Annotated in this window: 58 protein-coding genes, 1 pseudogene and 1 riboswitch (2 of these 60 only partly in view); of the genes and pseudogenes, 9 read left to right on the top strand and 50 right to left on the bottom strand. The window is 49.8% G+C overall.

Annotated elements, in window-relative coordinates; all coding sequences use genetic code 11:
- Window positions 1-864 carry the 5' portion of an NAD(P)H-hydrate dehydratase gene (locus tag DWZ44_RS01915; RefSeq protein WP_117804100.1) on the bottom strand. Its footprint begins 645 nt before the window's first position, so only the first 864 of its 1,509 coding nucleotides appear in the window; the start codon lies at window positions 862-864; the stop codon falls past the left edge of the window.
- Between the two features lie 89 nt (window positions 865-953).
- The gene (locus tag DWZ44_RS01910) at window positions 954-1,610 is read right to left on the bottom strand and encodes a redox-sensing transcriptional repressor Rex (RefSeq protein WP_022462574.1); all 657 of its coding nucleotides are present in this window, start codon (window positions 1,608-1,610) and stop codon (window positions 954-956) included.
- 154 nt (window positions 1,611-1,764) lie between these two features.
- Here DWZ44_RS01910 and DWZ44_RS01905 point away from each other — a divergent pair, with 154 nt between their 5' ends.
- Window positions 1,765-3,690 carry an ABC-F family ATP-binding cassette domain-containing protein gene (locus DWZ44_RS01905; RefSeq protein ID WP_117804099.1) on the top strand — a complete coding sequence of 642 codons (1,926 nt, stop codon included), beginning with the start codon at window positions 1,765-1,767 and terminating at the stop codon, window positions 3,688-3,690.
- A 98-nt stretch (window positions 3,691-3,788) separates the two neighbouring features.
- On the opposite strand, the gene DWZ44_RS01900 is transcribed toward DWZ44_RS01905, so the two are convergent.
- The 4 genes from DWZ44_RS01900 to DWZ44_RS01885 all read right to left on the bottom strand — a co-directional run bounded on the left by DWZ44_RS01900 (window position 3,789) and on the right by DWZ44_RS01885 (window position 9,083).
- Window positions 3,789-4,991, bottom strand: coding sequence for an NADP-dependent isocitrate dehydrogenase (locus DWZ44_RS01900; RefSeq protein ID WP_055217983.1), 1,203 nt, complete (start codon window positions 4,989-4,991; stop codon window positions 3,789-3,791).
- Window positions 4,992-5,156: 165 nt separating this feature from the next.
- On the bottom strand, window positions 5,157-6,002 hold the full coding sequence (locus DWZ44_RS01895; protein WP_055227885.1) for a S8 family peptidase: 846 nt from the start codon (window positions 6,000-6,002) through the stop codon (window positions 5,157-5,159).
- Window positions 6,003-6,090: 88 nt separating this feature from the next.
- Entirely contained in the window at window positions 6,091-7,431 is a 1,341-nt protein-coding gene (locus DWZ44_RS01890; RefSeq protein WP_117804170.1) for an MATE family efflux transporter, read from the bottom strand.
- A 284-nt stretch (window positions 7,432-7,715) separates the two neighbouring features.
- Window positions 7,716-9,083 (bottom strand): MATE family efflux transporter, encoded by a 1,368-nt coding sequence (locus DWZ44_RS01885; RefSeq protein WP_055227883.1) that lies wholly within the window; start codon window positions 9,081-9,083, stop codon window positions 7,716-7,718.
- Window positions 9,084-9,206: 123 nt separating this feature from the next.
- Between DWZ44_RS01885 and DWZ44_RS01880 the strand changes: the two genes are divergently transcribed.
- Window positions 9,207-10,094, top strand: coding sequence for a LysR family transcriptional regulator (locus tag DWZ44_RS01880; protein WP_117804098.1), 888 nt, complete (start codon window positions 9,207-9,209; stop codon window positions 10,092-10,094).
- Here the strand turns inward: DWZ44_RS01880 and DWZ44_RS01875 are convergent.
- From DWZ44_RS01875 to DWZ44_RS01865, 3 genes are all read right to left on the bottom strand, one after another.
- Window positions 10,063-10,557, bottom strand: a complete 495-nt coding sequence (locus tag DWZ44_RS01875; protein WP_117804097.1) for a GNAT family N-acetyltransferase — start codon at window positions 10,555-10,557, stop codon at window positions 10,063-10,065. The genes DWZ44_RS01880 and DWZ44_RS01875 overlap by 32 nt on opposite strands.
- 78 nt (window positions 10,558-10,635) lie before the next feature.
- Entirely contained in the window at window positions 10,636-11,859 is a 1,224-nt protein-coding gene (locus DWZ44_RS01870) for a M28 family metallopeptidase (RefSeq protein WP_117804096.1), read from the bottom strand.
- A 142-nt stretch (window positions 11,860-12,001) separates the two neighbouring features.
- Window positions 12,002-13,609: a spermidine synthase gene (locus DWZ44_RS01865; RefSeq protein WP_117804095.1), complete on the bottom strand. Its 1,608-nt coding sequence runs from the start codon at window positions 13,607-13,609 to the stop codon at window positions 12,002-12,004.
- Window positions 13,610-13,660: 51 nt separating this feature from the next.
- Here DWZ44_RS01865 and DWZ44_RS19430 point away from each other — a divergent pair, with 51 nt between their 5' ends.
- Window positions 13,661-13,735 carry a DUF6783 domain-containing protein gene (locus tag DWZ44_RS19430; RefSeq protein ID WP_442857707.1) on the top strand — a complete coding sequence of 25 codons (75 nt, stop codon included), beginning with the start codon at window positions 13,661-13,663 and terminating at the stop codon, window positions 13,733-13,735.
- A gap of 38 nt (window positions 13,736-13,773) precedes the next feature.
- On the opposite strand, the gene DWZ44_RS18580 is transcribed toward DWZ44_RS19430, so the two are convergent.
- The 4 genes and pseudogenes from DWZ44_RS18580 to DWZ44_RS18575 form a co-directional block, all read right to left on the bottom strand.
- A complete protein-coding gene (locus DWZ44_RS18580; protein WP_117804094.1) occupies window positions 13,774-14,397 on the bottom strand; it encodes a prolyl oligopeptidase family serine peptidase in 624 nt (207 codons plus the stop codon).
- 105 nt (window positions 14,398-14,502) lie between these two features.
- A pseudogene (locus DWZ44_RS19425) lies at window positions 14,503-16,082 on the bottom strand (ATP-binding cassette domain-containing protein).
- Between the two features lie 475 nt (window positions 16,083-16,557).
- Window positions 16,558-17,229 carry a DUF1638 domain-containing protein gene (locus DWZ44_RS01850; RefSeq protein WP_055227877.1) on the bottom strand — a complete coding sequence of 224 codons (672 nt, stop codon included), beginning with the start codon at window positions 17,227-17,229 and terminating at the stop codon, window positions 16,558-16,560.
- 392 nt (window positions 17,230-17,621) lie between these two features.
- Window positions 17,622-18,911 (bottom strand): transposase, encoded by a 1,290-nt coding sequence (locus DWZ44_RS18575; RefSeq protein WP_242991097.1) that lies wholly within the window; start codon window positions 18,909-18,911, stop codon window positions 17,622-17,624.
- Between the two features lie 203 nt (window positions 18,912-19,114).
- Between DWZ44_RS18575 and DWZ44_RS18965 the strand changes: the two genes are divergently transcribed.
- Window positions 19,115-19,240, top strand: a complete 126-nt coding sequence (locus DWZ44_RS18965) for a hypothetical protein (protein ID WP_256359687.1) — start codon at window positions 19,115-19,117, stop codon at window positions 19,238-19,240.
- A 472-nt stretch (window positions 19,241-19,712) separates the two neighbouring features.
- Here the strand turns inward: DWZ44_RS18965 and DWZ44_RS01830 are convergent, their stop codons facing one another.
- From DWZ44_RS01830 to DWZ44_RS01780, 11 genes are all read right to left on the bottom strand, one after another.
- Window positions 19,713-20,990: a tyrosine-type recombinase/integrase gene (locus tag DWZ44_RS01830; RefSeq protein ID WP_117804091.1), complete on the bottom strand. Its 1,278-nt coding sequence runs from the start codon at window positions 20,988-20,990 to the stop codon at window positions 19,713-19,715.
- A gap of 79 nt (window positions 20,991-21,069) precedes the next feature.
- Window positions 21,070-21,273 carry an excisionase gene (locus tag DWZ44_RS01825; RefSeq protein ID WP_069424004.1) on the bottom strand — a complete coding sequence of 68 codons (204 nt, stop codon included), beginning with the start codon at window positions 21,271-21,273 and terminating at the stop codon, window positions 21,070-21,072.
- 433 nt (window positions 21,274-21,706) lie between these two features.
- Complete coding sequence (locus DWZ44_RS01815; RefSeq protein ID WP_004611627.1) at window positions 21,707-21,949, bottom strand: helix-turn-helix domain-containing protein; 243 nt, start codon at window positions 21,947-21,949, stop codon at window positions 21,707-21,709.
- 6 nt (window positions 21,950-21,955) lie between these two features.
- Window positions 21,956-22,387, bottom strand: coding sequence for a sigma-70 family RNA polymerase sigma factor (locus DWZ44_RS01810; protein WP_055201460.1), 432 nt, complete (start codon window positions 22,385-22,387; stop codon window positions 21,956-21,958).
- Window positions 22,388-23,057: 670 nt separating this feature from the next.
- On the bottom strand, window positions 23,058-23,207 hold the full coding sequence (locus DWZ44_RS18570) for a hypothetical protein (protein ID WP_243002018.1): 150 nt from the start codon (window positions 23,205-23,207) through the stop codon (window positions 23,058-23,060).
- 48 nt (window positions 23,208-23,255) lie between these two features.
- Window positions 23,256-23,390 carry a hypothetical protein gene (locus DWZ44_RS18960; RefSeq protein WP_256186109.1) on the bottom strand — a complete coding sequence of 45 codons (135 nt, stop codon included), beginning with the start codon at window positions 23,388-23,390 and terminating at the stop codon, window positions 23,256-23,258.
- Between the two features lie 391 nt (window positions 23,391-23,781).
- On the bottom strand, window positions 23,782-24,405 hold the full coding sequence (locus DWZ44_RS01800) for a VanZ family protein (RefSeq protein ID WP_025580950.1): 624 nt from the start codon (window positions 24,403-24,405) through the stop codon (window positions 23,782-23,784).
- Window positions 24,406-24,485: 80 nt separating this feature from the next.
- Window positions 24,486-24,665 (bottom strand): cysteine-rich KTR domain-containing protein, encoded by a 180-nt coding sequence (locus DWZ44_RS01795; RefSeq protein ID WP_074021989.1) that lies wholly within the window; start codon window positions 24,663-24,665, stop codon window positions 24,486-24,488.
- A 128-nt stretch (window positions 24,666-24,793) separates the two neighbouring features.
- Complete coding sequence (locus DWZ44_RS01790; RefSeq protein ID WP_015542934.1) at window positions 24,794-25,444, bottom strand: ABC-2 transporter permease; 651 nt, start codon at window positions 25,442-25,444, stop codon at window positions 24,794-24,796.
- Window positions 25,437-26,297, bottom strand: a complete 861-nt coding sequence (locus DWZ44_RS01785) for an ABC transporter ATP-binding protein (protein WP_004611597.1) — start codon at window positions 26,295-26,297, stop codon at window positions 25,437-25,439. Before DWZ44_RS01785 ends, DWZ44_RS01790 begins: the two co-directional genes overlap by 8 nt.
- Window positions 26,290-26,673 (bottom strand): GntR family transcriptional regulator, encoded by a 384-nt coding sequence (locus DWZ44_RS01780; RefSeq protein ID WP_015564335.1) that lies wholly within the window; start codon window positions 26,671-26,673, stop codon window positions 26,290-26,292. Before DWZ44_RS01780 ends, DWZ44_RS01785 begins: the two co-directional genes overlap by 8 nt.
- Window positions 26,674-26,883: 210 nt before the next feature.
- Here DWZ44_RS01780 and DWZ44_RS01775 point away from each other — a divergent pair, with 210 nt between their 5' ends.
- The 4 genes from DWZ44_RS01775 to DWZ44_RS01760 all read left to right on the top strand — a co-directional run bounded on the left by DWZ44_RS01775 (window position 26,884) and on the right by DWZ44_RS01760 (window position 29,474).
- The gene (locus tag DWZ44_RS01775) at window positions 26,884-27,252 is read left to right on the top strand and encodes a helix-turn-helix domain-containing protein (protein WP_102289599.1); all 369 of its coding nucleotides are present in this window, start codon (window positions 26,884-26,886) and stop codon (window positions 27,250-27,252) included.
- Between the two features lie 229 nt (window positions 27,253-27,481).
- Window positions 27,482-27,811 (top strand): plasmid mobilization protein, encoded by a 330-nt coding sequence (locus DWZ44_RS01770; RefSeq protein ID WP_002566656.1) that lies wholly within the window; start codon window positions 27,482-27,484, stop codon window positions 27,809-27,811.
- Window positions 27,772-29,106, top strand: coding sequence for a relaxase/mobilization nuclease domain-containing protein (locus DWZ44_RS01765; protein WP_071441249.1), 1,335 nt, complete (start codon window positions 27,772-27,774; stop codon window positions 29,104-29,106). The genes DWZ44_RS01770 and DWZ44_RS01765 overlap by 40 nt, the downstream gene beginning before the upstream one ends.
- Window positions 29,103-29,474, top strand: coding sequence for a cysteine-rich VLP domain-containing protein (locus DWZ44_RS01760; RefSeq protein ID WP_112115380.1), 372 nt, complete (start codon window positions 29,103-29,105; stop codon window positions 29,472-29,474). The genes DWZ44_RS01765 and DWZ44_RS01760 overlap by 4 nt, the downstream gene beginning before the upstream one ends.
- 154 nt (window positions 29,475-29,628) lie before the next feature.
- On the opposite strand, the gene DWZ44_RS01755 is transcribed toward DWZ44_RS01760, so the two are convergent.
- The 22 genes from DWZ44_RS01755 to DWZ44_RS01650 form a co-directional block, all read right to left on the bottom strand.
- The gene (locus tag DWZ44_RS01755) at window positions 29,629-30,114 is read right to left on the bottom strand and encodes an NUDIX hydrolase (protein WP_233104350.1); all 486 of its coding nucleotides are present in this window, start codon (window positions 30,112-30,114) and stop codon (window positions 29,629-29,631) included.
- A 2-nt stretch (window positions 30,115-30,116) separates the two neighbouring features.
- Window positions 30,117-30,773: an HAD family hydrolase gene (locus tag DWZ44_RS01750; protein ID WP_005361145.1), complete on the bottom strand. Its 657-nt coding sequence runs from the start codon at window positions 30,771-30,773 to the stop codon at window positions 30,117-30,119.
- A complete protein-coding gene (gene thiE / locus DWZ44_RS01745) occupies window positions 30,763-31,404 on the bottom strand; it encodes a thiamine phosphate synthase (protein WP_117804090.1) in 642 nt (213 codons plus the stop codon). The genes DWZ44_RS01750 and thiE overlap by 11 nt, the downstream gene beginning before the upstream one ends.
- 11 nt (window positions 31,405-31,415) lie before the next feature.
- On the bottom strand, window positions 31,416-32,219 hold the full coding sequence (gene thiD, locus DWZ44_RS01740) for a bifunctional hydroxymethylpyrimidine kinase/phosphomethylpyrimidine kinase (RefSeq protein ID WP_004611583.1): 804 nt from the start codon (window positions 32,217-32,219) through the stop codon (window positions 31,416-31,418).
- Complete coding sequence (locus tag DWZ44_RS01735; RefSeq protein ID WP_112115377.1) at window positions 32,216-32,890, bottom strand: TenA family protein; 675 nt, start codon at window positions 32,888-32,890, stop codon at window positions 32,216-32,218. The genes thiD and DWZ44_RS01735 overlap by 4 nt, the downstream gene beginning before the upstream one ends.
- Window positions 32,891-33,114: 224 nt before the next feature.
- Window positions 33,115-33,214: riboswitch (TPP riboswitch) on the bottom strand.
- A gap of 209 nt (window positions 33,215-33,423) precedes the next feature.
- Entirely contained in the window at window positions 33,424-33,624 is a 201-nt protein-coding gene (locus DWZ44_RS01730; protein ID WP_071441250.1) for a transposon-transfer assisting family protein, read from the bottom strand.
- A gap of 3 nt (window positions 33,625-33,627) precedes the next feature.
- Window positions 33,628-37,557, bottom strand: coding sequence for an LPD25 domain-containing protein (locus DWZ44_RS01725; protein WP_442857706.1), 3,930 nt, complete (start codon window positions 37,555-37,557; stop codon window positions 33,628-33,630).
- A 135-nt stretch (window positions 37,558-37,692) separates the two neighbouring features.
- Window positions 37,693-39,783, bottom strand: coding sequence for a DNA topoisomerase 3 (locus DWZ44_RS01720; protein ID WP_117804088.1), 2,091 nt, complete (start codon window positions 39,781-39,783; stop codon window positions 37,693-37,695).
- The gene (locus tag DWZ44_RS01715; protein WP_117804087.1) at window positions 39,780-40,541 is read right to left on the bottom strand and encodes a DUF4366 domain-containing protein; all 762 of its coding nucleotides are present in this window, start codon (window positions 40,539-40,541) and stop codon (window positions 39,780-39,782) included. The genes DWZ44_RS01720 and DWZ44_RS01715 overlap by 4 nt, the downstream gene beginning before the upstream one ends.
- A complete protein-coding gene (locus tag DWZ44_RS01710; protein ID WP_003509287.1) occupies window positions 40,528-40,785 on the bottom strand; it encodes a DUF4315 family protein in 258 nt (85 codons plus the stop codon). Before DWZ44_RS01710 ends, DWZ44_RS01715 begins: the two co-directional genes overlap by 14 nt.
- A gap of 23 nt (window positions 40,786-40,808) precedes the next feature.
- A complete protein-coding gene (locus tag DWZ44_RS01705) occupies window positions 40,809-42,764 on the bottom strand; it encodes a C40 family peptidase (RefSeq protein ID WP_117804086.1) in 1,956 nt (651 codons plus the stop codon).
- Window positions 42,752-43,672, bottom strand: a complete 921-nt coding sequence (locus DWZ44_RS01700; RefSeq protein ID WP_055200128.1) for a DNA cytosine methyltransferase — start codon at window positions 43,670-43,672, stop codon at window positions 42,752-42,754. Before DWZ44_RS01700 ends, DWZ44_RS01705 begins: the two co-directional genes overlap by 13 nt.
- Window positions 43,669-46,074 (bottom strand): VirB4-like conjugal transfer ATPase, CD1110 family, encoded by a 2,406-nt coding sequence (locus DWZ44_RS01695; RefSeq protein WP_117804085.1) that lies wholly within the window; start codon window positions 46,072-46,074, stop codon window positions 43,669-43,671. The genes DWZ44_RS01700 and DWZ44_RS01695 overlap by 4 nt, the downstream gene beginning before the upstream one ends.
- Entirely contained in the window at window positions 45,977-46,426 is a 450-nt protein-coding gene (locus tag DWZ44_RS01690) for a PrgI family protein (protein ID WP_022788455.1), read from the bottom strand. The genes DWZ44_RS01695 and DWZ44_RS01690 overlap by 98 nt, the downstream gene beginning before the upstream one ends.
- 6 nt (window positions 46,427-46,432) lie before the next feature.
- Window positions 46,433-46,996 carry an MT-A70 family methyltransferase gene (locus DWZ44_RS01685; RefSeq protein ID WP_117804084.1) on the bottom strand — a complete coding sequence of 188 codons (564 nt, stop codon included), beginning with the start codon at window positions 46,994-46,996 and terminating at the stop codon, window positions 46,433-46,435.
- Between the two features lie 21 nt (window positions 46,997-47,017).
- Window positions 47,018-47,881: a VirB6/TrbL-like conjugal transfer protein, CD1112 family gene (locus DWZ44_RS01680; protein WP_005946756.1), complete on the bottom strand. Its 864-nt coding sequence runs from the start codon at window positions 47,879-47,881 to the stop codon at window positions 47,018-47,020.
- 72 nt (window positions 47,882-47,953) lie between these two features.
- A complete protein-coding gene (locus DWZ44_RS01675; protein ID WP_002566673.1) occupies window positions 47,954-48,169 on the bottom strand; it encodes a Maff2 family mobile element protein in 216 nt (71 codons plus the stop codon).
- A gap of 95 nt (window positions 48,170-48,264) precedes the next feature.
- Window positions 48,265-48,495, bottom strand: a complete 231-nt coding sequence (locus DWZ44_RS01670; RefSeq protein WP_106999787.1) for an antitoxin — start codon at window positions 48,493-48,495, stop codon at window positions 48,265-48,267.
- A 28-nt stretch (window positions 48,496-48,523) separates the two neighbouring features.
- Window positions 48,524-50,329, bottom strand: a complete 1,806-nt coding sequence (locus DWZ44_RS01665; RefSeq protein WP_117804083.1) for a VirD4-like conjugal transfer protein, CD1115 family — start codon at window positions 50,327-50,329, stop codon at window positions 48,524-48,526.
- Window positions 50,326-50,802, bottom strand: a complete 477-nt coding sequence (locus DWZ44_RS01660; protein ID WP_055200123.1) for a PcfB family protein — start codon at window positions 50,800-50,802, stop codon at window positions 50,326-50,328. The genes DWZ44_RS01665 and DWZ44_RS01660 overlap by 4 nt, the downstream gene beginning before the upstream one ends.
- Before the next feature lie 42 nt (window positions 50,803-50,844).
- Window positions 50,845-51,057, bottom strand: a complete 213-nt coding sequence (locus tag DWZ44_RS01655; protein WP_106999785.1) for a DUF5348 domain-containing protein — start codon at window positions 51,055-51,057, stop codon at window positions 50,845-50,847.
- A gap of 101 nt (window positions 51,058-51,158) precedes the next feature.
- Window positions 51,159-52,067 (bottom strand): DUF6017 domain-containing protein, encoded by a 909-nt coding sequence (locus tag DWZ44_RS01650; RefSeq protein ID WP_196905155.1) that lies wholly within the window; start codon window positions 52,065-52,067, stop codon window positions 51,159-51,161.
- 484 nt (window positions 52,068-52,551) lie between these two features.
- Here DWZ44_RS01650 and DWZ44_RS01645 point away from each other — a divergent pair, with 484 nt between their 5' ends.
- Window positions 52,552-52,770, top strand: a complete 219-nt coding sequence (locus DWZ44_RS01645; RefSeq protein ID WP_147342457.1) for a hypothetical protein — start codon at window positions 52,552-52,554, stop codon at window positions 52,768-52,770.
- A gap of 88 nt (window positions 52,771-52,858) precedes the next feature.
- Here DWZ44_RS01645 and DWZ44_RS01640 read toward each other — a convergent pair whose 3' ends face one another.
- From DWZ44_RS01640 to DWZ44_RS01625, 4 genes are all read right to left on the bottom strand, one after another.
- Window positions 52,859-53,614 carry a DeoR/GlpR family DNA-binding transcription regulator gene (locus DWZ44_RS01640; RefSeq protein WP_055265168.1) on the bottom strand — a complete coding sequence of 252 codons (756 nt, stop codon included), beginning with the start codon at window positions 53,612-53,614 and terminating at the stop codon, window positions 52,859-52,861.
- A complete protein-coding gene (gene ptsP / locus DWZ44_RS01635; protein WP_055265171.1) occupies window positions 53,608-55,257 on the bottom strand; it encodes a phosphoenolpyruvate--protein phosphotransferase in 1,650 nt (549 codons plus the stop codon). The genes DWZ44_RS01640 and ptsP overlap by 7 nt, the downstream gene beginning before the upstream one ends.
- Window positions 55,258-55,520: 263 nt before the next feature.
- A complete protein-coding gene (locus DWZ44_RS01630; RefSeq protein WP_022463097.1) occupies window positions 55,521-55,778 on the bottom strand; it encodes an HPr family phosphocarrier protein in 258 nt (85 codons plus the stop codon).
- A 68-nt stretch (window positions 55,779-55,846) separates the two neighbouring features.
- Window positions 55,847-56,054: the 3' end of a PTS fructose transporter subunit IIABC gene (locus DWZ44_RS01625; protein WP_117804081.1), read on the bottom strand. Its footprint extends 1,706 nt past the window's final position; 208 of the gene's 1,914 nt are visible here — the last part of the coding sequence; its start codon lies off the right edge, out of view — the gene reads right to left on this strand; its stop codon occupies window positions 55,847-55,849.

The raw sequence follows: 56,054 nt of genomic DNA, 5'->3' as shown, positions 1-56,054 counted from the left end.
TTCCGGCAGGGCACAGAAAAGCGGCGTACGGTTTCTTTCCTCTGTCACAACCTTTACCATGCCGGCACCGGATGCAAGGACTGCCCTGGCACACAAAACAGCGGCTCCGCACATGGCACCGGAACCGGCAAGTACCAGCACCTTTCCGAAGGTTCCCTTATTTCCCATCGGCGTGCGGGTAAGAAACCGGTCCAGATCTTCTTTTTCCACTGAACCGTACCAGGGCGTCTCCTCTTCTCCTGCATCAAAGCCGATTCCGATATCACGGACCAGGACCTCTCCGGCATATCGTTTTCCGGGATCAAAGAGAAGCCCTGGCTTTGCACAGGCAAATGTCACCGTGGCTCTGGCTTTCACCGCCGCATCAAGGACCTCTCCGGTATCCGTGTGGATCCCCGAAGGGATGTCCACGGCAAGAACAGGAACACCGCTTGCGCAGATTGCTTCCACTACCCTCCGGTACTCCCCTGCCAGCGGACGGGATACGCCAATTCCAAAGATGGCATCTATGATAACAGTATATTCCCGGAAATCCGGATTCTTAACCTCACGGACCCCATAATTTTCCGCAATTTTCTTCTGTGCTCTCATGCCTTCACTGTATTTTTCCGGATTTCCAAGACAGAACAGTTCCGCATCCACCCCTTTCGTCTTTAAAATCCGTGCAATTGCCGCACCGTCCCCTCCATTATTTCCGGGACCGCACACAGCAAGGACTTTTCCTGTATCCCATGTTCCATTTTGAAGCTCCTCCACGCAGGACAGCGCTGCGCGCTCCATCAGTACCAGGGACGGTATCCCCATGGTTTCGATCGTATTGCGGTCTGCCTGCTTCATCTGTGCTGCTGTAAGAATCCGTTTCATCGCTTTTCCTCCTTTTCCTGCCTTATCCGGAAAGTGAACAGAAAAAGTCTCCGGTTTCCCGAAGACTCTCCTGCTTTTGTTTTGGTTTCTTAATTGTTCTTTGGATGCTCCGCCTCATATCTGGTCAGATTGTAGGAGAGACGCATCAGACTTTCGGAAAGATGGACGTTCTCGACGATCACATCTTTCGGAAGTTTTAAGTTTAGATCGGTATGTGCAAAATTCCAGATTGCTTTTACACCGTTGTCCACGAGAATCTCTGCCATCTCTACCGCTTTTGCTTTTGGCAGTGTCAAAGCCGCAATCTCTACATGGTGTTCCTTGATAAATTCCGGAAGCTCGTCCGCCATGCGGATTTCAATTCCGCGCACGGAGATTCCTTTTAATACCGGGTTGACGTCAAAAATACCGACCGTTTTGAATCCGCTTCTTTCAAAGGCCGCATAATTAGCAAGCGCCTGTCCCAGATTTCCGGCTCCGACAAAAATCATATTGTGGACTCTGTCCAGACCTAAAATTTTTCCAATCTCGCTGTACAGATACCGCACGTTATAACCATACCCCTGCTGGCCGAAGCCGCCGAAATTATTTAAATCCTGGCGAATCTGGGAAGCTGTCACTTTCATCCGCTCGCTCAGCTCACCGGAAGAGATCCGTTCTACTCCGTCCTCCAGCAATTCGCCCAGGTAACGATAATATCTAGGAAGTCTTTTGATAACTGCCCGCGAAATTCCTTTTTCTTCCAAGATAAATTCCTCCTTATTTACACCTGCATATATTCATATTATATATGGTTGATAGAAAATTGTCAAAGATTTCTTGAAATTTTGTGTATTACTCTCTATAATAAGGATGGTGTATTATGTCAAAATACAGAAATATGTTATCTGGAGGAACCACATGATTCTTGCATGTCAGAATATCTCGAAAGCATTCGGGACAACGGAAATTATCAAAAATGCATCTTTTCATATAGAAGAACGCGAAAAAGCCGCACTGGTCGGCATCAACGGCGCCGGAAAATCGACGCTGTTAAAAATCATCATCGGCGAAATGAGGGCCGATGAGGGAGAGGTCATCCTCTCCAAAGGAAAGACGATGGGCTATCTCGCCCAGCATCAGGATCTGACCGGACACCTTTCCATTTACCAGGAAGTGCTGACCGCGAAACAGAATCTGATCGATATGGAGGAACGCCTCCGTCAGATGGAAAGTGATATGAATACAAAATCCGGTACAGAGCTGGATGAACTTCTTTCCACCTACACCCGCCTCTCCCATACCTTTGAACTGGAAAACGGATACGCGTACCGCAGTGAAGTCGTCGGTGTTTTAAAAGGTCTTGGCTTTTCCGAGAGCGATTTTGAAAAACAGGTGGACTCCCTCTCCGGCGGTCAGAAGACCCGCGTGGCACTTGGTAAACTGCTGCTCACCAAACCGGACATCATTCTGCTCGACGAGCCGACCAACCACCTCGATATGGACTCGATCTCCTGGCTCGAAACGTATCTTTTAAATTACAGCGGAGCCGTCCTGATCGTCTCCCATGACCGTTACTTTCTCGACCGCGTTGTCACAAAAGTCGTTGAAGTGGACAATAAAAAAGTAACAACTTTTGAGGGAAACTATACCGCCTACAGTCAGAAAAAAGCAATGCTCCGTGAAGCCGCTTACCATGCCTGGGTCAACCAGCAGCAGGAAATCCACCATCAGGAAGAAGTCATTGCAAAGCTGAAATCTTTCAACCGCGAGAAATCCATCAAACGCGCCGAGAGCCGTGAAAAAATGCTGGACAAAATGGATGTGCTGGAAAAGCCGACCGAAGTACGCTCCGATATGCGGATCCGTCTGGAACCGCGCATCACAAGCGGAAACGATGTGCTGACCGTCGAGCACCTCTCCAAAGCCTTCCCGGGACAGACGCTTTTCCAGGATCTGAATTTCGAAATCAAGCGCGGCGAGCGCGTGGCAATCATCGGAAACAACGGAACGGGAAAAACGACGATCTTAAAGATCTTAAACGAAGTCATCCGCCCGGATGTCGGCTCTTTTACACTTGGAAGCCGTGTACAGATCGGTTACTACGATCAGGAGCATCAGGTGCTCCACATGGAAAAGACCATTTTCCAGGAGATTTCCGACGCGTATCCATATCTGACAAACACCGAAATCCGAAATGTGCTGGCCGCCTTCCTGTTTACAAACGACGATGTCTTCCAACCGATTCATACCTTGAGCGGCGGTGAGCGCGGACGAATTTCCCTTGCCAAGCTGATGCTCTCGAACGCCAACTTCCTGATCCTCGACGAGCCGACCAACCACCTCGATATCGTATCAAAGGAGATTCTGGAAAACGCGCTGAAGGATTACACTGGAACGGTACTGTACGTTTCCCACGACCGTTACTTTATCAATCAGACTGCAACCCGGATTCTGGAGCTGACGGGACAAACACTCGTCAACTATATCGGAAATTACGATTACTATCTGGAGAAAAAAGAAGAGCTGACCCGCATCTATGCTCCTGCTGCCGATGCCGCCGCTCCGGAAGAAACAGCGGCTCCTTCCGAAGCCTCCTCCACAAAGCTGGACTGGAAAGCGCAGAAAGAAGAACAGGCACGTCTCCGCAAGAAAGAAAACGAGCTGAAAAAGACGGAGAAACGAATTGAAGAGCTTGAGACACGCGATTCGGAAATTGATGAGGAAATGTCGAAACCGGAAGTCGCAACGAATGTGGCAGAGTGTGTGAAATTAAGCAAAGAGAAAGCAGAGATTGCCGCGGAACTCGAAGAGCTGTATGAAAAATGGGAAGAGCTTGCCGAATAGGCCTGGTTTTCCCCGGAAAATTCAAAACAGAAAAAGCCGGTCCGGCGCATCCCTTTTTGCGGGAATGCCGGATCGGCTTTCTTTTTTGCTTCGTTTAATTATTTCTCCAGCTCCTCGCGGATGGCCAGGATGAAATCACGGCTGTTTAATACGGTCGGATTTTCCATGGTGGTGATCAGCGCAAGGTCTTTTGTCATTTTTCCGCTCTCGATCGTTGCGATCGTTGCTTTTTCCAGACGGTCTGCAAATGCGGAAAGTTCTGCGTTTCCATCCATTTCCCCGCGTTTTCTGAGTGCGCCGGTCCATGCAAAAATGGTGGCCACGGAGTTGGTGGATGTCTCCTCACCTTTTAAGTGACGGTAATAGTGGCGCTGTACGGTTCCGTGCGCAGCCTCGTACTCGTAATATCCGTGCGGGGATACGAGAACAGAAGTCATCATCGCAAGGGAACCGAAGGCGGAGGATACCATGTCGCTCATGACATCGCCGTCGTAGTTCTTGCAGGCCCAGATAAAGCCGCCCTCTGCTTTCATGATGCGGGCAACGGCGTCATCGATCAGAGTGTAGAAGTAGGTAATGCCTGCTTCTGCAAATTTCTCTTTGTACTCTGCATCGAAGATCTCCTGGAAGATATCCTTGAAGCGGTGATCATACTTCTTGGAAATCGTATCCTTGCTTGCAAACCACAGATCCTGTTTCGTGGACAGTGCGTACTCGAAACAGCTTCTCGCGAAGCTTTCTATGGAGTTATCCAGATTGTGCATGCCCTGAATGACACCGGCGCCGGTGAAGTTGTGGATCAGCTCTCTTGTCTCGGTGCCGTCCTCAGCCGTATAAACCAGCTCTGCTTTTCCCGGTCCCGGAATGCGCATTTCTGCATTTTTATAGACATCTCCGTATGCATGACGGGCAATCGTGATCGGTTTTTTCCAGTTGCGCACGCACGGCTCGATGCCTTTTACGACAATCGGGGTACGGAAAACGGTTCCGTCGAGCATGGCACGGATCGTTCCGTTCGGGCTCTTCCACATTTCTTTCAGATTGTACTCGGTCATACGCGCTGCATTCGGCGTAATGGTGGCACATTTGACTGCTACACCGTATTTCTTGGTAGCGTTTGCGGAATCTACGGTTACCTGATCGTTCGTCTCGTTTCTGTGTTCCAGTCCCAGATCGTAATATTCCGTTTTCAGGTCAATAAACGGGAGAAGCAGCTCATCTTTGATCATTTTCCAGAGAATTCTGGTCATCTCATCTCCATCCATCTCTACCAGAGGAGTGGTCATCTGAATTTTTTCCATAGTAGGCCTCCTTTTTCTATTCCCGTTTATTGTATAAAGTATCCTATAGCTTGTCAAGTCAAAATTCGCCTGATTTTTTGGCATTTTCCCATAAATTCACACAATTTTTGCAGGATGAGAGGTGTTTTCCTTCATTTTTCTTTTTTTATGCTGCCGCACAGTGTCTCACAGAAGAGACAGAAAACGGTCTGTTTGAAGCATCCCATGCCCCTGACGGTTGCGCGGAAGGCCAAGGTCTCTCGCCGATTCGCAAAGCAGCATTTTCGCCTGGACATTTGTAAGATCCGGAACCCGTTCAAGTGCCAAAGCCACGGCTCCGGACACCCGCGGTGCCGCCATCGAGGTGCCGCTCTTCACCACATATTCCTTCCTGCTTCTTCCAGGCGCGCAGGAAATGAGACGTTTTCCAGGCGCGACAAGATCCGGTTTGCAGACGCAGTCCCGTGTCGGGCCGCATCCGGAGATTCCTCTTCTTGGCTCCAGCAGATCGCCCGCTCCCACGGTGATCACTTTTCTGCTGCTCCCCGGCGCCGTAATACTGCCCGGAGCGGGCCCCAGATTTCCGGCCGCTGTCACAACAGTGATCCCGTCATCCCAGGCGCGCTCCACCGCCTGTACTAGCAGATCATCCACCGTTTTTTCCTGCTCTGTTGTTCCCACTGAAATATTTAAAATGCGGATATTAAGTCTTATTCGCTCTTTGCACACCCAGTCAATCGCCGCGAGGATATCCTGCTTTCTTCCATTTCCCCTTCGGTCCAGAATCTTCACTACGACAAACCGGCATCCCGGTGCCGCACCCTGGTATTTTCCGCCGGACGCTCTTCCACTTCCGCCAAGGATACCACAGACATGCGTTCCGTGTCCATTGTCATCGTAAGGCGTCTCCCGCCCGTACACAAGATCCCGGAAGGCTACAATCCGGCCGTCAAAATCCATATGGGGAAAAATCCCTGTATCCAGCACGGCGGCTGTAATTCCTTTTCCTGTCAGATTTTCCTGCTCTTTCATCCATAAGCCCCTGTGTATTCTTATCTTATGGTATGCAAAAAAGGCTGCCTTTCGCAAAGAACAGCCTTTTTGTTTTTCTTTTCTATACTTAAAACTGAATCTGCTTTTCCCCTTTCCGTTTCCAGAGAGCTGCTGCAAGCGGGATGCCGCAGAGCTCAGCCAGGACAAAGGCGCCCCATATCAGATTCAGGTTTCCAGATCCTTTGAGAAGAAATGCAAACACCAGCGGCAGAATCGCCTGGCGTGTCATGGATATGTACATACTTTCTTTTCCAAGGGAAAGTCCCTGCAACGCCGCCTGATAGATCAGGCCTGGAATCGAAAGCAGATAGGCCACTGCCAGAATGCGGAGCGCCGGAACTCCGATGCGCATCAGATTGTCCGAGGCATCAAAAAGTTTCAGTACAACGCCAGGACAGAATTCCAGCACGGCAAAAAAGATAAGAAACAGTCCGCCGCCGTAAAGAATGCCGTACCGGATCGACTGACGGATTCTTTCTTTTTGCTTTGCGCCGTAATTGTACGCTACAATCGGAATCAGACCGTTTGTGATACCGTGAACACCGACGGTTGTAATATTCTGAATCTTTGTGCACACACCAAAAGCAGCAACTGCCGTCGAAGAAAAGGTAATAATAATCGCATTCATCGCCATGTTGACAACCGAGGTCAGAATCTGTACCAGCGTGGACGGAAAACCGACTTTTATGATCTCACGCACACTCACCCAGTCCGGTTTCAGCGTAAAGGCAAACGGGATTTCCGGGTTCCACTTTTTATTAATCATCATTCCGGCAAGACAGCCCACAAACTGGCCGATGACGGTTGCCAGCGCAGCTCCGGCCGTCTCCATCCGCGGAAGGCCGAACCAGCCGAAAATAAAGATCGGATCGAGAATCAGATTTGTCAGCGATGCGGCGGAAAGTGTAAAAATAAAAAGGTGCGCTTTTCCGCTTGCCATAACAAACCGGTCAAAGACCCACTGTCCCATCTGGCCGAGAGACGCGATCATACAGATACTTAAGTATTGGATGCCATACGCTGCGATGGCTTCATTGCCGCCGGACTGACTTTCAAAATAGATCCGGGCAAATGCGATACATAAAATACTGTTTAAAATCCACGAGCAGAATGCAAGAAAAAGCGCGGCGCTCGCTGCATCTTTTACCTTTTTCTGATTCTTTTCTCCAAGTGCCCGGGAAATGACGGCGTTCAGGCCGACCGCATTTCCAAGACCGAGCGATGATACAATGAGCTGCATCGGAGCCGCCAGGGAAATTGCCGTCAGTGCATCCTCAGAAACCCGCGCAACGAACACGGAATCTACGAAGTTGTAAAGCGAATTAATCAGAAGTGACAGCATCAGCGGCAGCGCCATGGAAATCACCAGACGGCTGACCGGGATCGTTCCCATTTTGTTTTCTTCCATAAAAACCCTCTCCTGTTCTTTTGTTTTTTCTGTTTCCAGTGTAGCGTGAATTTCCGGAAAGATCAAATACTTATCTTCGATACAACAAAATAGTTTTTAGCTATACTTTATAATTTTTTCACCTGCAGAAACTGCCACCGGCAGCTCTCTTCGAATGCAGCGCAGCGAAAAAGGGGAATCTAACCCTTTTTATCGTATGTATCGCAACAAAAACAGAAAGATATCTGCCGAAACGGTTTCGGTAAATATCTTCCTGTACTTTTTCCAAAAACTTTTCAAAACTATTACTTCTGCTGCTCCATTCGCTTCAATTCCGGCAGAACCAGAATCAGCATGGTGATAAAGCAGAGACTTCCGCCGATTACGTTTGATACCGGTTCGGCAAGGAATACACCGTCCGTTCCCATGTGGAGTACGTACGGCATCAGATAGGTGAGCGGTACAACAATGAAGACTTTTCGGAGCAGGGAGAAAAAGATCGCCTGTTTCTTTTTATTCAGAGATTTGAATACGGTCTGTCCAATGTACTGCAGATCCATGAAAATGAATGCTGCAAAGTACTGCTTCAGAGCCGGAACCGCATCTGCGGTCAGTACCGCATCCGAACTGAAAATACCGATCAGCGCATGCGGCGCCAGAACAATCACGCTCCACATCACTGCGGTATAGCCGAGGATCATCGCACTCATGACACACATCGCCTTGCGCACGCGGGCCGGACGGCGTGCACCGTAATTATAGCTCAAAATTGGAGAAGTTCCCTCATTCATTGCATAGATCGGTGTCTCGACGAGCTGACGCACGCTCGATACGATCGTCATAACAGAGATGTAAATATCACCGCCGGTCACAGAAAGTACATTGTTGCAGCAGATCGTGACAAGGCTGTTGGTCAGCTGCATGATAAATCCGGCGGTACCGAGACTGACAATATTTTTCGCATAGCCTGCACACTCAGAAATTTCATCTTTCCGCACAAAGCGCACTTTCAGTTCCGATTTCCGGGTCAGGAAATACAGAACGAACACTGCGGAAAGTGTCTGGGAAATCACAGTTGCAATCGCAGCCCCCTGCACACCAAAGCCAAACACAAAGATAAACAGCGGGTCAAGCAGCAGGTTTGCGACCGCTCCGATCGTGACGGAAAGCATGCCAACGGTCGAGTAGCCCTGCGCGTTGATGAACGGGTTCATGCCGGTTGCCACCATTGACGGCAAAGTTCCGATCAGATAAATCATCATATAAGGATACGCGTATACCATCGCATCTGCCGATGCACCGAACAGTGACAGCAGTGGACGGGCAAACAAAAAGCCGATCACCATCAGTATGACAGCACAGACACATACCATGGAATACGACGTATTCATAATACGTTCCGCCTTTTTTTGATCATTCTTTCCACGCTCAATCGAAAACAGCGGAGCGCCGCCGCTTCCAAACAAGTTGCTGAATGCTGTGATGATAACGATCAGCGGAAAGCACAGACCGACTGCACCGAGTGCCGCCGTTCCTACCTCCGGGATCCGCGCGATGTAGACGCGGTCTACAATATTGTACAGCAGACTCAAAATCTGAGCAACCAGCATTGGGAGCGCTGCCCCGAGGATGTTTCCGGTTACGGTTCCATGTTCGAAATCAATTCGTTTCATTTGTTCCCTCATTCCCTTCTTTTTCACTTGCTTTTCAGTATAGCATGGCGTATTCTATATGTAAATTATTGTTTTTATATTGATATTAAATAATTTTTATATAGTTTTTTCAGGAGGATTTTTATGGAACTTCGACAACTCGAATACTTCCGCGCCATCGTGGACGCGGGAACCATCAGCGGGGCGGCACGGGTGCTGCATATGACACAGCCGCCGTTAAGTTATCAGATCAAAATGCTGGAGGAAGAGCTTCAGGTGCCTCTTCTCATCCGCGGCACAAAGAAAATCACTCTGACCGAGGCAGGAAAAACACTGTATGAACAGGCAGGAACGCTTCTGATGTTTGCGGATCTCACCAGGCGCGAAGTCGTAAAATCCAGTCAGTCTGCGACACTCCACATCGGCATGACGCCATCCACCGTTTCACTGCTCGCCGACTATCTCCTGCGATTTTCCCGGAAATACCCGCACATCCATTTCGATGTCCACGAGGGTTCTACCTTTGCTTTAAAAGACCAGCTCGAAAATCACATGGTGGATCTCACCACGCTCCGTACGCCAATCGTTTTAAATGGCTGTGAGACGAAGACCCTTTTAAAAGAGAGCATCACCGCCATGGCACTCCCTTCTCACCCGCTTTTTGCCGGGCGTGAAACCCTTTCGCTTACAGAACTTGCCGAGCAGCCGCTGATTCTGTCGAACCGCTACCGGAAATACATGCTCTCCGCTTTCGAGCAGGCAGGTCTGTTCTGCGATATCTATCTCACCTGCGAGGACGCCCGCACGGCAATGACAATGGCAGAAAAAGGCCTTGGCATCGCTCTTCTGCCGGCCTCCATGCTGAATCTTACCCATAAATTAAAGGCCTGCACCATCACAGATGCAGACCTTACAACCGAAATCCTGCTTGCCTGGCGCAAGGGGCGCCTTCCGTCTGAACTTCGGGCTTTTCTGGAATTGTGGGATAAAAATGACTCCCTCAATAATCAAATTCATGTTCCCCAACCGTAATCGTCTGCGTCAGTTTTTCATTCAGATACGGTTTACGGATCTCAATTAGATTCAGAACGGTGTAACCACGCTTTCTCAAAAATTCAATCATCCTGTGGTTATTGGGATGGACATAGTTGTAAACCGTATCGTTTCCATAAGAAGCTGCAATTTCTTCTGCCTTGCCATGCAGTGCGGCAGCAACTCCCTGCCGGCGGTACTCTTCTCTGACAAAGATGGATTCCACCCACACCACCTCGCTCTCAATACGACAGACAACATAACCTGCGTATTCGCCATGCACCGTGGCGGCAAACACTGGAAATCCTGCTAAAAGGTATTCCTTCATTTCTTCCCGTCCGTCTTCCACGTTCGGTTTTGATGCAATTCCTTTATAGGAACGCAGTTCTACTCGAAACAGCGCAACCATTTCTGCAAGGGCATCGTTTACCTGCCTGATTTCTACCAGTTCTATTTTTTTCATGGTTTCTCTCTCCTGCCACTGTCGTTCTTTTTCCTATTTGCAATTCGTCTCGCTGCTCATATCCGTGATCGAAGTATATCAGGCTTCTTTTCTCTTGCGAAACAAATATTCATCCAATTGTTTCCGAATCGTTTCCGGTATTTCTCTTGCCACCGGGCAGACCGCTGCGTTTGCGAATCTTCCGGTAAATACTGTCAGGAAATCAATATCTTTTTGCAGCTGCTCCATCGACATCACATCTTTGACATCGTAGCGGCAGTGAATCGGGGCGACATTTCCGTTGGCAATACGCGCAAACGAAACAGCCGGAACCCCATGATCGGCAAATGGTGTGGAATCACTGGAATAGACGCCGTTTTCTGCCGCAATTGGAAATCCAACTTCTGCAGCCATATAGCTGATGTAATGGGTAAGCTTTTCTTCTGCCGATACACAGGCGATAAATTTTCCCATATACGTTCCGATCATGTCCAGATTGATGTTCAGTACTGTTTGTCTCAGTTCTTTTTCATGATCTCTGACATACGCTTTCGATCCTAAAAGTCCTCTTTCTTCGCTTCCGCAGAATACAAACCGAAGACCATAATTCAGCTCTTTCCCTTTCATCTGCTCCATGATTCCAAGAAGCCCTGCGCATCCGCTCATGTTGTCATATGCACCATGCGAAAGCGATGTCGTATCATAATGCGCGCTTAAAACGATCCATTCTTCTCTTTTTCCCGGCAATTCTGCAATCACATTATGGGATTCTCCATCGTATTCCTTCTGCCGGATTTCCAGACGGATCTGTTTTACTTTATTTTTCACAAGTTCTACTGCCTGTGCGGAGTGAATCATAGCGCAGAGCACTTTCTTTTCCTCTCCGACAACGGCTTCCCGAAGATCTCTCTGATCAATGTCTGTATGTGGGTAATAGCTGTTTCCATATTGGAACAGAATCGCTTTCGCGCCTGCTTTCATCAAATCCTGGTACGCAAAAAATCCGATTCCCTGCGTATCCATCAGCACAATTTTATCTTTTGCACCGGCAACGGAAACCGGATCGGTTCCCGGCATATAGTAGAGTTCGCCTTCGACACTTCCGCTTCCGCAGCATGTGAGAGCTTTGCATGAAATTTCCATCCCGTCTGCATACAAATGTGCCTCTTCGATTTCGCCCATCGCAACGCGGAAACCTTCCAGTTTTGCCGGGACTCCTAATGTTTCACACTGCTCCTTTAAATAGTTTGCAACCTGCAATTCTTCTTTTGTACCGCTTGCATGTACAAAATCTGTCTGGTCAAAAATAGATTGTAGCTTCATATTTTTAGTTCTCCTTTATAACCATTTTTTCTGTATATCATTTGCTAACATAACCATGTTATTTCGTACAACTTTTTTTTAAAACTGTGATGGTGTATCTGTTCCTCTTTCTCATTCCCATGATTTATGTTTTTTCCAGAGCTCAGAGAGACTCGATCAGTCCTTTGATTCCCTGCTCTTTATAGATATCTTTATAGTATTGGACTTCATCCTTGATCAGCTCATCGATCACCTGCATGCCAAGCAGCTCCACCGGTGCCTGGTCATCTGTGAGGATATAATTTCCTTTCTGATATTCTGTAAGATTTGACGTAACTTCCTGCATCATATTTTTCAGGTTTACGTTTGTAAGTTCCCCCGTATGTTTCGTCAGATTCTTTACGATGTCCGAATCGTCCGACGCAAAGAGTTCCCGGTTGGACGATCCTGCCACATCCACTGTAACCGCTGTATCAAAGACACTTCCAATCGTATCCGAAAGGTACTGATTGATGTTTCCTTCCTTCATTCCACGCATATTCATGTTTACCACCATAACGCCATCGTCCTTCAGATGTGATTTGACCAGTTCAAAGAACTCTTTGGAGGACATCTGGAATGGAATTGTGATATCCTGATATGCATCGACCATAATCACATCATACGTTTTCTGCGATGCATTTAAAAACGCTCTTCCATCGTAAGTAGTCACCGGAATATCCTCGGAAAGTGAAAAATATTTCCGCGAGAGATCCGTGATCTTTTCATCAATCTCTACACCCTCAATGTTCATGTTCCCAAAATATTTCTTACACTGTGTGGCGTAGGTTCCCGTACCCATGCCAAGGATCAGCACATCCATCTGATCTGTCGGCTTGTCTTTGATCATAAGCGGCGCCGCCATCGCATAATCATAGTACATTCCGGTCAGTTCATCCTGCTTCATATAGACAGACTGTACGCCAAACAGAACATTGGTAGACAATGCTACTCTCTTATCATTTTCGTACACCTGAAGATAGTTGTATACAGACTCTCCCTCATATGTCAGGTTGTTTTCCCAGAATGCGAAGGAATCGGAATAACCTGTTCCACAGCAGAACGCGAAAATAAGTACCGATGCAATCACTTTCTTTTTCCCTGCTTTTTCCATCACAAAATACACGATGGATAACGCAAGTAAAATTCCCGCAAAGATCAGAAAAGTGATCGATGTTCCAACCGCAGGGATCGTAACAAACGTCGGCACAAAGGTACCAATAATGCTGCCGATCGTATTGAATGCTCCCAGTGTTCCCACCGTTTTTCCGTTATCATCCAGATTGCTCACCGAATATTTGACCAGTGACGGAGTTACCGTGCCCAGTAAAAACAATGGGAACACAAAAATTACCATACAGGCCACAAACGCAGCCAGGATCAGAAAATTGTTATTTACAGAAAAAATCAGAACCGCAGAAATGCCAACAATGATATATTTTCCAACCACAGGGATCAACGCAATCCATAAAGCAGCTACGATGATACGGCCATAAAGCTTGTCCGGATTGGGTGACTTGTCCGCCGTTCTGCCTCCATAGATATTTCCCAGTGCCATAGCGATCATGATGGTTCCTATGATGATCGTCCATACAATCTGTGAAGAACTAAAATATGGTGCCAGAAGCCTGCTCGCACCAAGTTCTACCGCCATCACAGACATTCCTGAAAAAAATTCTGTCAGATACAAAAACAACTTGTTTTTTAAGATGCCACGATTTTTTCTTTCCATGTCGACTCCTTTTTTATTTTATCTTTTTGCTGCCATCATGCCGGCAAAAGAGTGAAACATACCGCAAAATGGAACGCACAGAATGCGGAAATGATTTTTCAAACGCGCTCTACTATCATACCATAGACTTCTTTGGAATTTTGCAATATATTTTTCCATGACTCTTAATGTCCAAACAGCCATCCCATAATTTTTTCATCCCGACAGAACAGATAACCGCCTCCGTGCTGATAAGTCACTTTCGTTCCTGCAAAGTAATTTTTCTCTTTTATATCCAGTACCAGCAAATTGTCTATTTCGGATTTTGCTAAACCCTGCTCTGCATACAGCTCATATAAAATCTGATACGCTTCTTTAAACGGTTCTGATCCATAATATTCATCACTTTCGCCAATCACAAAACAGACCGGTGTTTTTGCCTCTGTCACCGGTTCATATGCTCCATCCCATTTGGAGCTGCACATGAGCGCTGCAGTAAACAGTTCCGGCTTTTTCCCCAGGATCAGCGCCAGCGTTTCTCCTCCGCCGGAATAGCCGTTACTATATACTTTTTCCGGTTCTGCTGCCCCTTCTGATGCTGCTGTTCTTTCTGTTTCTTCCAGCTCTGTCATTTCTTCTGTGTTTCTTTTTTCTTCTGTATCCTTTGAATCCTCTATCTGTTCAGATCCCGCTGCCGGAACATCCATATTCCTTTTTCCAGCGCTTTTAAAAAACTGTCTGGATAGCAGAAGCGATATAGCAAAAATAGCAAAGCAAACCGTAAGCAGCATTATTTTTCTTTTTGTCATAATGTGAATTCCTCCTTTTTTTACTATTTTTAATCATAGCAAAACGAGACCTCCATAAGAAGTCTCGTTTTTTTTCAGTCGTAACCTTTCCGTTTATTCTTCTGGTCAAAGCTCTACCACTTTCGTTGCCAGCTTTTTGGCAAACCTTGCATCATGCTCCACGATCAGCATCGTTGGCTGGAACTGCGCAATCAGTTTCTCAATCTGCATCCGTGAAAATACATCAATATAATTCAGCGGTTCATCCCACAGATAGAGATACGCAGGTGTTAAAAGGCTGGCAGCAATCAATACTTTTTTCTTCTGTCCCTCGGAAAATTCCTCCATGTTTTTTACAAACTGTTCTCTGTCCAGATCCAGGCTGCGCAACATGGAAAGGAGCATTGGCTCATCAATTTCCTGCTTTTTGGCAAATTCTTTCAGCGTTCCGGACAGATGCGAGGTATCCTGGTTGATATAGGAAATAACGAGATTTGAGGCAATCGAACAGGTACCCGTTGCCATTATATTTTCGCCGGAAAGATTTTCGCATCCGGACATCGTAATTTTCCGCTTTTCGATTCCGCCATTGGAAGAATTTTGCAGGTTCTGCGTCAGAATATACTTGATCAGGCTGGATTTTCCACAGCCATTTTTTCCTTTCAGAAAAACACGGTCTCCTTGTTTCAGTTCAAAATTCAATCCGGTGATCACATGTTCTTTTCCATCCCGATATTTTAAGGAAAAATCCCTGCATTCGATCAGCCGTTCTTTGTAATGGGAAAGCGGCATAATCTTTAAATCTTTTACCGTTTCGATATCTTTTAACAGCCCTTCCTTTTTCTCGATCTCCCGGTCCATTCTCTCCTCGTACGCTTTGACGCGCGACTGCATTTTCTTCGTCTTTGCTCCGATATACGATCGTGTCGATATCGATCTGTCATGTTCTTTGGCTGGATCATACCCAATCTTGGTATTTTCATTTTTTCTGCCCAGCGCGAAGAACGGTCGGCGGCTGCCTTTAGTTTTCCAATTTCTTTTACATGTTTTTCATGTTCCATTCTGGCGAAGTTGTCTGCTTTTTCCTTATTTTCCCACCAGCTGGAAAAATTGCCGCTCTGCACTTCGATCGAGGCCCGGTTTAAAACCAGCACATGATCGATACAGGCGTCCAGCAGATCCCTGTCGTGGGATACCAGAATAAATCCTTTTTTTGACGCCAGATATTTTTTGATAATCTCTCTGGCGTCCTGATCCAAATGGTTGGTGGGTTCATCGATCAGCAGAAAATCATTTTCACCGGAAAAAAGGACTGCAAGCATGACCCTGGTCCGCTCCCCAAAGCTTAACGTACCAAATGGTCTGTACAAAAGTTCTGCGTCCATATCCACTTTTTCCAATTCACAAAGAACTCTCCAGCTCTCTACTCCCGCTTTCCAGTCTTCCATCAGCTCCGCTGCTGTCCGTTCCAGATCTTTTTGTTTCACCGGATACGGAAAATAATCGAAGACAACCGATCGGGTGATCGCTCCCTGGTATTCGTATTTTCCCAGGAGTAACTGAAGAAACGTTGTCTTTCCCTTTCCGTTTCTTCCCACAAAACCAAGCTTCCAGCTGGTGTCGATTGAAAACGATACATTTTCAAAGATTGTATCATAACTTCCTTCATACCCAAAGGTTAGATTACTGACATTGATCTGTGCCATAAAAACTCCCTTCTGCCTGTTTTTCTTTTTCTCACGGCATAAAAAATTCTGCCTAGAGTATTTAAAAAGCGAGCCCGCTTTGCGTACGCAAAACAGACCCGCATCCTAAACAGACACAGCGTGCATGGCACTGGTGTCGGAACATAACGAATCGTCTAAGTATCTAATTTAAGCGTACACAAAATAACCCGTTTCAAACAGGTCTTACCAAAATACAATTGTGTTTTCCAGCTTAAATTATTTCAGATACATTCCCTCACCTTTACACGTTCATGTTCTTTCTTTTTTCTATTCATGCTTTAAAGCGTCTTCGAAAAGCATTTTTCAAATATGCTCTATGCATAGTTGGACAATATCACAGATTTGCTGATCTGTCAATGCCAAACTAATTTCTCAGCATCTTTCCATTTTACATAAAAATAGTACAAGACCTTCCAAAAATGCCAGATCTCTGGGCTGGAACATCCTTTTCCACTCAGAAAAAATCCCCATGCCGGATCAAATGCCCGGGTTCAGCTACCAGAAACTGCTCATCCCATTCTCCCGACACCAGTTTTTCCAGGATTCGGTTACTTCCCTGCACATAGTCCAACGCTGCATGAATCATATCTGCATTTTTCTGCGCCTGCTCCGCATACGCAAGTTCATAACAATCATTATACCCGGTATCAATGATATCCAGAAAATAATACTGGTCAAACCACATGTGGAACAACGTTTCTTCATCTAGTCCCTGAAATTCCTTGGATGCTTTCCGATAATCTTTCAATAGTGATAACACAGAAAATTTTTCGGGCTCATCCTCATAAAGATACAGATGCCCGCTCTCCTTGCGGTTGGGGATGTACCGGTCATCTGTGGCTAAAAGCAGGGACACACAATCATCTACTCTTGGAATCACAGTCCTTACCTGTGCCCGCACCTGGTCCCAAACTCCTCCGCAAAATCCCATGGCAGCCAGAATCGTATCCGGCTTCCTTTTTCTTTTTTCCAGTTCCTGCCAGATCACCGTTTTCATAGTCGCCGGCTCTACGTGATAGATCCGATCAATGACTATAATCGGATAATTGGTATGCATCTTCTCCTGTGCCCGTTTCACATAACGTTCCAGCGAACTGCAAGTCAAAATGACGGTTTCTTTTTCCATATTCGTGCTCCTCGTACAATATATAAAAATTGATTTATCTGCGTCGTTTACCGTAAGTTTTTCTTTCTATGTTATACTACAATAGTTTTGATGTTGGGGGCAAAACCATAAATAACTTTGTCCTCTATTTCTATAAAGAGTTTTCTGAAATTCAATGCTGCTATCTTGGAACCGAAAAAGAACTTGCCCCGCTGTTTCCCACGAGGTATCTTTTCCAAGTGGTAATTCTTGCGTATATTCGATGGAACAGTTTCCACTCCATTACGCAGCCTTGCATAATTTTTGAATTCTTTGCTATTCATGTTCCGTTGGATTTTCGCACGTTCATGCGCTGCTTTGGATGTTACTATTTTTGCAACCTTCTTAAAGATCTTCGGCTTGCATTGATCCTGCTACGGACAGTTGGCACACTGCTCATGCAGAGAGGAAACGGCACACTGATTGCTTGGTTTCATATAAGAACAGCTTTTCGGTGCATGGCCGGCTGGACATCGGAGGACTTTTGTTCCCTCTTCGTTGAATTCAAAATCAGCAAGGATATACGGAGCCGGTTTCCCCGTCAGACTTGTGGTAATCAGTTCTACGTTTTTATGAGCTGCAAGTTGTGTGTTTTCTGTTCCACTATATGCTCCATCCGTGACTATAACAGTCCGTTCTTCCTGGTTATCCATCTGCGCAAGGTGCTCCTGGATAAACTGACTGTCACTATGGTTGTTTTGCTCATACTGGTACTCTGTTACAACAGAACCATCGGCTCCAACGGATTCTTCAAGATTAGCAGCATATCCTCGATGCTCTTTTCCTGCTTTATTCCGGAATGTCGCTTCAGGGTCAGAAGGATTCTGCAGCATGGTTGATTTCATGCCGCCGTCTTCTTTCGTGCGGAGTCTTCGGTTTTCATTTTCAACAATGGTCTGTTCTGACAGGCATCTGACAAACAGATCATACTCTGTTGAATCATTGTAATCAGACTCACACAGGGCAAGAAGTTTATCCGCATCCGTTAAGAGTTGCTTCATGCGCTCATCTGCATCGGTACTGCGCTGATGATAAATCACTCTGTTAAAATCGTTAGGATCGATATAATGTTTTAAATCGTCAGACAGAACGGAACCATTGATTTTATTCACATACATCGCCAGCTTTACAATGCAGGTGTATATCAGTTCCATTCGGCTGAGCCTGCGGACGTTGGATTCGATCATCATGGAATCCATACGTCTGACTTTACCGCTGATTCCCATCAGTTTTGCAATGGAAGCACTTAAATCTTTCACACAATCATGGTAAAGATCCTTGTTGTGAAGTGTTTCATAATCATAGCACCTCTTGCGGAAACGGCTTAAGGTCTTGTCACTCAAAGGCTGTTCTTCAAAACTTGTTGTGTGCAGTGCGTACTGAATTCGAAAATCCAGCATAAGATTTTCGACCATCTCGTCATCGGAATAATCAAAAAGCTCTTTGATAATGAGCGCACCAACAATCACGTTGACCGGAGTATTCGGTCTGGATGCCTTATCGCTGTATAAGACAGAAAAACGCTTTTCATCAATGGCAGGAAATATTTCATCGGCAAAGACTTTTGCCCAGGATTTTTCCAATGCTTTTTGTTCTCTGGCAGTTAATCCAGAAAAACTATCTGTAAATGACATTTGCTGGTAAGTATTTTCTTTGAATGACATAGAGATTGCCTTCTTTCCTACTAAGATATCTCTATTATACAGCAAGTAAACCATTTAGGCTTGTATTTACTACAAAATATATGAACTTTTCAAGGTACTATAGAGGGGCTTTTGACCCCAACATCATAGTTTTAAAATAATATAAAGCAAACGGATAAAAATATTTTCTCCGTCATAAACTTCAAAAAGAGAGGGAAAAACTTATGATTTTTTATTTTACCGGAACTGGTAATTCGCTTTGGGCTGCAAAAGAAATTGGAAAAGAGCTGAATCAGCCTGTTGAGAATATTATAAAACAGAAAGCAATTTTTTCTGCAAAAACGATATAATCGGTTTTGTCTTTCCTACCTACATGAGCGATCTGCCATGGATTGTAAAAGAATTTTTATTGAAGTTAACGGTCAATCCTGACTGCTATACTTTTGTCGTCATGACTTCTAACAATGGAAAAAGCGGAAATTCTTTTGTCAGCCTAAGTCAGGCACTTTCCCGCAGCGGTGCAAACCTGTCGGCTGTCTTTGATCTGCAGATGCCAGGCAACTGTTTAATCAGCTCAGAGCAGGAAAATCTGGAACGACTGAAAAAAGCACCGGAACGGTTAAAATCTATCATATCTTTTATAAAAGAATCATTTAATAGATTTCTAATTATCTCTTTAGATGTTCTTATATGCCGGTATAGCCCGTTATTCCGGGCTTTTCCGGCACTTTTCATATCGGAAGAACCTCACAAATCTTTTTATTACCCCTCATGTTTTCGCTCTCAAAAGTAGTAAAAGCAGTAGTAAATTCTGCGTACTACTTATGCCGCCTTGGTTTCCTCGGCGCTTTGTGCCGTAGGCTCCGGCTTGACCTCTGCGGTGGGTTTTGCCTTGGCTTGCAGCCGTTCCATTTCCTCCTGTGCGGAATGGAAAGTAGCGTGGGCATAATAGTTCAGCGTCATTACGATGTTGGCGTGTCCCATGATGTACTGCAATGCCTTGGGGTTCATGCCCGCGTTTGCCATTCTGGTACAGAATGTATGCCGCATGGTGTGCGGCGTCATTATATCGGGCAGAGGCTCCTTGTGACACTTGTTGTACTTCTTGGCAAGGCACTTGAACATGGCGTCATAGTTGACGGCGGTTTTGGGCAGGCCATCCCGGTTCAGGAACAGGAAGTCCTTATAACCGTCAACCTCAATGCACCTGCCGTCCCTGCGCTTCTTTAACACGCGCTCAAACGCTTCATAGGCGGCTGCGCTCATGGGCACTTGACGGAATCCGCTTTCTGTTTTTGGCGCTTCGATATAGTAGCCGTCCTCGGTGCTTCTCAAAAGCTGGTGGTCTACATTCACAAAGCGCTTTTCAAAATTCAGGTCGGCGGGAGTCAGGCCGCAGAGTTCGGAAATACGAAGCCCGGTTTCCAGCAGGATCACCACCTCGTCATAATACTTGGCATAGACGGGATCGTTCTGCATGAAGTCCAAAAGCTCGTTTTCCTGTGTAGGGGTAAGCGGCACCTTTGGTACGGTATCGTCGTTGATAACCTCATTGATCTGGAAGTCAAAGGGATTCTTGCGGAGGCAGTCGTCCTGTACGGCCATATAAAAGATGGCTTTTAAGGAACGCTTGCTGTTGCAGATGGTGTTGTAGGCAACGCCCTTTTCCTGCATACGCAAGGCCCATTCTTTCGCGTCGGACAGCTTCACGCTGTCAATGCTGGCCGCGCCCAGCTTATCTTCGGACAGAAGTTTCATCAACTGCTGGCGGCTCTTTTGGGTTCCTTTCCGCACATTCCCGCGCTGCCGGATGTACTTTTCATAAAGCTGGCACACGGTCATTTTCTTGCCGATGGTGTCGATCCCGTCGTCAAGGTCTTTCTGTATCTGCTTGATCTTCTCGCGCAGGGAAAGACAGGGCCGCTTCCCGGCAGGTACTTTGTCGGTGGGTACTAACTTCCATGAGTAAACAAACTGGGGTTCTCCAAAGGTGTCAATGTATTTGTAAGCGTATCTTCCATCTGATCGCTGGCTCTCTCCAGACTTCAAAAGGCGGCCTTTGTTGTCCCGTCTTTTTTCATCTCGTTCTTTTCTTGGCATTTCGTCATGCTCCTTTCCATGACGGAAAGAGCCTTGACACGCTTATAACCTATTATAACACGCGCAAGGCCCTTTTTCACTATATTGTGTCAAGGGAATCAATAATTTTTTCAAACTGCTTCCGTTTGATCTGGATGCGGTTGCCGTTTAAGATCACCCAGCCAGCGGTGGGGGTTTCCTCGGCAAGCCGACGCAGTTTGTTTTCCCCGATCCGAAAATATTTAGACGCTTCCTCAATGGTGAGCGTGTATTTTTCCCAAATAGGCACATCGTTATTACTCATAACATGGCCCCCTTTCTTTTCAAAACAAAGGTTATTGTTGTGAAAGTGGGCAGAAAGTAACGGACGGCTGCTGGCACAGCTCCACGGGAATCTCACCCCCGCGTGGTTCTCACGCGGCCCTGCTCGTTGCCTGCGACGCTTCAAACGCTCGGACTACGACGACAAGGGCGTATCATTGTCCTGCCTGCGCGTCGTCGCCCGCAGGCTGCCACACCTGCTTTACGGCCCGGTAAAATCGCTCCGCTTATCCCAATGAGGGAAAGCCTCTTGGCGCACCTGCCGCCCGGCTCGGCACAGACAGAATGTATCCGTCTGCCCTATGACGCGCCGCCATTGTCCTGCGGGCGTATTTGTCAAGGAGCAAAGGGGCCGCCGGGAAAACAGGCAGGCGGGGAAAGGGAAAGCCGCCTGTCTATGGCCGGGGCCTTAACCGTCAGTCGCCAATGGGACTAACGATGGAATGGATCAGCTTGATTTGCAATCGGCGCTTCATATACTCGTCAATGCAGATATGAGGCTGGCCGCTGCCGTCATAGAGCGTCCGGGTACACAGCTTATTGATATAGCCGTCGTAATGCTGCAAGACACGCTCCACGGCTTCGGCGTTACCGGCGCAGGCCGCGTCGATCACAAAATCAGGCAGAGGGCTTTTGCCCTTGTAACTGGATTGCTTCATCCGCGTTTAACCTCCCTCCGGCATGAACGCCATCAATTTTATACGCAAGTCTTTCAGGGTGCTTGTCCTGTGGCGCTGTACTGCGCTGCGGGACATTCCCATCAGGCGGCCGATTTCTTCGTCAGTCAAATCCAGAACAAAGCGGAGAATCAAAATACTCTGCTCGTCTTTTGGCAGGCTGGCAAACGCTTCGGCCACAAGCTCGTTGTCGATATGTAGGTCATAGCCATGCGAACTGAATGTAAAGCTGTCGCAGGAATACCGATCTACGGTCGAGAGCTTGTCCCAATCAGCCGGGGAAACAGCGTCCAGCGACACTTCACGGTCGCGGCGGCACTTCATTTCCCGCAGATAATCTATCGCCTCATGGTACAGAACCAGCTTGCAATAGCGGTCAAACTGGCTCCATTCACCGTATTTGCGGGGGATCGCTTCCATCTTCTCACCCCCTTTCTATGGGGGATGTGGTGGTTCTCTCCCTTTCCGCCAATAGAGCGAATGGAATCTCTCTGGCTGCCCGCTAAACGCCTCCTTTTTTCACTTTTTTGAAATTTCTTTTTGCGCCGGATAGCAGGCCGCAGGAAACAACAAAATTCGCCCGGCAGGTCAAAGACCCACAGGGCGAAACAAAAAGCAATATGTTCTTTTCCTACATGGTATAGTACATACTTGCAGCCGCTTGTCCCCGCTGCCGGGGGACGGCTTTTTTTGACAGGCTAACCCCTGTCGGATTTTGTCGAAGTAGTTTTCGTTGCATGGCGGCTCCCTCCTAAAGCCGCCATGCCAGAACACGGTGCAGGGGTCGTCGAAGCAAAAAGAAACGGCGGCCTTGATCTACTCAAAACCGCCGTATCCGTCAGTGATACAGGAAAGCGCACGAAATCCTCTGCCCGTCAGCGGTTTTTTTCTTTTCCCCGCTGTGGAGGCAGATATTTGAATATGTAGGTATGTTTCATGCCGCAAAGGCCAAAACATACCATGTTAGTCAGTCAATTTGAATTAGAGTTCAATTCTTGCTTTCGATGGCTTATCTTCACAATAGATAACTTTAATCGTTGTTCCCTTGTCAGGGACTTTGTTTCCTGCGCCAATCCATTTTCGGCAGATGTTAATCTTTGCCGTCTATCGTATATTTGACCTTGATAGTATGCGGAAAGGCTGCGCCATCCATCGCATGAACGCGGGCAGGTTTACGATTCACTTTTAACCACCATTGTTTTGTAACTGAAATTACAGTTCCCATTGTTTCTTTTTCCATAAGTTATACCTCCAATGATATTTTTGATTGATGATACCTATTTTCTATTCAGCCTTTTCTTTGTTTGTAGTAAAAGCGGAACGCTGCTGCGCCGGTGGCCGCCAACTGTACCAGAATCAGCACAGCAAACAGACCGAAGCTCTCATAGTAGAACAGTTCATCCCAAAAATATAGTCTGTTCAAATGATGCCATTTATTGTATTCTAAATTTGTAGGTAAGCTGAACGGGTAACTTACCAAGGGATAGCGGCAACAGATGTCTATCTAACCATACTACCATTGAGATCGAAAAGTATGAATTGAAGAGTACAATAATAGGGTTGATTGAGGATCAACTTTTATTTTTTGTACCTTCATGTTAGAAGCCGTTGTGGACTATTACCTAAAAATAATAGATATAACACAAAGAGAATTATTCAATCTGTCCAAGCATAACAGGAAGGAAAAGATTGAAATTCCATAGGTAGTGGCTTCGTTGACGCGACTAAGTTCAATACGGAAAAATCGGTCTGCAGGTGTGTCAAACAGAAGACACTATTTTTTTATATCTGAGACCGATTGTTTCCGATACAATTTATGGAACATTCAGCACATCATGGACAAACCAAGTCTGAGCCGTGACCATAATGGCAAATGTGCAAATAGCAAAGAGAAGTACTTCAGCCACAGCATTGACACGGCTGGATTGAAGTTGCTTTTTCAGATTGGCAGGCAAGATTCTTGACAGCAGACAATAAACTAAAAATCCAATACAGGCTCCAGCGGTATTTGTCATCAAGTCATTGATGTCGGAAGAACCCCAGCCAAACATCTGGACAATTTCAACAGCCAAAGAAAACAGAAAGCCAGTCAATGCAACCGTCTTCATGTGATGATATTTCTTGTACAGCAGCGGCAGGAAAAATCCCAACGGGACAAACAGAATAATATTCAGAATGGTATCAATTGGCCCAGTTATCATACCGATAAATGGAGTCCAAGAAATGTTCGGGCGAAAGGTCATTGTGCTTGTAAAGCCGATGCCTGTGACGGTCAAAAGTCCGAATAAATAATAACCAAAAACAAACACTGCAGCGGTATGGAGAAAACTTTGTGTTCTCCCCAATTTTTTGAGCCACAAGAAATACAGTACGAAGACTGGAACCATAAACACATACCCACTAATTGAGCGGATGAGAATATCAGAAATTGGTATCATTATTATCTCCTTGTCAAATTCAAATTTATTGCCCATTCCAGCATTGAGCATTTTCTCATAAAGCAAACAGAATACTGTCATTAGTAACGACGGTATTCCCATAATGCTAATCGTAAGTCTAATTGTTCAATGTCGATTAGACATTCACTTTTACATTTTGGACAAAAGAGAGGAAAATTTTTAAGTACGGTATCTTCCCGAATTTTGTCGCGTGTTTTATTCCCGCAGACTGGGCAGCGGATGAACTCTGTTTTCTCCATATTGTTCACTCCGAATTGCGATCATTCTTTTTCTTATCCCGATATTTCCGTATGAGTTTATTACGGATAGGAACGCCAACACCAATCAAAAGCACAACTGCCAAAATTGTGAAATCCATACAATCACCTCACATTTCCTTATTCTTCATAACCCGAATGGACAAGAAGATTGAAACCGCATACATCACGACAATAGCAAAAACCGCAAGGAAAACGAGAAGTATCGGAGAAGATTCAACGACTGAAATAATTGAGTTCCCGATAGCTGGCATTTTAGAGAGAAGAAGTAAAGTCACCAAAAAACCGGCCACTGGAATATACATAAATACCCGTCCTTTGATTGAGCCGTACTTGTAATATCCCGGAATCTGGAACACGGTATAGAGTGCAAATAAGAATACTCCTGCAATAGCGGCAGTTACAATATCAAATACGCCAACTGTTTCACCCAGCACTTTCAAGACAAGCGGCTGTGCAATCAAAGAAATAATCAAGGAAAGAAGCCCCATTGCAAGGACAAAAACATAGCGTCCGATCACAAGCTCGCTTTTACGAACAGGTAAAATACCAAACAGACGATCCATGCTGTTTTTTTCTGTGATGGAAAAGGTATATCCCGTCGTCATGGCAATAAAGCACATAGCAAATGATACCCCTGTCAGCAAAGAACGATTGATTGCGGCAAACACAATCGGCAGGAGCAGGGTAAAGCAAATCGTCTTAAAATATGGTTTTACCAATGCAATATCTAATTTTGTGGATTTCAAAATATTACTCATAATCGTCACCTTTCTTGCTTGTAAACACTACAATTTCATCAATGGTGGCAGGATCAACGGTCAGGTTAGGGAAACCGCTAATATCTTCGGTTTTCATCAGAGCCTCAAATCCCGTAGGGAATGTACGAATACCAGCCGCCTTATTTTTCAGATCATCGGACAGTTCCTCAATTCCACCTTTTACAATGCGGAACATATCTACAAAATCATCTTTGCTGCCAGTAAAGTACAGCTCGCCATAACTGATGTAGGTAATATAATCGGCTGCACGCTCCAAATCGCCTGTGATATGGGTGGAGAACAAAACACTATGCTCGCCATCTTCAATATACTCTGAAAGAATTTTCAAAAGTTCATCTCTGGAAACCGGATCAAGTCCACTGGTCGGCTCGTCGAGGATCAGCAGCTTGGCGTCGTATGAAAACGCACAGGCAAGCATTAACTTCATCTGCATACCTTTGGAAAGTTCTTTTACCTTTTTGGTTGGTGCAATGTGAAATTTCCGTAACATATCCGCAAATTTCTGGCTGTCCCAATTTGGATAAAATACCGAAATGGATTTTTCAACCTGCGACACTTTCCAATCATCACTGAAATAATTTGTATCGAAAACAACGCCCAGCTCTGATTTTACTTTTTGTTCTTCTGCGATATTATCCAGCCCCATCACTTTGACTGTGCCACCGGTGCGCTTGAGCATATTCAAAATCAGTTTGATTGTCGTTGTTTTGCCAGAACCATTCGGGCCAATCAAGCCCATAATATATCCCTTTGGCAAAGTAAAGCTGATATTGTGAAGCTGAAAAGAATCAAAAGATTTTGAAAGATTCGTTACCTCTAAATAATTAGTCATCTGTTTTTACCTCCGTTAAAATGTCCAAAAGGCGATGTAATTCCTCTGTGGATAGATTTGCCATTCTTGCAGCTTTTATTGCTTCGGTGAGATTGTTTTCTACTTTGCAAATAAGCTGCTCCTTAATCAGTTCTGAACCAGACCCCATTACGAAACATCCACGCCCCTGCACATTTTTAACAAAGCCCTCTTGCTCTAATTCTGTGTATGCCTTTGTCACTGTTAAGACGCTGATCTTTAAGTCTTTGGCAAGTGTTCTAAGGGAGGGCAAAGTTTCTTCGGCTTGAAGCTCGCCAGATAAAATAGCCGCCTTGATCTGCTGTTTAATCTGCTCGTATATGGGGATGCCAGATACATTTGAAATAATCAGTTTCATTGCTGCATCCTCCGTGTGTTTTAACTGTTATGCTGTTTTGTATAACAGTATAACACGAGAGGCGTATCTTGTCAATATTTCAAAAAGGGGGGTGGCAATAATTTCCTCTGCCTATGTTTCGGGATATGAATTATAAAGTTTAATCTTACTGCATATAGCAACATTCCATTGAGAAAATATGAAATATACAATGTAAATGGGTGGTGCTATATGGCAAATATCAAAGATTGTCCCGGCTTTGAAACTTTCGGCGCAGATGTAAAAGAGGCGCGGAAAGTCAAGCAGTTATCGCGTAAGACGCTGGCGGAACAGGTCAATATCGACTGGCGCTATCTTGCCAACATCGAAAATGACGGCACGATTCCCAGCCTGCCGGTTATCATACAGCTTATCAAAATCTGCGGGCTTCCCGTGGAACGGTATTTTAACCCGGAGATTATGCGGGAGGAAAGCGCACAGCGGCAGCGGGTCAGCCACAAGCTGAAACTCTGCCCGGAAGAATTTCTGCCGGTCATCGAGGGCGCGATTGACGGGGCCATTCAAATTCAACAGAAGAATGACGAAACGGAGGGTGCATGACAACCCTCTGTTTTGTTTTTGGGAGGACGCAAGGCTGCGCCCTCTCTTTTTTTGTGCGGTTTTCGGAAAAACCGGGATTTTGCGGGTATTTCCTTGGGGTCAGAACGCTTTTTAGGGGAAGAAGAACAAAGACAGCAAGCATAGGGAGTGTAGCCACACTCCCGGCAAACGGCTTCCCGTTTGTATCTTGGGGAAGTCCCCAAACCCCTGAATGAATGGAGGTGCGAAAGTGGCAAACCGAAAACGGAAGTTTGTGCTGCGCGTCCCGGTGACGCCGGAGGAACGGGCGCTGATCCAGCAGAAGATGGCCCAGCTTGGCACAAAGAACTTTTCTGCCTACGCCCGGAAAATGCTGATTGACGGCTATATCGTCCATATCGACACCGGCCCCGTCCGGGCGCAGACCGCAGAGCTGCAAAAGATCGGCGTCAACATCAACCAGATTGCAAGGCGTATCAACAGTACCGGGACTGTGTACGCGCAGGACTTGGAGGACATCAAGGGGGCGCTGGCACAGATATGGCAGTTACAAAGATCCATCCTATCAAGTCAACGCTGAAAAAGGCGCTGGACTACATCGAGAACCCGGACAAGACCGATGAAAAGCTGTTCGTTTCTTCCTATGGCTGTTCCTATGAAACGGCGGATATTGAATTTCAAATGCTGTTAGATCAGGCGTACCAAAAGGGCAACAATCTGGCCCACCACCTGATACAAGCCTTTGAACCGGGGGAAACCACGGCGGAGCAGGCCCACGAGATCGGGCGGCAGCTTGCCGATGAAGTGCTGCAAGGCAAATACCCCTATGTGATTACCACCCACATTGACAAGGGCCATCTGCATAACCACATCATTTTCTGTGCCGTGGATATGGCGAACCAGCGCAAGTACATTTCCAACCGCCAGAGCTATGCCTTTATCCGGCGCACCAGCGACCGGCTGTGCAAGGAACACGGCCTGTCTGTGGTAAAGCCCGGCAAGGACAAGGGCAAGACCTACGCCGAGTGGGACGCACAGAAAAAGGGCAAGAGCTGGAAAGCAAAACTGAAAATTGCTATCGACGCGGCCATTCCGCAGGCCAAAGACTTTGATAGTTTTCTGCGGCTCATGGAGGCGCAGGGCTATGAAGTCAAACAGGGCAAGTTTATTTCATTCCGCGCCCCCGGACAGGAACGCTTCACCCGCTGCAAGACCTTGGGGGAGGATTACACCGAGGAACGGATCACCCAGCGAATCAAGGGCATTTCCATAGACCGGGGGCCGCGCAGAAGAAGCACCGGGGAAATCTCCCTGCGGATCGCCTTGGAGGACAGTATCAAGGCCCAGCAGTCGGCGGGCTATGCGCGGTGGGCGAAGCTGCACAACTTGAAGCAGGCCGCCAATTCCTTAAACTTCATCACAGAACACCAGATCGACAGCTACGAGGGCTTGGAAAGCAGGCTGGCCGAGATCAGCGCGGCAAACGACGCGGCGGCCTCCGCCTTGAAAGACGCAGAACGCCGCCTTGGGGATATGGCGCTGCTGATAAAAAACCTCTCCGCCTACAAGCAGCTCCGGCCTGTGGCGCTGGAACTGCGAAATACCAAAGACAAGGCCGCGTTCCGGCGGCAGCATGAAAGCCAACTGATCTTGTATGAGGCGGCGGCAAAGGCGCTCAAAGAGGCCGGGGTCACAAAGCTCCCCAACCTGTACGCCCTCAAAACCGAGTATAAAAAGCTGGACGCAGAACGGGAACGGCTGTCCGCACAGTACAGCGAAGCGAAACAGAAGTTGAAAGAATACGGCATTGTCAAACAGAATGTAGACAGCATTTTGCGGACAGCGCCGGGAAAGGAGCATACGCAGGAACGATGAACATACCGAGAATGAGTTACCCCCAATACCGCAAGGCCCGCAGGCTCACCCATGAGTGCTGCAACTACTGTAACGGGAACTGCCTCCTGCTGGACGATGGGGAGGAATGTGTCTGTGTGCAGAGTATTTCCTATTCGCTGCTGTGCCGGTGGTTCAAGGTGGCCGTCCTGCCGCTGGACGCGGCCCTGTGCGCCGAGATCACCAAAGGCCGGGACGAGATCAAACGCTGCGCCGTCTGCGGGGCGGCGTTTACGCCCAACTCCAACCGGGCCAAATACTGCCCGGATTGTGCGGTGCAGGTGCGCCGGAAAAAAGAGGCGGAACGCCAGCGGAAAAGATACCTCCTGTCTACGCATTTAAGGCGGTAAAAGTCCACGGAAATCAAGGGTTTTTCCGCATGGTCGGCAGGCAGGTGGATAAAGTTATCCTGTTCCCCTTAAAACGGGGTTCTAAATGCGGGAAAATGGACAAAAAAGAAGCGCCGGGCGCAGAGGCTTTGACACCTCCGCGCCCGGCGTTTTTTCAGCCTATTAACTGATCTACATAGGTAATCAGGGGATGCAGTTGTTTCAGGCGAAACATCTCAAATAACTTATCTGAACTTACCCATTGAACATCTACAACTTCTGTTTCCTGTAAACGCATTTCTTCAATCTTTATATCCCTATGAAACAGCCAAACATCGTAAAAATCCTGCACATTTTCCCGTCTGGTCTGATAAATCAATTTTTCACTTCCGGGAGTAAGCAGTATTCCTAATTCTTCTTTTACCTCTCGGATTGCTCCTTGCAAGCTGGTTTCCCCGGAAAATACAGAACCACCCGTACATTCCCAATAAAGAGGGTATTGCTTTTTCGGATGCCGCTGTGATAAAAGATACTGCCCCTGCTGGTTGACGATCCATACACTCACAGATAAATGATACAGCCCTTTGGGTATGATTTCTCCACGGCACATTGTTATTCCAGACTTTTCCCGTTTTGCATTATATAAATCCCATTTTTCCATTTTCATACCTCTTTGTGTGGGATCGGTGCTTGCCGAAAATCAAGTAAGTAAATATCCGCAATCCTTTCTATTTCTGTACGCTGATCTGCGGAATACTTATCATAAATCCCACCTGCTAACATACGGGCTGCCTTTGCGCTTTTAATTGCTGGAAGCACATCATCAAACACAATACAGTGTTCAGGTGCAACCCCTAATTTTCTTGCGGCCAATTCAAAGACATCCGAATATTCTTTTCCCCGCTGAACCTCATCTGTTGAACATAGAGCGTCAAATAATTCTAAAATAGAATTGTTCTTTAAGCATGGAATATAGAGCTTTTCCGGCAACCCCGTAGCAACTGCAAGTTTTATTCCATGTTCTTTTAAGCGCAGAAGATAATCAAGGGCATGGGGCAGCAGACCGACATGGTTACTGTATTCCTCGACCGCCATATTATTCCATTCCTCAATAATTCCCTCTACCGTTTCCTGCAATCCAAAAAGATCAATGGTATATTGTGCGGCTTCCTCAAAACTCCTTGCACATATTTCAGTTACATAATTTTCCGGGACGGGAAGATTTCTCTTTTTCAAAAACTGAATATCTATATGCTCCCATACATCCATTGAATCCAGAATTGTTCCATCTAAATCAAAGATTGCCGCATTAAAATCCATTTTTCTTTTCCTTTCCGCAAAATAAACCTTTCAGTTCCGCAGCAGCAGCTTTTATATCAGACTGCGCTATGATGGCAGATACAACAGCCAGCCCGTCAATTCCCATGGGCTTGAAACGCCCTGCATTTCCCTTATTGATACCGCCAATAACAACTATCGGCAAAGAAACGGCTGCGCGGATTTTCTGTAATTCTTCCATTGATACAGAATCAGCGTCGGTTTTAGTTCCAGTAGGGAACATTGCGCCAACTCCCAAATAATCTGCACCATCCTGTTGTGCCTGTATTGCTTCTGCAATGGAAGATGCAGATACTCCCAACAGCATATTTTCCCCAATTACTTTGCGGACGGCAGCCGCAGGTAAATCATGCTGTCCAATATGTACCCCCGTAGCCTGCACAGCCATTGCAATATCTATCCGGTCGTTTATGATAAGGGGAATATGGTATTTATCCGTAACCTGTTTCACGGCAACAGCCTGATTGTAAAATTCTAATGAGGACAATTCTTTTTCTCGGAGTTGTATCATTGTGCAGCCTCCTAAAATTGCCTGTTCTACCGCTTCTGTCAGGCTATCGCAGCTCATTAGTTGACGATCAGTAACAAGATAAAGTGTATAATCAAAGTTCATTTTGCACCTGCCTATTCTTTAGATAAACCATGCTGATACAATTCGTAGAAATGGTGCGTCGGGCCACAGCCTTTTCCAATCGCAAGAGAGTGTTCGATTGCCATTGTGACATAAGCCTTTGCAGATTCGACTGCAAGCGGAACACTTTTTCCCTTTGCAAGCTGGGAAGCGATTGCAGAAGAAAAGGTACAGCCTGTCCCATGAGTATTTTTCGTATCAATGCGGGATGTTTCAAAATGGTAGAAATTTTCTCCATCAAATAGGACATCAACAGCATTTCCTATATGATGTCCACCCTTGACAACAATCGCCTTACAACCCATGGCATATATTTTTCTTGCGGCAGCCTCCATATCTGAAACTGTGGAAATCTGCATATCCGCTATTTTCTCTGCCTCTGGAATATTCGGAGTAAGTACATCGGCCAGTGGAATTACTGTGTCTATCAAGGTGGAAACCGCCGTAGGATTCATCAATGGGCAGCCATTTTTGGCATACATAACCGGGTCGATTACGACATTTTGGGGCTTATATTGTAATAGTTTCTTTGCCACCGCTTTCATACATTCTGGTGTAGAAAGCATACCGATTTTTACTGCGTCCACTTCAATATCTTCAAATACGGCGTCAATCTGTTTTTCAATCATATCCGGGGTAATATCTTGGATGTCGATAACACGGCTGGTGTTCTCTGCAACAACAGAAACAATAACACTCATTCCAAATACACCGTGAGCAGAAAAAGTTTTCAAATCAGCCTGAATACCTGCACCTCCGCTGCAATCTGATCCGGCAATGGACAATACTTTTTTCATTTTGCATTTTCCTCCATTCTCTCGTTCCGATAGGCCATCTTCCAAAAAGCAAGCTCTAACAAACTTGCTTTTTCAAAAATATCAGCCAGATACTTTTTATTTGCTACTGATAACCCGGCACATTTATGCTCTGCAAAAGCAGACCATTCTTTGCAGCTTTCTGCATATTGTTCATCCGCATAATCTTTGATAAAGTCCCAATATCTTGACTGTCTGCTTGTAGGAACAGCCGCCAATTTGCGGAATATATAGCTGTAACTTAGCATACAGGGAAGAACCGCCATTAAAATTTCTTCATTCTTTCCATGTGACGCAATCTCAAACATGAAATCAATGTAATTTTGATTTTCAGGCAAAGGGGCGATCAGTTCAATATCATCATCTGTTATGCAAAATTGCTTTAGATAATCCAGCCGCACTTCCGATTCCGTATCATTTACAAAGTTCAGCATGGAGTAGTAAAGCTGAATTTCTCTTAATGTAGCAGCATGAAAAATTGCCTTTCCGTATATGCGGGCATAGTTTTTCAGATAGATACTATCCTGAATCATATATCTCTTGAATTTTTCAAGAGGTAGCTTTCCAGTTTGCACTTCCTGCACAAATGGGGTAGCTGCACATTCTTCCCAAATGGGGATGTTGTGGGTTAAGATGTCTTTCATAAATGCCATGTTTGATCCTCCTAAGATAAAAAAATAGAGCCTCTAAAACAATTAGAAGCTCTTTCAGACGCAATACGAGCGTAAGAAATTGCTTCCCTACGCCGGTATTAGCCGACAGGTCCAGAGGTCAGGTCTTACCTTTTTCAACTTGTTCAGTTCCCTCGCAAACACATATCATATCTTATTCAATTAAAAAAGGACATTCCCAAAACAGAGAATGTCCAAAAAATACGAATCTGTATTCTTCAGCTCCCTGCGTTGGTATTAGCCAACAGGTTCAAAGGGTCAGGTTTTAACCTTCTCAACTACAAGGTAGTCCCCCTGCTTGAGTATTATTATAGTTAAGAAGTCCCCAAAAGTCAAGTCTACGCATTTAGGGCGGTAAAAGTCCACGGAAATCAAGGGTTTTTCCGCATGGTCGGCAGGCAGGTGGATAAAGTTATCCTGTTCCCCTCAAAACGGGGTTCTAAATGCGGGAAAATGGACAAAAAAAGAAGCGCCGGACGCAGAGGCTTTGACAGCCCCCGCACCCGGCGTTTTGCTTATTCGTCTGTGAAGTGGAACCGCTGCGCCGCAAAGTCGGCGTCGCTCATGGCGTCCAGCTTATCGGCGGTCTGACAGGCCAGCACCGCCATTTCCTTGTCCATGTCCGGCAAAGCTGCCCGGAGATTTGCCGCCGTCTTGCGGCGGTCGGCGTTGTGGTACAGACAGATCAGGTTTTCTTCTTCCACGGTGAAATACATTCCTCATACCTCCATTTCTTTTGATTTTTCCCGCGCCGGGGGTTTCTTTTTCTGTTCCTCCTTGGCGGCGGCAAGCTGCGCCCGGATGGACGGTTTCTTTTGCTTCTGCGTCGTCTTTCGGGTCTGCTTGGGCTTTTTGGCCTCCGCCTTGGCTGCCTCGGCCACATCCAAAAGGGAAATCTGTTCCCCGGCTTTTGCCCTTGCTTCCAGTTCCTCCATAGACGGGGCATTGTTCATCATGCCATCGATCATGTTGTAGTTCTGCTCGGTGGACATTTCCGCCGTCTTGATATGGCTTTCCTGCTGGGCGGGGATGGCAAAGGCCCTTGTGCCGTTTGCCATAATAAGATACCTGCCGTCCTCCGACTGGTGGTGGAATCCATACCCGGCGGCCTCCATCTGTTCCCGGCTCCTGTCGGTCAGATAGAAACGGCCCCTTGGCGTCTGGATTTGTTCGCCGGTCATGCACTCGTCCGGCGTGAGCTGCTTTTCCGGCTGGGCGAAAAACTCCGGCACCTGCCGGTAGTCGGCCCCCTCGTCCACATAGTAGGCAGTCTGTTTCCCATCCTGCCGGAACACCACAATATCCCCCGTAGAGAGGGAATGTCCCTTGTAATCGGAGGGATGTTCTATGTTGAAGCGGCGGTAAATCTCGTCCAGTGTGGTGTCCTTGTCCAGCGGCGCGGTGTAGACAAGCTGATAATTCTTCCTGTCCACCGAAAGCCCGTCCGCCTGCAAGTCCTCATAGGAACGATAGCGGAAGTCGCGCCCCTCTGGGCCGGGCGGCACTTGGTAGATGGAAAAGTTGGGCTGCGCTGGTGCTTCATAATCAGAGGCAACATATTCCTCCACCGTCAGCCCGGCAGCGGCGGCCTCCTGTTCCAGCTCTGCCTCGATCTGTTTTTTGTAGTCCTGCAAGTTCTGGTCGAAATCGGCAAGCTGCGGCGGCTCCGGCAAATGGTACTGGCCCTGATTGAGAAGCGGGCGGCACTCCTTTACATAGTCCAGAACCGCGTTGAAATAAGCGGTCTGTTCCGGCGTCAGGGTTTCCCCGGATCGCAGGGGACGCCGGGCCTCCTGCTCCATAGCGGCCAGATTGCAATGCAGTTCCATATATGGGACGAACTCATGCAGCAGCATATCCCGCTGGGCCTTGTCCGCCTCCCATGCCTCCGGCCCCTCATGGTGCAGCACATGGTTTTTCCAGCTTTCATCCTGTGCATAGTATTCGTGGTAGCCCCGGATATGTTGGATCAGGGAACCGTCCCCGTCGCCAAAGTCCTGCCGTCCCTCGTAGCTGTCCGGCTGGCCCTGCATGGTAAAGTCAATGCGGAACTTGGTCTTGTCGTACCAATGGCCCGTATAGCCCGGCTGCTCCCGTTCATGGCGTCTGGCACTGTCCAGCTCCTTGAAAACGGCCTCGGCCTCATGCAGCGGCATTTGCTGTCCGTCTTTCAGATGGGGACTTTCGCTCCAAAGGATCGTGACAACCGGCTCCGCTGCCGGATTCTGCGCGATCTGCCGCTGGGCGTTGGCAACGGCAATCTCACTTCCGATCTCGCTTTTCACAAAGGAATCCATCTGGCCCTTTTGCAGCTCATAGCCCTGTTCGCACAGGCGGTTGATAAGCCCGATTACTTTGTCGGTATCGCCCACGGCCTCGGCATAGGCCACGATCAACTGCCGTTCCTCGCTGCCCAAACGCGGGGCGTTTTTCTCTGCCAGTTCAATCAGAGCGGCGGCTCGGTCAGCCGGGGACGCCTCCGGCATGAACGGCTTTCCATTCAACAGGCCGTCGATCCCATTCCACGCCTGCGGCTGGGGAATGGCGTTGGCCTGTTCGGTTGCTTCCAGAAAATCATCCAGCCCGTCGCCGGTCAGGGGTTCCATTGTCCCAGCCGGTCGCTCATGGAGCGCAAGGATTTCTTTTCCGGCTTCCACAAGGGACAGGCCGGGATTGTCAAGCTGGCCTCCGTCCAGTTCTTTGTAGTCGGGGCCGTACAGCGTGTAATCATAGCCGGTTTCCGATGTCTGGATATACAGGTAATCGCCGCTTTCCAGACGGTAGGCGGCCTCCTGCGGGGCTTTGGCCTGTTCCAGCGTTCCATCCCCGGCAATGGTAAAGCCCTGCACCTGCGCCGCCTCCTTGGTTCCCTGCGACACTTCGCCGGTGGATTTCAAATCCGCGTCAATCAGGGTTTGCAGCATAGCTTTTACGCTGGCGGTCATTTCCTGCTGTTGCTCCGGGGGCAGCTTGGAAAATACGCTGTCCGGGTCTGGCTGCTCGGCGGCCTGTTCCAGCGGCGCGGCCTGCGGCTGCTCCTGCTGGGCCTGCCGTTCTTTCTGAAGCTGGGCAAGGTGGCCGTCAATGGTGGTAATCAGTTCATGGGCGGTGGCCCGGATGGTTTCAAGGGAGGCTTTCAGCTCTTTCAAGTCCTTGCCGGAACTCCAACCGGCCACATAGCCAAAGGAATAGTCGGAGGTGTCCAGCCCGTAATGCTGGCATACGGCATAGGCCACGCTTTCAGCCTGCACTTCGCGGGTGCGGCTGTCGGGGCGGTCGGCCTGCTCAATGGCCGGGGCTTCCGGGTCGATGGCGTGGAGCTTGGAATGGGCGATCTCATGGATGGCTGTCTTTAGGGTCTGTAATTCGCTCATGCCCTCCTGAATGGCGATCCGCTTTTCCGTCAGGTGGTAATAGCCGTGGGAACCGCCCGGAATGTCCTCAAAACCAATGGGAACCGGGGAGGTCTGTTCCAGCGCCTTGAAAAATTCCCCGTAGCGTTCCACGCTGCCGGTCAGTTCTTCCACGCCGATAGAGGGCAGCGGTTCCCCCTCGGTCTGGCTCACATCAAAGACAGAAACGATCTTAAAGGCCGGAACCTGTATTTCCTGTACTTCGGTAACAGGCTTTCCGTCTTTTCCCATCACCGGCCTGCCCTGTGCGTCCAGCTTTTGCACTTCCTTTTTCGCCTTGAACGGGGCCGGGGCCAGTATCTTGATGGCCTTTTCGCCTTTCTTTACATTGCGGTGAAAATCGTCCCGCCACTTGTTGTAGCCCGCCACAAGCTGTCCGCCCTGCATGGCGATCAGGAGGGTGTTGTTGAAGCTGTAACTGTGGAACTTGGACATGGTGGTGAGATAGGCTTTGTAGCGTTCACTCTCGAAAAGCTCCTGTATGCCGGTTTCCAGCCGGTCGGTGATCTCTTTCATGCGCTCGGCGCTGTTCTGGCCGTTTAAGAGAATGGGGGTGACAGGCTGCGGGGCCTTTGTAGGCGCTGCCGCCTCCGGCTGTACCTTGCTTTCCTCCCGCAGAATTTCCGGCGCAGGATAGGCCATCACCCGGTATTGTTCCGGCACTGGCTGGCCCTCATGGACGCGCTGCCATTCGTCGCCGCTTTTTACCAGATAGCCATAATCGGTAAAAACACCATGCTCTGTGTTGGCAATATGCAGGCCAAAACGGGGCAGGAGAATCCCTGCTTTCCATTCCTCCGGCATATCCACCATGCCGGAACGGTTTAGATAGTAGTCGCCCAACTGTCCTGTGCTGGTGACATCCGGCAAATGCACATAAAAGTCCACATTTTCGGGATAGTCGATAATCTGGCCGATATTGTGAAAATCACTCTGCGGGCTTGTCAGGGCGGCGTTCAGCTCCGTAAGTTCGGCGGCGTCCAGCTTTTCCAATCTTGCAGCAAGGAAGTTTAATTCATCCATGCCTGCGGACAGCACCATATCACGGGGCAGCTTAATAGGTCGCTTCTGTGGGCTTCTATACCCATATAGAAAAAAGTCCTGTGGATTGTCGGTGCTGATTCCGATTTCCCGCAGGGCTGCTTGCAGTTTTTCGGTTGTGGTCGGCAGAGAAAACCATAGGCCCTCTTTGCCTTGCTCATAACGCTGTCGGTTATGAAGAAGTACGGAAAACACTTCGCTCATTGAATCGCTCCTTTCACATAATATAAGGGTTTGGGGCTTCCCCAAAGAGAAAATCCCCGGCCCGGCAGGTGCGCCGGGTCAGGAATTTTGCCGGGAGTGTGGCTACACTCCCTATGCTTGCTGTTTTTAGTTTTTGCCCCTCTGTTCCACGCGGTAGTTCACATACTTGCCGCCGGTATCGGCCAAAAGCACCGTCCCGTCATAGGTTTTGCCGGTTTTCATGGAGCGCAGGCCCTTTACCTTTGCTTTTCCGTCTTTAAGGAGCGCGGCGGCGATCTTCGGGGTGAACGCCTTGCCTCGTTCCTCAAAAAATCGGTCATTCTTCCACATGACAAACTGGCAGCTTCGGTTTCCGCAGTAGTAGTTCTTTTTGCCCTCGTAGACGCTTTCCCCGCAGCGCGGACATTTGCCGATAACCACACGCTCGGTCTGAAACAACTTCTGCGCGTCCTCGCTGATCTGGGAGTAGCCCACGATCAGGCCCCTTGTCATTTCTGCAATGCCAGCCATGAAGCCCTCCGGGTCGGCCTGCCCCTTGGCAATGGCCGTCAGCTCCGTTTCCCACTGTGCCGTAAGCTGGGGAGAGGTCAGCACTTCCGGCAGCACACAGGCAAGGTTGTGGCCGTCCTTGGTGGGAAGTAGCTGTTTTCCCCTGCGCTCCACAAAGCCCATCTGCACCAGCTTTTCTAAGATGGAGGCGCGGGTGGCCGGGGTTCCCAATCCCTGCCGCTCGGCGTCCTCCGGCAGATCGTCCGCACCGGCGCGCTCCATAGCAGAAAGCAGGGTATCTTCCGTGTAGGATTTTGGCGGTGCGGTGAAATGCTCGGTGACGGCGGCAGTTACCTTGTCAAAGGTCTGTCCCTCGGTGATCTCCGGCAGTTCCCGCGCAGGCTCCGGGGCGGTGTCGTCGGCGTCTGTTTTGAACGACGCCTTAAAGCGGCGGTCAAGCTCTTTCCAGCCGGGGGTCAGGATGGTTTTTCCCTTGGCGGTAAAGGTGTTCCCGGCACAGGTGAATGTGGCGGTGACAGCTTCATACACATGGGGCGCGGCCACGGCGCACAGCAGCTTGCAGCACACAAGGGACAGCAGTTTCTTTTCCCCCTCGGCCAGCCCGTCAAAGCCTCTCTGCACAAATTCCATCGTCGGGACAATGGCGTGGTGGTCGCTCACCTTTTTGCTGTTCAGCACCCGGCCAAACTGTGGGGACAGGTCAAGCCCCGCCGCAAAGGGCAGCAACGGCCACAGGCCGGACACAAGGCTTTCCGCCGTCGGCAGCATATCGTCGGTCAAATACTGGCTGTCGGTGCGGGGATAGGTCAGCAGTTTCTTTTCGTAAAGCTGCTGGGCATAGTCAAGGGTCTGCTTGGCGGTAAATCCAAACAGGCGGTTTGCTTCCCGCTGCAAGGTGGTGAGGTCATAGAGGCGGGGCGGCTGCTCCGTCTTTTTCTCCCGTGTTACCGACACACAAACGGCCTGCGCCGTTTCACAGGCGGCTTTCAGGGCCTTGGCGTCGTCTGCGTTTCTCATGCGTTCACTGGCCGCCTCCATGCCGCCCGCCGCAATCTGGACGATGTGGTATTTCTCTTTCTGAAAGCTGCTGATCTTGGCCTCCCGGTCAACCAGCATTTTCAGGGTCGGCGTCTGGACACGGCCCACGGTCAGGGTCTTGTGGTAGAGGATGGAGAAAAGTCTTGTCGCGTTGATCCCCACCAGCCAATCCGCCTGCGCCCGGCAAAGGGCCGACTGATACAAGTTGTCATAGTCAGTTCCCGGTTTCAGATGGGCAAAGCCGTCCTTGATGGCCGCGTCCTCCATGCTGGAAATCCAAAGGCGCTGAAACGGTTTCTTGCAGCCCGCCATCTGGTAGACGAAACGGAAAATCAATTCCCCCTCGCGCCCGGCGTCAGTGGCGCACACAAGGCCGGTAACATCGGGGCGCTCCATCAAAGAACGCAGGGTGTCAAACTGCTTTTTCTTATCATCGGGAATGATGTACTGCCATTCCTGCGGCAGAATCGGCAGGTCGTCATAGCGCCATTTTTTGAAACGCTCGTCATAAGTCCCGGCGTCGGCAAGGGAAACAAGGTGGCCGATACACCAGCTCACCAGATAGCCGTTTCCCTCCATGTAACCGTCCTGTTTCTTGTCCGCGCCGATCACGCCCGCAATGCTGCGGGCGACGCTTGGTTTCTCTGCAATTACTAACTGATAGCTCATACTTCGTCCTCCTTATTTCCATCTTCACTTGTCATATCCTCGTCCGGCTCCGGGGCTTCGTCCTCGTCGTCCTCGTCCTCTCCAAAGTCATACTCGGCCAGATCGTCATTGCCTGTGGTGTCAACTTTTTCCTTTTTGAATTTCAGGAAGTAAAGGGCTGCGCCGCCGCCCAGCAGCACCACCACAAAGAACACCACAAGGCCGCCCATGCCGCTTGGCTTTTCCTCCTGCGGCTTTTCTTCCTCCGGCTGGGGCTTCGGCTCCGGCCCGTTGCAGGCGGTCAGGTTGTTTTTACAGACCGGGCAAGCCGTATTGACGGCCCCGGCTTGACACTTGGCCGTACAGGTGCAGACCTCCGGCTCTTTTTTCCCGTCCTCCAACAAGGCTTGCAGGTCGGCGTCGTCCACTTGGTTGAGGAAATGCACCGCCGTTTCCTTGTCCTCGTTGGCCCGGTCGATCAGGATGTAAAAATAATTCCCGGCCTTGGTGGTAACGGTGATAAGCTGCTTATCCCCGAAAAAATCATCCACCAGCGTAGCGTTGCCCTGCGGGGTGACAGGTACGCCCTCCGGCTCCATGCCGCCGGTGGTGGGTTCTTCGGTTTCCTCCGGCACTTCTGCGGGGGCCTCGGTGGTTTCCGGCAGCGGCACCGGGTCAGGGTCAGCGCCCCCGGCGTAGGCGGTAACGGTCGTGGTCGCCATGCAGAGCGCAGCGGCCACAGCCAGCGTCAAGGTGCGGAACAGTTTAGATTTCTTCATGGGCGCTGTCCTCCTGTTCAAAGTCCGGGATCGGGGCCGGGGCCGCCTGCAACGCGCCGCCGCGCACAAAGGCGGCGAACTCCTGCGGGGTCATGTTGAGGCCGCGCACAAGCTGGACGATCTGCAAGTTTTCCTGTTCGGTCTTGGCTGCTTCCAGCTCCCGAAGCTGCTTTTGCAGCTCCGCGATCTTGCCCTTGGTTTTCTCAATATCCTTTTCAATGCGTTCCAATTTGTTCATTGCCATAGTGATTTACTCCTTTCTGGCGTTTAAGGCAAACGCCCGTAACAATAAAAATGCTGCTGCCAGTAGCTTGAATTGAGGTTCGTGTAGGAAATGGGGTCGCCGCAGTGCAGCATGACCGAATTTCCCACATACAGCCCCACATGGGACATCCCGGCAGTGTCATAAGTGCCGACGAAAAATACAAGGTCGCCGGGCTTGGCCTGCTCCGGGGAAACGGGAGTGCAGATGTTGTAAAGCCCCTGCGCCGTCTGGCGTCCCACATTCCAGCCGGAATGATTGATAACCCAGCTAATGAAGCCGGAACAATCAAAGCTGGTGCTTGGGGAGCTGCCGCCCCACACATAGGGATAGCCCACATACTTTTCCGCCTCGGCGATCATGGCGGCAAAGGCTTCGTCCTTTAGCGCCTCCGGGGGGATTTCATAGTAGGTCGGCTCTTTCGGGGTGGAGGCGTGGGGATAGCTGCCGTTGGGAAACAGGTCTGGCCGGTTGCCCAAAGTCTGCATATAGGCAGCATAAAAGCCCATCTGTTCCTCGGTGAGAATGTAGATGGGCAGGTGGGACAGGTCAAAGTTTTCCAGCTTCACATTGCAGATGTAATAGGTGTAGGGAACTTCCACGGTATAGGTGTTTCCCTCGCTGTCCGTCCTCGTTTCGGTGCGGTAGCGGGTTTCCGTTTCGATGGTCTGGGTCAGGATGTACTGCTTTTCAAAGAGCATGGCAAGGTCGCCCTGTACCTCCCCCAAAGTGAACACGCCGTTATGCAGCGCGGAGAGGATGGAGGTCAGCACATAGGGGTCATGTTTGATCTCGTCCAGATCGAAACGGTATTCGTCATAGCCAGGGTGCAGGCTTTCGTAGTTGTCAAGTTCGTGCTGCAAGTCTGCTTCCAGCGCGGCATAGGCGGCTTCGGCTCCCAGCATATCGCTGTCCTCGGAGAGATAGGAGGTGGCGGCAAGGCCCGTCCCGGTGCTGCCAAACATGGCGGTGCAGGATTGTAGGCCGCCCATCACCAGCAGGAGCATGAGGCCCACGCCGCCGACGATCAGCGCCCCTTTCCAGTGCCGGGCGGCAAAGGACGCGGCCTGTCTGCTTTTTTCTGCGGCTTTCTTGGCTGCGGCACCCGTGGTCTTGGCGGTGCCTGCGGCCCCCTGTGCGGTCTGACCCGCCGCCCTTGCTACCTTGGCATATTCCCGCTTGATGTGCTGTTTCTGCCAGAAGCGGGAAACGGGGTTCTTGACCGCCTGCGCCAGCTCCGGGTTGTCCCGCAGGGATTTTTGATACGCAAACTCGGCGTTGGCAGCGATGGACTTTCGCTCGGCCTTGGCTGCGGCCCGGTAGGGTTTGAGCTTGTGGCGGTGGACGCCGCTGCGGATCATGCGGCCCACCTGCCGTTCCGCCAGTTCCTCCCCCTTGTGGCCGCCCTCCACGCCCACATTTTCGTGTTCTACCTCGTGGATTTTTCCGTGGAGATAAAGCCCGGCTTCCTGTATGGGGCGGCTGGCCGGGTTTGGTTTGAGCTGGGGAGGGGATTTCTCCACCTTGTCAAAATACAGCCTGCTTTTAGCCTTGCCCTTGGCCTCGTCATAAACGGTTTCCTTGGTGACGACGCGCTTTTTCGGCAGGGCTTCTTTGGTCGCTTCCAGCTGATCCGCCCGTTTTTCTGCCTTTTTGATATACGGGGCCAGCTCCGGGGAGGCCCGTTCCTCGGCGGTAAACTGCAACCGGGAAACGGGGCCGGTGGCCTGCGCCACGGTTTTTCCGGCGTCCTTGGCCGCTTTCCTTGCCTTGTGGCGGTCGTGCAGTTCGTCCGCCCGTTCCAGTATTTTTTCCGCCGCGCCCTCCGGCTGGGCGGTGTATTCCTGCTCGGCCTCCCGGCTGGACACATTGACGCTTTCGCCGGTGGTCTGGTTATCCAGCGTCAGGCCGTCGCAGGTCATGTGCTGCGTTACCTTGTCGCGGGGTTTTAAGGGTTCCATATCCGATCACCTCCTTGCTGTCTGTTCCGGCAGCGCCCGGTTTCAATCTCTGCAATATAGCGCAGGATGGGGTACACCTGCGGGGGAACAACTGCGTTTCCCAAAGTCTTTAACCGCTTTGCCACATTCGCCGGCGGGTCACTGATTAAGTACGGGATTTGCGCCGGTTCTTTGGCCCACATGGAATGTCCGTCCATCTCTGGGGGAATCCCATCAGCCATTCCACCCAGTCGGGGTTCAGTTTCACATCCCCCGGCGGGCTGCCCAGCAGTTTGTAAACCGCCCATGACAGCCGCGCCGTCCATACGGTTCCGCTGGGATTGTATTTTCGGAAGCTCCCGGTCGGGGTCATCCGCACATCGACAGTTTTCCCCACATCCCCCGTGTCGCTGGCAAGGGGCGTGGGAAGCAGCATGGCCGATGATGAAAGTTCTTTTGCGCTCATGCCATGCGCCGACGGCGACAGCAGGAAGTACGAAAACCCTAACGGCGTAGCCTGCCTGCTCCAAGTCAAAAACCGTCTTGTCGAGCCCCAGATGGATGAAGCCAGCAACATTTTCTCCAAGCACCCAAGAGGGGTGCAGTTCCCGGATAACGCGGAGCATTTCGGGCCATAAATACCGTTCGTCCTCAAATCCCCGTTGTTTCCCGGCGCTGGAAAAGGGCTGGCAGGGGAATCCCCCGGAAATAAGTGTGGTGGTTTCTTGTCCTGTTTTTTCAAAAAATGCCTCCTTTGTCACTGTGGTAATGTCCCGGAATTTTGGTACCTGCGGCCAGTGCTTTTTCAAAACTTCCATCGGGAAATCCGCCCATTCGCACTGGCATACGGTGGTAAACCCTGCGGCTTCCGCCGCAAGGTCGATCCCGCCGATCCCGGAAAACAGGCTGAAATGTGTTAAGGCGCTCATACCGTCGCCCCCTCGCCTAACCGGGTCGTCATGATCTGGTAGAGCTGGGTGTTTTTCGGGATGGGGTTCTTAAAGGGCAGGATCACATTTTCGTAAATGAGAAGCCCCTCGCCGGGTTCGGAATTGTCAACATACCGTAATTGCTGGGGCGAAATGTTCAGCCGTTCCGCAAGGATTTTGCGGTCGCCGCTGGCCTGATTGAGCAGGCAGATAAAGTCGCTGTTTTCCAAAATGTTCTCAATTTCCGGGGAGGAAAGCAGGTCTTTTACATTCTGCGTCGCACCTGTGGGAATCCCGCCCCACTTACGAAAACGCTTCCAAATCTCACAGGAAAAGGCCGCCGTCTGTTCCTCACGCAAAAGCAGGTGGAACTCATCACAGAAATACCATGTCGCCTTGCCCTTGCTGCGGTTTTGGGTGACGCGCCCCCAAATCTGGTCTTGGACAATGAGCATACCGATTTTCTTTAGCTGCTTGCCCAGTTCCTTGATGTCAAAGGCCACAATGCGGTTTTGAATGTCGATGTTGGTTCTGTGGTTGAACACATTTAGGCTGCCGGACACATACAGGTCAAGGGCCTGCGCCACCCGGTCAGCCTCCGGGATATGCTGGTCTAACAGGGCTTTATGCAGGTCTGCAAGGGTGGGCATATTTTCCGGCTTGGGGTCTGCCAGATAAGGCCGGTAGATCACCTGTACCGCCCGGTCGATCACCGTCTTTTCAATGGCTTCCAGCCCGTTCTTGCCGCCCATGACAAGCTCACAGAACGACAGCACAAAGTCGGATTTCAAGGCCAGCGGGTTTTCATCCTCGGAGTAATTCAGGTTGATGTCCAGCGGGTTCACATAGTTTTTGCTGGTAGGCGACAGCTTCACCACCTGCCCATGCAGCCGCTTCACAAGGGGGTAATACTCGGCTTCTGGATCACAGATATACACATCGTCCGGGGTGCAGAGGAACACGCTCAAAATCTCGGATTTACAGCTCATACTTTTGCCGCTTCCCGGTGTCCCCAGCTTTAGCCCGTTGGGACACCTCGCCCGTTTGCGGTCGAGCATAATCATGTTGCCGGTCTTGGCGTTGATCCCGTAATACATGGCATCGCCGCCCTGAAAAAGCTCCTGCGTCACAAAGGGGACGAACACGGCCACGCTGGAAGTCGTCAGGGAGCGTTCAATCTGGATGTGGCTGGCCCCCAGCGGCAGGCTGCTCATAAGCCCCTGTTCCTGCTGGTAGTCCAGCCGCACAAGGGAACAGTTGTATTTCTGTGCAATACCGGCAGCCCAGAACACATCGTTTTCCAGCTTTTGCCGGGTGTCTGCGGTGTTCAGCACCAAAAAGGTAAGCTGGAACATCCGTTCATTCCGGCTCTGCAAGGTCTTTAGCAGCTCCTTGGCGTCCTGCCCGTAGGTGGCAAGGTCGCTGGGAAGTATATCCATGTCGTAACCACTTCTTACCGCCCGTTTCTGTTCCTGAATCTTCATGGCGTCAAGGTCGGTGATCTTGCGCTTGACCGTCTTAATGGCGTCGCTCTGGTCGATGGCCTGCACATGGAGGTTCACCACAATGCCGTTTTCTGTGTTGAGGAAGTCGGCCAGCATTTCATCCGACAGCTCCGGGGAGAGGATTTGCAGGAAGCTCACCGCCCCGTATTTGCCGCCCAGCCCGAACATCCGGGCATTGCCGAAGCGGAACGAGGACGGGGCGATAAAGTCCTTGGTGGAAAGCCCCGACGGGGCAAGCCACTTCCAGTCAAAGGAGAACGGCTCCCCGTCCGGGTGGAAAATGCTGTGCATGACTTCCAGCCGCTGCTTGGCGTCCAGTCCCCACGCGGAGGCCCCCATGCTCTTGAAATAGCCCAAAAGGTCGGTTTCGATCCGGCGCAGTCTGGCGCGGGCCATTTTCAGGCTGTCCGCCTCGATGGTGTAGGTCATAAATTTCCGCTTCATCAGGCCGTTGTTCCCGTTCACAAGCTGGTCTTGCAAAATGTCGGAATACTCGCTGCGGATGTCGTCGAAGTCGTCCCCCTGCGCCCGGATTTCAAAGCTCTTGGCGTACTGCTTGGGGTCGATCTTGCGGTTGATAAAGGAAAACTGCACATGAATGGAGGCGTCCAGATAGTTGTAGAGGTCGCACAGGTTTTCAAAGATGGCGGTCTTGGTGTCCGCCTGCGCCAGTTGGTAGCTGATGTCCGTAAACTCAATGCACTTGGAAAAGGTGCGGGGCGTTACCCGGCATACGCCGTCCTGATACATGGCCTCATAGGGAATACTGGCCTGTGCCGAATGGGGCTTGCCGTCGCCCTTATACTTTCGGATGACGGCCTGAATCTCTTTCTTTTCGGCGCGGGTGAGCTTGACCGGCGCTTTTGCGCTCGTTTCGTTCTTTTGCTTTTTGGACAATGGCGTTGACCTCCTTTTCCATTTGGGATTGCCGCACAAGGGCGGTATAAGCGTTGTTGGTCTGATAGGGCCGTTCCTTGGGCTGGATGAAGCAGCACTCGACGATCTGGCGCACCACCACTTCAAGGGGCTGGCCGTGTTTTTCGTAAAGTGCCAGCAGAAAGCCCGGCAGCATGGCGAACACCATAATGAGTGCCGCCGCGCTGGTCGGGACGCGGCCCCGGATCAAAAAGAAAAGCGGGACGCCAATAAGCAGCGCACCGCCAAAACAAATGAGCTGGCGTTTCGTCAGCCCGAATACTACCTTGGATTTGACCTTGGTTAAATCCTTGGGGACAGTTACATAAGCCATAAAAAGTCACCTCGTTTCTGGTACGGACAGGGAAAAATCGCTGTCCACTTCATTGCCCCACACATCCCAGCCGGGGATTTTCTGTCTGGCAAACAGTTCTGCGCGGGGCAGGTCGCCCGCAAGCTCTATGATTTTCTCACGGGTAATGTCTGGTTTCTTGCTGTGTTCCTCCACCGGGGAAATGATAAACTGATGGACGCTTTTGGAGTAACGCTTGGGATGGCCCCGCTTGGCAAGCAGGCAGATTTCCGCGTTTCCTCTCGTCCAATAGCCCAGCCCGTAAAACCATGTGGGGCTTTTGCGGTTCAATTTCAGCCAGACAAAGGCCACGGTCTTAAAGGAAAAGCCCCATGCCTTAATCAGACGCAGCGCCTCCGGGAGCTGGGGGAAAGTCGCCCACAAAAACAAGAGGCAGTCTTTTTCCGCCAGCGTTTCCACCGGCAGGGCGCACAGCTCGTCAATGCTCATGGTGGGATAGTGATGTTCCGCCGCCCCTGTCCGTTTGCACTCATATCGCCACGGCGGGTCGGCGTAAAGGATGTTGTAGGTTTTCTTTTGTGTTTCTTTGATGGTTGGTATTCCTCCTGTCTGTCAATGTGCGGTAAATACGGCTTTCGATATGCTGCCGGTCTTGAACAGACAGAAGCAAAGCAAAACGGTATAGCCCATACAGCCCCAGATTGCGCCGGATATGTCGTCGGCGGTTCCGATCTGCTGGATCAGCACCGCATAAATCCCGACAACCACCATGATTAAAAAGGCTTGGAAGCCCAGCGCAAGCAGGGATTTCAAGTAGTTCTGGCCCATGCCGCGCCACTCTGCATTGCCCAGCGTGGCAAGGGGGATCGGCCCCAATGCGGTCACGGCGTAAATTTCAATCATTCTTCCATAGGTCACAAGGAAAATGCAGATGGAAAGAATGTTCATCGTCAGCCCCACAACAAGGGTCTGGAACCACAGGCCCAGCAGCGGCCCGATGTCCATTGCTTCAAGGCGGCTTTCCAGATCGGGCAGCAGCGTGTCAAAATCAATGCTGGTATCTCCGATAATCACCCCGGCGCTCTGGTTGACGACCTGCTGGGTGGCGTCAAACACGCCCATGACGATATTCCATGTGTTCGTCACAATGAGGATGGCAAAGGCGCTTTTGAAAATCCAGCGGAAGAACATGGAGCTGTCGAAGTCGTGCATATTGTTCTTTTCCACAATCATGTCGATCAGCTCATAGCACATCACAAGGGCGAGAATGGCCGCCGCAATGGGGACGATCACCGTTTCGGACAGGTTTTGCAGCATGGAGAAAATGCCGCCGTTCCAGTCCTGCGGGGTACTGCCCACATCCGACGCGATTTCCCCGACTTTGGTATTGACCGTGTTAAACAGGCCGGACAGGTTGCCCATGATACCGTCGATCAGGATTCCTTTGATCCATTCCCCGATTAAATCACCGATCATGTGGGGACACCTCCTTTCCCGCGCCCTCCCAGATCAGAGAGGGCGCGGAGGGTTTTCTAAGGCACATGGGGGTTATCCCAGCAGCCCGGACAGCAGCGGAACAAGGGTCATACCGATCAGGGCAACGCCACCTCCGGCGACAAGCTGCTTAATTCCCTGTGACTTGCTTGCCGGGTTGTCCGCCCCGTATCCCTCCAAAAGATTGACGCCGCCCCATACGCAAAGCGCGCCGCCGAGGCCCACAACGATGGTCTGCAAAGTATCAACTGCACTATTGAAAAATTCCATAAAGTTACCTCCATAAATTCAGATTGTGATGGTGTTTGGGTACAAAAAAGCCGCCGTTCACAGCGGCAGCCTCACAATCCGCTGACGGCCCGGAGTTACTGGCCGTCCCGCCATTTCAGCACAGCCAGCGAAAAAATTTCGCCCCATGCTTCACACAATTCACGGTTTACTTCCGCCTCCATCTGTTTCAAACCGGCGTCGTCAGGCAGTTCAAAATCGTGTTCGATCATCCACCGCAATGCAACGGCAGCGGAGATCATGCCACGGAAAACAGCCTGCTCCTGCTTGAAATAATCCGCAAATGTCCATTCGTCCGAGTGTCCCATCGGTCACGCTCCTTTCTCTATGGCCGCTTTATTCTGCGGCAAAATCTTCCTCCGACAGCTCAATGTCGTAGAGGTCAAAGGGTTCGTCCTCCGTTATCACGCGCCGCTTTTTCCGGCGCAGGGACGACAGGTAGCTGTCCACATCAAAGGTGTTCTTTTTGTCGGCGTCCGAGAGGTATTGATAGCGGGGGTGGCGGGTGATGTCGTATTTCTCACTGAAAAACGGCCTTACGCCGCGCACCTGCAAAATACACTTGCCTCCGTCCATCGTTGCAATTTCGTCTTGGCTCATCAGCTCCTTTCCGAGTTTTTGGTAGTTCAGTCCGTGGGAGGTCTGCGCGCCCCGGTTCTCGCTCTGGTTGTAGCTGTCAATAGTTTCCTTGCCCAGCACCTCCGCGATCTCCTTGGCGTTCTTGCCCCTGCCACTCAGGAACAGCGTACAGTCGCAGTTGTCGGAAATGATTTCCGCCGCGTCCTTGTAAATGGCCTTTAGCTGCGACTGGCTCTGCAAAATAATAGAAGCCGAGATTTCCCGGCTTCGGATAGTGGCGATCAGCTTGTCAAAGTTTGGAATCTGGCCGATGTTGGCGAACTCGTCCAGAATCAGCCGCACATGGACGGGCAGCCGCCCACCGTATTTGTCATCGGCCCGGTCACACAAAAGGTTTATGAGCTGGCTTTGCACCATTGCCAGAATGAAATTAAAGGTCGTGTCCGTGTCCGACATAATCAGGAACAGAGCTGTTTTTTTATCCCCGATGGTGTCAAGTTCCAGTTCGTCGTCCTCCATCAGCTCCCGCACCTCCCGGATGTCAAAGGGCGCTAATCTGGCTCCGCAGCTTATCAAAATGGAGCTGCGGGTCTTGCCCGCCGACAGCAGGAATTTACGGTACTGGCGCACCGCAAAGTGTTCCGGATCTTTTTCTTCCAGCCGTTCAAACATCTGGTCTACCGGGGATTGAAATTCCGGGTCGTCCTCGCGGGCTTCGCTGGCATTTATCATTTCAAGCAGCGTCGTGAAATTCATTTCATCGTCCGGCGCTTCGTACCAGATATAGCCAATGAGGGCCGAATACAAAAGCCGTTCCGATTTTATCCAAAAATCTTCCGCGCTCTTTTCGCCCTCGCCCTTGGTGTTACAGATCAGCGTGTTTACCAGCTTCAAAATGTCCTTTTCCGAATGGATGTAGCGAAACGGGTTGTAACGCATACTCTTGGAAAAGTTAATGGTATTCAGCACTTTTACCCGGTAGCCGCACCGCACAAGGAGCTGGCCCACCTCGCCGATCAGACTTCCTTTCGGGTCAGTAATCACGAATGAGGTCGGGTAGTCCTTGGACACGCACTGCATGAGGTTGGGTTTCACAAAAAATCTCGTCTTGCCGCTGCCGGAACCGCCGATCACCAGCACATTTTTGTTCCGGGCGGTCTTGGGGTCTTTGGGCCGGTTGTTCATGGTGAGGCGTTCCGTCTGGGTCAGGAGGATGTTGTTGTCAAACACCGGGTCGATGTACGGGGCTATATCTTTGGGGCCTCCCCAACGGGCGCTGCCGTACTCGACGCCCCGGCGGTATTTCTTGGCGTTCTTGCTCTTGCAGTACACTATCAGCCGCAATGCCACCGCACCGGCCACGCCCACCGCCAGATCGAACAGGTGGAAGCTGGGGGCGGCGCTTTCAAAGGCAAGGGAAAAGCCGTCCGCAAGGTGCAGCAGCTTTTCCGACAAGTCCGCCCCAGCCGCCAGCCGGTAGGTCTGTCCCAGCTTGCCGAACAGGTACACAAACAGCAGATAGGGCAGGTTGGCGATGATCAGCTTTTTCATTTCCGGCTTCATCGTGACAGCCCCCTTTCCTTGATTTTCTCCTTGGCCTGCTGGCTGCTTCTGGCCGCTGCCTTTTCTTTCAGGACGGCAAGGGTTTTTCGGATGGAGGGGCGTTCCTGCTGTTGGAGCTTCTTGGCTGTAAACTCCTTAAACGCCTGTTCCAGATTGTCCGCCTGCTTGGATTTGAAGATCACGATATACCGGGGCGGATGGGTAGTGCGGTCTTTCCGCAGGGTAAAATCAATGTCGTATTTCTTGGCGCAGGGCTTAAACAGGCCAATGTTGGCGTCGGTGATCTCAATGTTGGACAGGGCGGAACCGTCCTTTTTGAGCTGCCGTAAGCTCTGCTGGCCGTGATGGGCCTTACCCGTCCCTTTCTGCCGGGCGGACAGATATTTTCGGATGGCCGCTTGCAGCACTTGGGCGGTGAGCTTGCCCGTCTTAACCGCTAACGCTATGGTTTTCTGGTCTACTTCTTCCTGCAACTGCTATCCCTCCTTTGGAAAGTCAGCAGGCAGACGGATGGCTTAAATCCGCACCCGCAGGCCGGAGAGGTCGTTGGCATGGATTCCCACCAGATACCAGTTCTCGGCCATTTCAATGCGGGTCGGCCTCCATCTGCCGCCCACCATCACATCAAAAGTTTCTCCGCAGTGCAGGCCGCCGTAATAGTCCGCAAGGTCAAAGCGGATGTCGTAGCGGTCTGTCTGCTCGTCAAAAATCAAAGCACCCTGTTTCATAGGGCCGTCCTCCTTTCTCGTCGTCACAAGCTCCATATCGCTTGTTTCCACGCAAGCGTGAAAAGCTCGCTCATTTCGCTGTTCCTCCTCTCCCCACAAAATCACCGATTTTGCGGGGTTCCCCAACTGCCTGTGTTCATGTCGTGGGCCACCAGCGCCGTGTAATAGCCGTTGATGGTGCTTGGGGCGTTGAACAGAACCGCCAGCAGGTATTTTTTGATGTTCCGTATTTCCGTGGTGTTTTTGCTGATACAGTCAAAGACAAACTCAATGTGAGAACTGTTCAGCTTCATCAGCTTGGATTTCACCAGCTCGGCGGGGTAATCGTCCCCGGCAATGCGGATGGTCTTTCGGGCGCTGCATACGGTTTCCACCAGCAAGTCCACGATCTCGTCCAGCATATCCCGGTCAATCCCCTTGGCGTACTGGCAAAGGTGTTCATACTCGATGTTGTCCTTGATGATCTCCCGATAAATCTCTACGGCGCTCTGTGACTTCGCTCCCGTTCCTTTCCGTTCCGGCGGCGCAGCCGCTTCTTCCCCCAAAGGAGAGGGAGGGGAAAGGATAGGAATGGAATCGGTATTTGATCCATCTGTAATTGATTTCTCTTTACTTGATCTATCTTTATTTAATTGCGTTGGTTTTTCCTGCGTAGGCTTTTCCTGCGTTGGATTATCCAATGTTGGATTTTCCAATGTAGGTGAATCCGGCACAGGCTGGGGCTGTTCGTAAATGATGTAATCCGCCCCGCGCAGGCGGCCTTGGCTGTCACGCTCACGGGAACGCACGATATAGCCCGCCTGTTCCAGCTCCCGGACAGCCGCCCGGATCGCGTCGATCTGCTCCCGGTTGATAAGGGACAAGCCTTTCAGCGTAAAATCCCAATCCTCCGGCAAGGACAGCATTTGCGACAGCAGGCCCTTGGCTTTCAGGGACAAGTCCTTGTTCCGCAGGTGGTGGTTGGACATCACCGTGTAGCCCCGGTTTTTCTCCACTCGAAAAACTGCCATCTCGTCGTCCACTCCTTTCACTTGAAATTTCACCGCGCCGTCAAGGGCGGTGAGCTTGCCCGGCTGGTAGGGACATTCCTCATACACACAAAACTGGTACTTCCAGTGCGGGCGGTAGAAACGGCAGGTGCCGCAGCCCTCCGGCGCTCCGGCCTCGCCACTGTCAAAATGATCTGCGCCCGGCCTCGTCTGCATGAGCTGTTCAAAGGCCCGGTCGCTGCCGGAAGTAAAGTACATAGGCGGTCGCCTCCTTTCTGGTTTTGGGCGCAAAAAAGCGGCGTCCTGATCTCCCCAAAGGGGAAAAGAGAACGCCGCTGTCTGCGGTGTCGTATTCAATTTTCGATGTGTCACTATTTGGGCGGTGGGCTTCACGGGAGGCAGAAGCGTGTCAAAGCTCAATCCGAAAGTAGTAAATCGGTAGTAAATTCAGTTCTTATATCCCGTGAAATGCCCGTATTTCCGGGCTTTTTGGAGATAATCAGAGTTGTTAATGGAACAAAAAACAAACTTTACATCTGACGGAAGTCTGCCAAAAGAAGATTTTGTTACTGCATCGTATTTTTATGGAGGACATTCCTGTGCAGCCTGTTATGCCTGTCTTCACTGGTGTCCCAAGAATGCTACCCTGCTTAAAGTTCCATATTTGAAACATCGTCCGCAGTATCATCATCCAGATGTAACGCTGGCGGAAATCAAAGAATAAGTCTGTAAACGGCGCCCCGGTCCTGCATCCAGATGATCTGCAGGGCCGGGGCGCTTTGCAATTTATGTGCGTGTAAGATGTTGGCTTTTTATTTTCGCTCCGTCTCGCATACGATGATATGTTTGCTCTTCTCATACCCGGGAACTTTCCGGTCCGTGATAAAAATCGGTTTTTCAAAGTCTGCGAAGGTAACGGAACTGATGCTGTTAAATTTGCTTGCGTCACAGAGGACGTAGCACTGGCGGCACTGCTCCATGGCGGTCTTTTTGATTACTGCTTCATTGACATCCGGCGTTGTGCAGCCGCTTCTTCTTGTGACACCGTTGGTGCCGAAAAAGCCTTTGGTGAAATGATACTCCTGGATCGTGCGGATTGCCTGGTTTCCGACGACGGCTTCTGTGGAGCTTTTGAGCTCGCCGCCTACCAGAATGACCTTAAACCCGCGTGATGCCAGCCGCCGTGCGTGGTCAACGGCGTTTGTCACGAAAACGGCGGAGGTTGCCCGGATGAAATCGATCATATGCGCCGTTGTCGTTCCCGCGTCGAGAAAGACGAAATCGTCCGGCTCGATGAGGGATGCCGCATATTCTGCGATTTTCCGTTTGGCATCGCAGTTCAGCTCATTTTTCTGTGCAACGGTGTACTCGTGTGCCGTCACCTTCTGGCCGGCTTCCACGGCGCCGCCGAATACCTTTTCCAGCTTGCCCTCCTTGTCGAGCGCTGTGATATCGCGGCGTACCGTGGACTCCGATGTATCGAGAAGATCCCGGACTTCCGTCACGGTGATGCTTCCCTTTTCCTTTAACAGTTTCAAAATTATCTCATGTCTCTGCTGTGTTAACATTTCTTTCCTGCCTTATATTCTGCCACGTTTGTTTCCAGAATGATCTTGCGGAGCGGAAGGATGCTTCCCGGAGAAACGGAAAGTTCATCTACGCCCATCGCAAGGAACTCTTTTGTCAGCTCCTGGTCAGCGCCGAGTTCGCCGCAGATACCGGCCCAGATGCCGGCTTTGTGTGCATTCTCCACAACCATCTGAATCATGCGCAGGATCGCCGGGTGATGCGGATCAAAGAACGGATCCAGCTTTGTGTTCTGGCGGTCGATCGCGAGGGTGTACTGACTGAGGTCGTTCGTTCCGATACTGAAGAAATCAACCTCTTTTGCCAGCTCATCGCTGATGATGGCAGCCGCCGGGGTCTCGATCATGATACCCTGCTCTGGATTTCCGTACTCAATGCCCTGCTCAGCGAGAGAAGCTTTTACTTCCTCCACAATCGCTTTGATCTGGCGAACCTCGCCGACACTTGTGATCATTGGATACATAATGGCAATTTTTCCATATGCGCTTGCGCGGAACAGCGCGCGAAGCTGTGTCTTGAAGATCTCCGGCCGCGTCAGGCAGATGCGGATCGCACGGCAGCCAAGTGCCGGGTTCTCCTCTTTTTCCATCTCGAAATAATCGCACTGTTTATCGGCACCGATATCGAGGGTACGGATGATGACGCGTTTTCCCGCCATCGTCTCTGCTGCCTGTTTGTAGATACGGAACTGCTCCTCCTCTGTTGGATAGTGATCCTGCTCAAGATAGATAAACTCGCTTCGGAACAGGCCGATGCCGCCCGCGTCGTTCTGCATGACAGCCGCAAGGTCTTTGATGTTTCCGATATTAGCATACAGCAGAATTTTCTGTCCATCCAGTGTAATATTTTCTTTTCCCTTTAAGGTGAGGAGCAGTTTTTTCTTTTCCTCCTCCTCGGTGCGGCGCTTCTGCATGGCAGCAAGAGTCTCCTCGTCCGGATCAACATAGATGGTTCCATCGGATCCGTCCACGATGCCGAGCTTTCCGTCTACGCTCTCATCCAGCGGAAGCGGTGTTCCGACCAGTGCCGGAATCGCCATGGTTCTTGCAAGGATAGCGGTGTGGGAATTTAAAGAACCGTGTACGGTAACAAAAGAAAGAACTTTGTCCTTATCCATCTGTACCGTCTCAGACGGCGCAAGGTCATCTGCCACGATGATCGCCGGTTCGTCGTTTAAGGATGCGTCGGTGTCGTCTCCGTTTAAGATGGAGATCAGACGCTCGGAAATATCCTTTACGTCTGCCGCGCGCTCTCTCATGTAATCATCGTCCATGGCAGAAAACATCTGCGCAAAGTTGTCGCCTGTCGTTGCAACGGCATACTCAGCGTTGACGCCCTGGCTCTTGATAATATTCTCGACGGACTCGTTGTAGCCGTCGTCCTCCATCATCATCTGATGTACCTCGAAGATCGCTGCATTTGCCTCGCCAACCTCTTTGCATGCTTTTTCATACAGAACGCCAAGCTGTGCGATTCCTTTTGCCTTTGCTTCCTCAAACCGTGCCATCTCCGCATCCGGATTTTCTACTTTCACACGTTTTACCTGACGCTCATTCTTTTTGTATACGCGGATCTTTCCGATCGCAATGCCGGAAAATACGCTTTTTCCCTGATAAATCTGCATAAGTTTTCTCCACCTTTGTTCTCGATATCCGAATTTTCTGTCCAGACAGCCGGAGCGTGTTCAAAAAGGATTTCTTAGTTTCAGAAAGTTTTTCAAACACGCTCCTGCCGATTACTATATTGTAATTCTCCAGAGCCCCATCTCAATTCCGCTTACGCTCCATTTCGATGTGGCTTCTCGCCATATGGAATTTCAGAAAAAAGCACTCATTCATGCAAGCATGATTCGCACTTTTTTCTTCCATTCCGCATGGCTCTGTAGAATTATAAGTTCTCTTTCATGAAATTGCTGATTGCTTCGTATGCAGCATCTTCATCTGCTCCATCGAAGGTCAGGGTAACTTCTTCGCCCTGTTTTACAGCCAGTCCCATGATGCCGAAGATGGCTTTGCAGTTCATGGCTTTTCCGTCTTTTGCGATCTTGATATCACAGGAAAATTCTTTGACTGCTTTTACCAGCATTCCTGCCGGACGAGCGTGGATTCCTTCTGGATCTGTTACAACATACTTAAATTCTTTCATGATTTTTTCCTCCCATAGGATCTTTGATATTTTTATTTTACTTTATTTTCTGTCTTTTTTCTACTCTTTTATGCAGCTTTTTTCTTTAAAACCCCAAGCAGAACTGCGGATACCACTGTTCCGATGACAACTGCCACCAGATAAAGCAGCGCATTTCCCATAACCGGTACAACGAAGATGCCGCCGTGCGGTGCCATTAAGGTACAGCCAAATGCCATGGAGAGCGCACCTGCGAGGCCGGAGCCGATGATGCAGGCCGGAAGAACGTGGATCGGG

The organism is Blautia sp. AF32-4BH (assembly GCF_003460565.1).
GTDB classification, from domain to species: domain Bacteria; phylum Bacillota; class Clostridia; order Lachnospirales; family Lachnospiraceae; genus Fusicatenibacter; species Fusicatenibacter saccharivorans.
Note: the sequence above shows the minus strand (reverse complement) of the source record. Positions and strands in the feature narration are given on the sequence as shown.

What these genes read in the sequence shown, in the direction of transcription:
- DWZ44_RS01905 (WP_117804099.1), top strand. Translation starts at nt 1,765, where the DNA reads ATGATTCTTGCATGTCAGAATATCTCGAAAGCATTCGGGACAACGGAA.
- DWZ44_RS01900 (WP_055217983.1), bottom strand. Translation starts at nt 4,991, where the DNA reads ATGGAAAAAATTCAGATGACCACTCCTCTGGTAGAGATGGATGGAGAT.
- DWZ44_RS01895 (WP_055227885.1), bottom strand. Translation starts at nt 6,002, where the DNA reads ATGAAAGAGCAGGAAAATCTGACAGGAAAAGGAATTACAGCCGCCGTG.
- DWZ44_RS01890 (WP_117804170.1), bottom strand. Translation starts at nt 7,431, where the DNA reads ATGGAAGAAAACAAAATGGGAACGATCCCGGTCAGCCGTCTGGTGATT.
- DWZ44_RS01885 (WP_055227883.1), bottom strand. Translation starts at nt 9,083, where the DNA reads ATGAAACGAATTGATTTCGAACATGGAACCGTAACCGGAAACATCCTC.
- DWZ44_RS01880 (WP_117804098.1), top strand. Translation starts at nt 9,207, where the DNA reads ATGGAACTTCGACAACTCGAATACTTCCGCGCCATCGTGGACGCGGGA.
- DWZ44_RS01875 (WP_117804097.1), bottom strand. Translation starts at nt 10,557, where the DNA reads ATGAAAAAAATAGAACTGGTAGAAATCAGGCAGGTAAACGATGCCCTT.
- DWZ44_RS01870 (WP_117804096.1), bottom strand. Translation starts at nt 11,859, where the DNA reads ATGAAGCTACAATCTATTTTTGACCAGACAGATTTTGTACATGCAAGC.
- DWZ44_RS01865 (WP_117804095.1), bottom strand. Translation starts at nt 13,609, where the DNA reads ATGGAAAGAAAAAATCGTGGCATCTTAAAAAACAAGTTGTTTTTGTAT.
- DWZ44_RS18580 (WP_117804094.1), bottom strand. Translation starts at nt 14,397, where the DNA reads ATGACAAAAAGAAAAATAATGCTGCTTACGGTTTGCTTTGCTATTTTT.
- DWZ44_RS01850 (WP_055227877.1), bottom strand. Translation starts at nt 17,229, where the DNA reads ATGGAAAAAGAAACCGTCATTTTGACTTGCAGTTCGCTGGAACGTTAT.
- DWZ44_RS18575 (WP_242991097.1), bottom strand. Translation starts at nt 18,911, where the DNA reads ATGTCATTCAAAGAAAATACTTACCAGCAAATGTCATTTACAGATAGT.
- DWZ44_RS18965 (WP_256359687.1), top strand. Translation starts at nt 19,115, where the DNA reads ATGATTTTTTATTTTACCGGAACTGGTAATTCGCTTTGGGCTGCAAAA.
- DWZ44_RS01830 (WP_117804091.1), bottom strand. Translation starts at nt 20,990, where the DNA reads ATGCCAAGAAAAGAACGAGATGAAAAAAGACGGGACAACAAAGGCCGC.
- DWZ44_RS01825 (WP_069424004.1), bottom strand. Translation starts at nt 21,273, where the DNA reads ATGAGTAATAACGATGTGCCTATTTGGGAAAAATACACGCTCACCATT.
- DWZ44_RS01815 (WP_004611627.1), bottom strand. Translation starts at nt 21,949, where the DNA reads ATGAAGCAATCCAGTTACAAGGGCAAAAGCCCTCTGCCTGATTTTGTG.
- DWZ44_RS01810 (WP_055201460.1), bottom strand. Translation starts at nt 22,387, where the DNA reads ATGGAAGCGATCCCCCGCAAATACGGTGAATGGAGCCAGTTTGACCGC.
- DWZ44_RS18570 (WP_243002018.1), bottom strand. Translation starts at nt 23,207, where the DNA reads ATGGAAAAAGAAACAATGGGAACTGTAATTTCAGTTACAAAACAATGG.
- DWZ44_RS01800 (WP_025580950.1), bottom strand. Translation starts at nt 24,405, where the DNA reads ATGATACCAATTTCTGATATTCTCATCCGCTCAATTAGTGGGTATGTG.
- DWZ44_RS01795 (WP_074021989.1), bottom strand. Translation starts at nt 24,665, where the DNA reads ATGGAGAAAACAGAGTTCATCCGCTGCCCAGTCTGCGGGAATAAAACA.
- DWZ44_RS01790 (WP_015542934.1), bottom strand. Translation starts at nt 25,444, where the DNA reads ATGAGTAATATTTTGAAATCCACAAAATTAGATATTGCATTGGTAAAA.
- DWZ44_RS01785 (WP_004611597.1), bottom strand. Translation starts at nt 26,297, where the DNA reads ATGACTAATTATTTAGAGGTAACGAATCTTTCAAAATCTTTTGATTCT.
- DWZ44_RS01780 (WP_015564335.1), bottom strand. Translation starts at nt 26,673, where the DNA reads ATGAAACTGATTATTTCAAATGTATCTGGCATCCCCATATACGAGCAG.
- DWZ44_RS01775 (WP_102289599.1), top strand. Translation starts at nt 26,884, where the DNA reads ATGGCAAATATCAAAGATTGTCCCGGCTTTGAAACTTTCGGCGCAGAT.
- DWZ44_RS01765 (WP_071441249.1), top strand. Translation starts at nt 27,772, where the DNA reads ATGGCAGTTACAAAGATCCATCCTATCAAGTCAACGCTGAAAAAGGCG.
- DWZ44_RS01760 (WP_112115380.1), top strand. Translation starts at nt 29,103, where the DNA reads ATGAACATACCGAGAATGAGTTACCCCCAATACCGCAAGGCCCGCAGG.
- DWZ44_RS01755 (WP_233104350.1), bottom strand. Translation starts at nt 30,114, where the DNA reads ATGGAAAAATGGGATTTATATAATGCAAAACGGGAAAAGTCTGGAATA.
- DWZ44_RS01750 (WP_005361145.1), bottom strand. Translation starts at nt 30,773, where the DNA reads ATGGATTTTAATGCGGCAATCTTTGATTTAGATGGAACAATTCTGGAT.
- thiE (WP_117804090.1), bottom strand. Translation starts at nt 31,404, where the DNA reads ATGAACTTTGATTATACACTTTATCTTGTTACTGATCGTCAACTAATG.
- thiD (WP_004611583.1), bottom strand. Translation starts at nt 32,219, where the DNA reads ATGAAAAAAGTATTGTCCATTGCCGGATCAGATTGCAGCGGAGGTGCA.
- DWZ44_RS01735 (WP_112115377.1), bottom strand. Translation starts at nt 32,890, where the DNA reads ATGGCATTTATGAAAGACATCTTAACCCACAACATCCCCATTTGGGAA.
- DWZ44_RS01730 (WP_071441250.1), bottom strand. Translation starts at nt 33,624, where the DNA reads ATGTATTTCACCGTGGAAGAAGAAAACCTGATCTGTCTGTACCACAAC.
- DWZ44_RS01720 (WP_117804088.1), bottom strand. Translation starts at nt 39,783, where the DNA reads ATGAGCTATCAGTTAGTAATTGCAGAGAAACCAAGCGTCGCCCGCAGC.
- DWZ44_RS01715 (WP_117804087.1), bottom strand. Translation starts at nt 40,541, where the DNA reads ATGAAGAAATCTAAACTGTTCCGCACCTTGACGCTGGCTGTGGCCGCT.
- DWZ44_RS01710 (WP_003509287.1), bottom strand. Translation starts at nt 40,785, where the DNA reads ATGGCAATGAACAAATTGGAACGCATTGAAAAGGATATTGAGAAAACC.
- DWZ44_RS01705 (WP_117804086.1), bottom strand. Translation starts at nt 42,764, where the DNA reads ATGGAACCCTTAAAACCCCGCGACAAGGTAACGCAGCACATGACCTGC.
- DWZ44_RS01700 (WP_055200128.1), bottom strand. Translation starts at nt 43,672, where the DNA reads ATGAGCGCCTTAACACATTTCAGCCTGTTTTCCGGGATCGGCGGGATC.
- DWZ44_RS01690 (WP_022788455.1), bottom strand. Translation starts at nt 46,426, where the DNA reads ATGGCTTATGTAACTGTCCCCAAGGATTTAACCAAGGTCAAATCCAAG.
- DWZ44_RS01680 (WP_005946756.1), bottom strand. Translation starts at nt 47,881, where the DNA reads ATGATCGGTGATTTAATCGGGGAATGGATCAAAGGAATCCTGATCGAC.
- DWZ44_RS01675 (WP_002566673.1), bottom strand. Translation starts at nt 48,169, where the DNA reads ATGGAATTTTTCAATAGTGCAGTTGATACTTTGCAGACCATCGTTGTG.
- DWZ44_RS01670 (WP_106999787.1), bottom strand. Translation starts at nt 48,495, where the DNA reads ATGGGACACTCGGACGAATGGACATTTGCGGATTATTTCAAGCAGGAG.
- DWZ44_RS01665 (WP_117804083.1), bottom strand. Translation starts at nt 50,329, where the DNA reads ATGAAGCCGGAAATGAAAAAGCTGATCATCGCCAACCTGCCCTATCTG.
- DWZ44_RS01655 (WP_106999785.1), bottom strand. Translation starts at nt 51,057, where the DNA reads ATGAAACAGGGTGCTTTGATTTTTGACGAGCAGACAGACCGCTACGAC.
- DWZ44_RS01650 (WP_196905155.1), bottom strand. Translation starts at nt 52,067, where the DNA reads ATGGCAGTTTTTCGAGTGGAGAAAAACCGGGGCTACACGGTGATGTCC.
- DWZ44_RS01640 (WP_055265168.1), bottom strand. Translation starts at nt 53,614, where the DNA reads ATGTTAACACAGCAGAGACATGAGATAATTTTGAAACTGTTAAAGGAA.
- ptsP (WP_055265171.1), bottom strand. Translation starts at nt 55,257, where the DNA reads ATGCAGATTTATCAGGGAAAAAGCGTATTTTCCGGCATTGCGATCGGA.
- DWZ44_RS01630 (WP_022463097.1), bottom strand. Translation starts at nt 55,778, where the DNA reads ATGAAAGAATTTAAGTATGTTGTAACAGATCCAGAAGGAATCCACGCT.